The 47086-nt window shown below is 63.9% G+C and carries 38 protein-coding genes; 18 read left to right on the top strand and 20 right to left on the bottom strand.

From position 1 onward, the window contains the following. From AAC023_RS01645 to AAC023_RS01625, 5 genes are all read right to left on the bottom strand, one after another. The coding region (locus AAC023_RS01645; protein WP_339737443.1) for a metal ABC transporter permease at positions 1-772 on the bottom strand (772 nt) is incomplete at its 3' end. 5 nt (positions 773-777) lie between these two features. Beyond that, entirely contained in the window at positions 778-1695 is a 918-nt protein-coding gene (locus AAC023_RS01640) for a zinc ABC transporter substrate-binding protein (RefSeq protein WP_339737441.1), read from the bottom strand. Between the two features lie 18 nt (positions 1696-1713). Next, positions 1714-3063, bottom strand: a complete 1350-nt coding sequence (locus tag AAC023_RS01635; protein WP_339737439.1) for a hypothetical protein — start codon at positions 3061-3063, stop codon at positions 1714-1716. A 68-nt stretch (positions 3064-3131) separates the two neighbouring features. Further along, positions 3132-3533, bottom strand: coding sequence for a hypothetical protein (locus AAC023_RS01630; protein ID WP_339737437.1), 402 nt, complete (start codon positions 3531-3533; stop codon positions 3132-3134). Between the two features lie 82 nt (positions 3534-3615). Next, positions 3616-5424 carry a hypothetical protein gene (locus tag AAC023_RS01625; RefSeq protein WP_339737435.1) on the bottom strand — a complete coding sequence of 603 codons (1809 nt, stop codon included), beginning with the start codon at positions 5422-5424 and terminating at the stop codon, positions 3616-3618. A gap of 125 nt (positions 5425-5549) precedes the next feature. On the opposite strand from AAC023_RS01625, the gene AAC023_RS01620 reads away from it, so the two are divergent. Together AAC023_RS01620 and AAC023_RS01615 are read left to right on the top strand one after the other, a co-directional pair. Beyond that, positions 5550-6230: a putative 2OG-Fe(II) oxygenase gene (locus tag AAC023_RS01620; protein ID WP_339737433.1), complete on the top strand. Its 681-nt coding sequence runs from the start codon at positions 5550-5552 to the stop codon at positions 6228-6230. Positions 6231-6327: 97 nt separating this feature from the next. Beyond that, on the top strand, positions 6328-8109 hold the full coding sequence (locus AAC023_RS01615; RefSeq protein WP_339737431.1) for an arylsulfatase: 1782 nt from the start codon (positions 6328-6330) through the stop codon (positions 8107-8109). Here AAC023_RS01615 and AAC023_RS01610 read toward each other — a convergent pair. Together AAC023_RS01610 and AAC023_RS01605 are read right to left on the bottom strand one after the other, a co-directional pair. Beyond that, positions 8087-8641, bottom strand: coding sequence for a hypothetical protein (locus tag AAC023_RS01610; RefSeq protein ID WP_339737429.1), 555 nt, complete (start codon positions 8639-8641; stop codon positions 8087-8089). The genes AAC023_RS01615 and AAC023_RS01610 overlap by 23 nt on opposite strands. 77 nt (positions 8642-8718) lie before the next feature. After that, the gene (locus AAC023_RS01605) at positions 8719-9099 is read right to left on the bottom strand and encodes a hypothetical protein (RefSeq protein WP_339737427.1); all 381 of its coding nucleotides are present in this window, start codon (positions 9097-9099) and stop codon (positions 8719-8721) included. Between the two features lie 116 nt (positions 9100-9215). Here AAC023_RS01605 and AAC023_RS01600 point away from each other — a divergent pair, with 116 nt between their 5' ends. The 6 genes from AAC023_RS01600 to AAC023_RS01575 all read left to right on the top strand — a co-directional run bounded on the left by AAC023_RS01600 (position 9216) and on the right by AAC023_RS01575 (position 15806). Beyond that, entirely contained in the window at positions 9216-9932 is a 717-nt protein-coding gene (locus AAC023_RS01600) for a glutathione S-transferase N-terminal domain-containing protein (protein WP_339737425.1), read from the top strand. Positions 9933-9935: 3 nt separating this feature from the next. Beyond that, positions 9936-11585: a sulfatase-like hydrolase/transferase gene (locus AAC023_RS01595; RefSeq protein ID WP_339737423.1), complete on the top strand. Its 1650-nt coding sequence runs from the start codon at positions 9936-9938 to the stop codon at positions 11583-11585. 9 nt (positions 11586-11594) lie between these two features. Then, a complete protein-coding gene (locus AAC023_RS01590; protein ID WP_339737421.1) occupies positions 11595-12902 on the top strand; it encodes a DsbA family protein in 1308 nt (435 codons plus the stop codon). A gap of 22 nt (positions 12903-12924) precedes the next feature. Beyond that, on the top strand, positions 12925-14010 hold the full coding sequence (locus tag AAC023_RS01585; RefSeq protein ID WP_339737419.1) for an MBL fold metallo-hydrolase: 1086 nt from the start codon (positions 12925-12927) through the stop codon (positions 14008-14010). An 18-nt stretch (positions 14011-14028) separates the two neighbouring features. Continuing rightward, on the top strand, positions 14029-14982 hold the full coding sequence (locus AAC023_RS01580; protein WP_339737417.1) for an SUMF1/EgtB/PvdO family nonheme iron enzyme: 954 nt from the start codon (positions 14029-14031) through the stop codon (positions 14980-14982). Between the two features lie 122 nt (positions 14983-15104). Then, on the top strand, positions 15105-15806 hold the full coding sequence (locus AAC023_RS01575) for a TetR/AcrR family transcriptional regulator (protein ID WP_339737415.1): 702 nt from the start codon (positions 15105-15107) through the stop codon (positions 15804-15806). Positions 15807-15818: 12 nt separating this feature from the next. Here the strand turns inward: AAC023_RS01575 and AAC023_RS01570 are convergent, their stop codons facing one another. Further along, complete coding sequence (locus tag AAC023_RS01570) at positions 15819-16646, bottom strand: enoyl-CoA hydratase-related protein (RefSeq protein WP_339737413.1); 828 nt, start codon at positions 16644-16646, stop codon at positions 15819-15821. Positions 16647-17012: 366 nt separating this feature from the next. On the opposite strand from AAC023_RS01570, the gene AAC023_RS01565 reads away from it, so the two are divergent. The 8 genes from AAC023_RS01565 (at position 17013) to AAC023_RS01530 (ending at position 27805) form a co-directional block, all read left to right on the top strand. Further along, positions 17013-18827: an acyclic terpene utilization AtuA family protein gene (locus AAC023_RS01565; RefSeq protein WP_339737411.1), complete on the top strand. Its 1815-nt coding sequence runs from the start codon at positions 17013-17015 to the stop codon at positions 18825-18827. Continuing rightward, positions 18824-20446, top strand: coding sequence for a carboxyl transferase domain-containing protein (locus AAC023_RS01560; RefSeq protein WP_339737409.1), 1623 nt, complete (start codon positions 18824-18826; stop codon positions 20444-20446). The genes AAC023_RS01565 and AAC023_RS01560 overlap by 4 nt, the downstream gene beginning before the upstream one ends. Positions 20447-20451: 5 nt before the next feature. Next, entirely contained in the window at positions 20452-21267 is an 816-nt protein-coding gene (locus tag AAC023_RS01555; RefSeq protein WP_339737407.1) for an enoyl-CoA hydratase-related protein, read from the top strand. Further along, positions 21268-23295 (top strand): biotin carboxylase N-terminal domain-containing protein, encoded by a 2028-nt coding sequence (locus tag AAC023_RS01550; RefSeq protein WP_339737405.1) that lies wholly within the window; start codon positions 21268-21270, stop codon positions 23293-23295. It abuts the gene before it with no gap. Continuing rightward, a complete protein-coding gene (locus tag AAC023_RS01545; protein ID WP_339737403.1) occupies positions 23292-24434 on the top strand; it encodes a nitronate monooxygenase in 1143 nt (380 codons plus the stop codon). Before AAC023_RS01550 ends, AAC023_RS01545 begins: the two co-directional genes overlap by 4 nt. 2 nt (positions 24435-24436) lie before the next feature. Next, positions 24437-25234, top strand: a complete 798-nt coding sequence (locus AAC023_RS01540; RefSeq protein ID WP_339737401.1) for a TIGR03084 family metal-binding protein — start codon at positions 24437-24439, stop codon at positions 25232-25234. A gap of 122 nt (positions 25235-25356) precedes the next feature. Next, positions 25357-26592 carry an acetyl-CoA acetyltransferase gene (locus AAC023_RS01535; protein WP_339737399.1) on the top strand — a complete coding sequence of 412 codons (1236 nt, stop codon included), beginning with the start codon at positions 25357-25359 and terminating at the stop codon, positions 26590-26592. A 4-nt stretch (positions 26593-26596) separates the two neighbouring features. Next, positions 26597-27805 (top strand): acetyl-CoA C-acyltransferase, encoded by a 1209-nt coding sequence (locus AAC023_RS01530; RefSeq protein WP_339737397.1) that lies wholly within the window; start codon positions 26597-26599, stop codon positions 27803-27805. Positions 27806-27840: 35 nt separating this feature from the next. Here the strand turns inward: AAC023_RS01530 and AAC023_RS01525 are convergent, their stop codons facing one another. Continuing rightward, complete coding sequence (locus AAC023_RS01525) at positions 27841-28827, bottom strand: helix-turn-helix domain-containing protein (RefSeq protein ID WP_339737395.1); 987 nt, start codon at positions 28825-28827, stop codon at positions 27841-27843. A 301-nt stretch (positions 28828-29128) separates the two neighbouring features. Between AAC023_RS01525 and AAC023_RS01520 the strand changes: the two genes are divergently transcribed. Both AAC023_RS01520 and AAC023_RS01515 read left to right on the top strand, forming a co-directional pair. Further along, complete coding sequence (locus tag AAC023_RS01520) at positions 29129-30001, top strand: DUF1295 domain-containing protein (protein WP_339737393.1); 873 nt, start codon at positions 29129-29131, stop codon at positions 29999-30001. Beyond that, positions 30001-31479 (top strand): carotenoid oxygenase family protein, encoded by a 1479-nt coding sequence (locus AAC023_RS01515; protein WP_339737391.1) that lies wholly within the window; start codon positions 30001-30003, stop codon positions 31477-31479. The genes AAC023_RS01520 and AAC023_RS01515 overlap by 1 nt, the downstream gene beginning before the upstream one ends. A gap of 81 nt (positions 31480-31560) precedes the next feature. Here AAC023_RS01515 and gabT read toward each other — a convergent pair whose 3' ends face one another. From gabT to AAC023_RS01460, 11 genes are all read right to left on the bottom strand, one after another. Continuing rightward, positions 31561-32835 carry a 4-aminobutyrate--2-oxoglutarate transaminase gene (gene gabT, locus AAC023_RS01510; RefSeq protein ID WP_339737389.1) on the bottom strand — a complete coding sequence of 425 codons (1275 nt, stop codon included), beginning with the start codon at positions 32833-32835 and terminating at the stop codon, positions 31561-31563. A gap of 20 nt (positions 32836-32855) precedes the next feature. Beyond that, positions 32856-34313 (bottom strand): NAD-dependent succinate-semialdehyde dehydrogenase, encoded by a 1458-nt coding sequence (locus AAC023_RS01505; RefSeq protein WP_339737387.1) that lies wholly within the window; start codon positions 34311-34313, stop codon positions 32856-32858. A 105-nt stretch (positions 34314-34418) separates the two neighbouring features. Further along, on the bottom strand, positions 34419-35615 hold the full coding sequence (locus AAC023_RS01500; protein ID WP_339737385.1) for an MFS transporter: 1197 nt from the start codon (positions 35613-35615) through the stop codon (positions 34419-34421). Then, positions 35612-37777 (bottom strand): serine hydrolase domain-containing protein, encoded by a 2166-nt coding sequence (locus AAC023_RS01495; protein WP_339737383.1) that lies wholly within the window; start codon positions 37775-37777, stop codon positions 35612-35614. Before AAC023_RS01495 ends, AAC023_RS01500 begins: the two co-directional genes overlap by 4 nt. Next, on the bottom strand, positions 37774-39342 hold the full coding sequence (locus AAC023_RS01490; RefSeq protein ID WP_339737381.1) for a sulfotransferase: 1569 nt from the start codon (positions 39340-39342) through the stop codon (positions 37774-37776). Before AAC023_RS01490 ends, AAC023_RS01495 begins: the two co-directional genes overlap by 4 nt. A gap of 53 nt (positions 39343-39395) precedes the next feature. Then, positions 39396-41744 carry a TonB-dependent receptor gene (locus AAC023_RS01485; RefSeq protein WP_339737379.1) on the bottom strand — a complete coding sequence of 783 codons (2349 nt, stop codon included), beginning with the start codon at positions 41742-41744 and terminating at the stop codon, positions 39396-39398. Between the two features lie 100 nt (positions 41745-41844). Next, complete coding sequence (locus tag AAC023_RS01480; protein WP_339737377.1) at positions 41845-42765, bottom strand: carbon-nitrogen hydrolase family protein; 921 nt, start codon at positions 42763-42765, stop codon at positions 41845-41847. Between the two features lie 165 nt (positions 42766-42930). Next, a complete protein-coding gene (locus tag AAC023_RS01475) occupies positions 42931-44778 on the bottom strand; it encodes a PLP-dependent aminotransferase family protein (protein WP_339737375.1) in 1848 nt (615 codons plus the stop codon). A gap of 87 nt (positions 44779-44865) precedes the next feature. Further along, entirely contained in the window at positions 44866-46074 is a 1209-nt protein-coding gene (locus AAC023_RS01470) for a hypothetical protein (protein ID WP_339737373.1), read from the bottom strand. A gap of 51 nt (positions 46075-46125) precedes the next feature. Continuing rightward, complete coding sequence (locus AAC023_RS01465; RefSeq protein ID WP_339737371.1) at positions 46126-46956, bottom strand: peptidylprolyl isomerase; 831 nt, start codon at positions 46954-46956, stop codon at positions 46126-46128. Beyond that, on the bottom strand, positions 46953-47072 hold the full coding sequence (locus AAC023_RS01460; protein ID WP_339737445.1) for a respiratory nitrate reductase subunit gamma: 120 nt from the start codon (positions 47070-47072) through the stop codon (positions 46953-46955). Before AAC023_RS01460 ends, AAC023_RS01465 begins: the two co-directional genes overlap by 4 nt. Positions 47073-47086 lie beyond the last annotated feature (14 nt).

Raw genomic sequence — 47086 nt, 5'->3', positions numbered from 1 at the left:
CCGCCGGCGCTGCGGCGACGGATTTCTCCGGTCCCCGCAGCAGGATCGAGACCGACATCAGGCCGACAATCGCGACCACGATCACCGCCCCCGTCGGCAAATCGAAGGCCGCCGAGGCCAGCAGGCCGATGACATAGCCTGCGACGGCCACACCATAGGCAATGGCGAGCCCGAAGCGGTCGGGCCAGAAGCGGGCGGCCAGGGCCGGGGCGATCAGCGTCGCGAAGACGAGATAGATGCCGACCAGTTGCACGGACTGGGTCACGACCAGGGCGAACAGGGCGTAGAAGCCGAACCGGCCGATACGGTCACGCGCCAGGAACCAGACCGCCAACACGACGGCGTACATCGCCGCGACGGGCCAGAGACTGTCGATCGAGACCCAGAGGATCTGACCGACCAGCAAGTCCTTGAGATGCTCGCCGCCATGGGGATTATTGGCGAGTAGCAAGAGCTCGACACTGGCGGCGAAGACGAACAGCACACCGATCAGCGCTTCCTGCACGGACGGCCAGCGTCTCTCGGTCCAGCGTAGGAGCAAGGCGGCGAGCAAGGCGGCGGCGACCGCCGAGACCTGCACCGTCCAGCCGGCCCCGTCGAAGCCGAAGGCGGCCGCGGCCGTCACGCCGAGCCCTGCGACCTGGGCAATCGCCAGATCGATGAAGACAATGCCCCGGGCCAGCACCTGACGGCCCATCGGCACATGCGTCGAGATGACCAGGAGCCCGGCGATAAAGGCCGGGAATAACAGGCTGAGTTCCAGCGCGCCCATGCCAGCTACTCCTGTGCCGCAGCGGCCAGAAGCCGGCGCAGGGTTTCGTCATACAGGCTGAAAAGATCATCGGCCGCATCATTGCCGCCGACCGTAAAGGGCAGTTCGACGGCCGGGATGTTCAGCCGCTCGGCGATGAAATGGGTCGGTCGGTCATCCTCATAGGCGGCCCGGATCACCATCCGCGCCGGCTGGTTCTGCAGCGTGCTGACCACTTCGGCCAGATGTCCGCTCGAGGGCGGCACGCCCGGCTGGGATTCCAGCACAGCGATCCGGTCAAGGCCGAGCCAGTCTTCCAGATAGACCCAGCTTTGATGCTGGGTCACCACGGGAATGCCGCGCAGGGGGACCGCCTCGGCCTCCCAGCGCAGCAGGGCCGCATCCCAACGCTCGAGAAAATCGTCAAGCCGGGCCTGATAAACGCCCGCATTGGCCGGATCGAGCTCGATGAAGCGCTGGGCCAGGGCCCGGGCCACGAGGGCGATATTGTTCGGATTGGTCTGGATGTGCGGATTGCCCGGTGCATGGACATCGCCTTGCGAGCGATCGACTGAACTGGGCACTTCCAGCATGGTGACGACGCTGGTCGCCTCGAAATAGCCCGGCTGACCTTCGGCGATATTGCGATTGGCCGCCTGGCGCACGACTTGTGGCAACCAGCCGATCTCCAGCGTCGCGCCGGTGCAGATCAGGATATCGGCACGGCGGGCGCGGGAGATCAAGGACGGCCGTGCCTGGATATGATGGGGATCCTGGCCGCCCGTCGTGGCGGTGTAGATGTCGACATGATCGCCGCCGATTTCCTCCGACAGGGCGCCCCATTCCGGTTCGCAGGCGAAGACCCGCAGATCGGCGAAGGCCGGAACTGAAACAGACAGGCTGAGGGCAACCGCCATCGCGGCACCGGGAATGAAGTTTTTCATGATCACGGGTTCCAGTCCTCAATAGCGGTGGGCGCTGTGCGGCCCATAAATCACGGTGTATTGCAGCCGGAACTCATCATTCGCGACCGGGCCGGTTTCATCGCGGGTGAATTGCGCCCGCAAACGCCCGAACTCGCTGGTGTCGAATTCGAGCAATGCCGTCGCGGCCCAGGGGTCAATCCCGCCAGCATCAAGAACACTGCCAGCCAGGGCCGCCGGCACGCTGTCCGGGGTCAGCGCGGCATAGCGCAGACCGACACTCCAGCGGCGGCGGAATTGATATACGCCCTGGGCATACCAGCCGCTGCGATCAAGATTGATCGGAACCGCATCATATTCGCCCTCCATCGTGTCGAAGAAATACTCCCCCGACAGGGTCAGGTTCCGCTCGCTGCGATTGCCGCCCGGGGCCCATTTATAGACCAGGGACACAATGCCGAGGGTCTCGTCGCCGGTGAACAGGCTGCCATCAATATCGCGGTCATCGGAGCCGGCATTCATGTAGGAAGCCGAGGCAAGCCAGCTGGAGCTGTCGCCAATATCACCACCGGTCCGGACCCAGACCGCCTGGGTGCCCGTGCCGCCATTGGCCGCACCGCCGGCCGGGAAGCTGTCGCCCTTGTAGAGCTCGGCGCCGAACTCGACATATTGGTCGAGCGGGGCGAGCCAGCGCAGCTGCACCCCGTCATCGCCATACTGCCCACCGAGCAGGGCGCGATAGGGCAAGGGCTGGTCGGAGAAGGACCAGTTATGGCCGTGCACTTCGTTGAGATAACCAATGCCGGAGAATAGCCGGCCACCACGCAGGGTGACGCCGCCGCCCAGGGCTGTGGTCTGGATATAGGCTTCCTCGACCTCGGCCTCCCCCTCCGGGGTCAGGGCAAAGGTCAGATTGCCATACAGCGACGGGTCGATATTCGCGGTCAGGACGATCTCGGACTCACCGAGATTGAAACCGCGCTCCGGACGCCCGGCTTCCTCGTCGAGGACAAAGCCCGACACGCCGGCCCCATCGGGATCCTCGCTACTGGCGGCATATTGGCCGTTCAGGACAACGGAAATGCCCGGATTGAAGGCATTGTCAGCGGTCCGGCTGGCGCTGGAAACCGGCATGGCCCGGGGCGCCACTGTCGCGGCCGGCGGAATAGCGGCGACCGCCGTGCGGGCGGAATTGGCCGTCGCCTCGGCATTGGCGGCGCGGGCTTCCGCTTCGGCAAGCCGGGTTTCAAGGTCCGAAATCCGGGATTGATACTCGCTGCGCATCGCGTCGATCTCGGCGCGGATGGAGGACAGATCATCATCAGCGAAGGCCGGGCTGGCAATACTCGTGAGGCCGGCTAGCGCGGCCGCATTCAACAAATGTCTCATGGACATACTCCATCGAAAGCTGGGAAAGGCCGTCACCGCCCGGCAAGGGCGATGCGGCGGATCGGCAGTCAGGTGTGGAGTAAAAGCGGAGGGCCGCGCACCCGCCAGCCGCCATCTGGCGCCGCGCGCGCAAGGGGCTGGTGGAGAACCGCGCGTGCCACACTGGCAACCGTGAAGGCTACCGACAGGCCGGTCTGGGCCGGGGGCAGAATCGAATCTGACCCGATGGAGGAATGACAAAGCTTGCATTGCGCCGCCGGGGCCGAACTGCCCGGCAGTGGCGCATCGGAACCGGACTGTGCCGTCAGGCTGATATGGGCCGGCTCGAACTCCTGATAATGCGCATTGCGGTGCGCCATGGCCGCAGCGCCTTGCAGACTCATCAGCATGACGACAACCAGGCCAAGGCCCAGCCGCCGCCAGTCGGGCCTGAATGCCCGATTGCGATGATGATTCTGATAGGTGCGCATGGGCTTCCGGGACTCCCTCAGCGGCAGCATGTCGATGAGACGCTATAACGTCACCTTAAATTGCGGTAAGTGACGTATTGCCTCAGGCGCCTGTTGCACCCCGTTTGCCCCCCGACTGCCCCTCACCACGCGGCGCCTCCTGGCCGGCGGCGAAGCCGAGCAGGAATTGCTGCACACCCCGCCGGATATTGGCGAGGCTATAGCCGCCCTCCTGCATGATCAGCGTCCTGTATCCCTGCCGGCCGATCGCCTCGGCAATGCGGTGCATGCCGTCCGGCGTGATGAAGAAATTGCCGGTCGGGTCGCCCTTCATGATGTCGACGCCGAGGCTGACGACCAGATAGTCCGGCGCGAACGCCCTGATGCGTCTCAGCGCACGGCCGAGCACGGTGAGATAGCCGGCATCATCGACGCCGGGCCGGATCGGATAATTGCGGTTGAAACCAAGCCCCGCATCGCGGCCGCGCTCATCCTCGAAACCGGCGAAAAAGGGATAGCAATCCTCCGGATGGCCGTGGATCGAGACGGTGAGGACATCCTCGCGCTCGTAGAAAATGTCCTGGGTGCCATTGCCGTGGTGATGGTCGATATCGAGCACGGCGATGCGGGCCGGCTTCGCCACCTTGCCGGCGGCCTTGCCCTGGCCCGACAGATGATGCGCGGCAATCGCGGCATTGTTGAAATAGCAGAAGCCGCCAAAGGCCCGCCGCTCGGCATGATGGCCCGGCGGGCGCACCACGACATAGGCCCAGCCTGTCTTGCCGTCCTTGATGAGTTTGGCACCTGTGAGCGCTGCATCGACGGCGCGGCGCGCGGCGGGATAGACGGCCCGCGTCAGCGGCGTTGAGGTATCGATACAGAAATACCCCGCCCGCATCTCGAAATTGCGCGGCAGGCGGTCGGCCTGGCGGATCGGAAAAATCTCCGGATAGACGATGCGCCCCTCGGGAATGCGCGTCGCGGTCTCCTCGAGAAATTTCACCATGCGGTGATCATGTACCTCGAGAATATGCTCCAGCCCCCAGCGGCCGGCCGCGTGATCATTGACCGGCAGGCCCTCCAGCGCCTTGCGCACGGCGGCGACGCGGGCCGGGCGCTCATAATAGCCCTTGAAGGGCGAGTGCTCGATCGATGGCGCTTCATCGGCGGTGATCACGACATCAATCGGCCGCGCCAGAACGGGCAATCTCTTCGGCCGCAGATTGGTGTATTGCGGCGGCCGGATCCGCACCGGCTCGTCCTGGATCGAGGCCAGCAGCTCGACCAGAACCGGATCGTCGGCGGCCATCCCGTTCTTCGCCTGCATGATGCGCGAGACCACGGCTTTCAGCGTCCGGCGGTGCAGCGGTTTCTCGTCGCCCATGCCATCATAGAGCAGCATATTGGCGTCACCGAGATTGGACCGGGTGACGAAGCGCTCATAGCCGGTGCCCTGCACCGGCCGCGCACCGAGGCGTTCATAAAAAGCCATGCGGCGGCGGCCATCGGCGAGGAGTTCGTGCTCATTGAGCAAGTCGGCCTCATCCGGCAGGCTGTCGAGGAAAAGCCGCTTTGAGCCGCGCTTGCGCTGATCCTCGCGCGTCATCTCGTAGAGCGCCCCGCCAATCCCGCGCGAGGCGCGCGCCGGATCGCTGGCGATATAGTCGAGATAAGACGCCTTGATATCGGCAAAAAAGAATGTGACGGAGAAGCCGAGCACCTTGCCGGCCTTCGTGGCGCACAGCAGAATGACCTCGCAATCGGGCGGGTATTCTCCGGCGGAGTAATGGGCAATCTTGTCGATGTAACTCGAATTGAACGGGAAGGCTTTCAGGAAGACATCCTGTATCCCTTCCAGATGGCGCTGATAGTCCGGATCAATCCCCGCTATCACCCGCACGAATTTCAGCATTTTACGTGTTCCGCATCGCCAAAGGCCAGACCGATACTCAACGGCGCCCCGCAAGCGGAAACATCCCGATCGGCCTGTCGGGCAAGGTGATTTCCCCTGTGCCCGTCACTGGAGTCTCAAATCGCATGACACAAAGCAAGCCCGAAATTTCGCGCCGCTACGACCTCTTCCCCACGCCGGTCATGACCTGGGAGCATGAAACCCCCGATCTCAATGCCGCGCTGAAGCAGGCCCTGGTCGATGACCCCTTCTATCGCAGCGCCGACCAGGCCCAGAAATCCGACTCGATCAATCTGTGCGACCTCGCCGGCACCGTTCCCGCCTTCAGGCAATTGGAGACGCTGGCGCTGGCCGATCTGACCGAATATTGCCGCCAGATCGGCTGGATCGGCGAATTCGATGTCGAGATGCAGATGTTCGCCAATGTCTCGGCGGCGCGCCATTATGTGCCCTCACACAATCACGTCGCCCACATCGCCTCGGTCTATTATGTCGCCACCACTCCGACCGACAAGCCGGTTCTGGAAGCCCAGTCGGCGATGCAGAATTACTGGCAGCCGGCCGAGGGCGCGCTGATCCTGCATGATCCGCGTTTCAACGCCTCGCTGATGGGCGGCTGGCAATTCCACGCCCATGTCCATCCGCGCCCGGGCCTGATGATCATGTTCCCGGCCTTCGTCTGGCATGAGGTCGTGCCGCATTTCCAGCCGGAACCACGCCTGTCGATCGCGGTCAATTTCACCCTCACCTATCGCAATATCGACCAGGCGCAGAAGCTCACCCGGCTGACCGTCGATCCGGCCTGAACCGGCGGCCCACGCCGTCATGGATTGTCCCGCCCGACATTATGTCATAGTGTCTGCCACAATATTGATCGCAGACAGATGACGGAACGGAAAAGCCATGCGGGCGAGAACAAGCGGAATCCTGGCCGGGCTGGGCCTGATCGGCTCGGTGATGGCGGCACCGGCACTGCTGGCGCAGCCGGCTGCGGCCGGGCCGGCGGAGCGTCCGAATTTCGTCCTGGTCCTCGTCGATGACGCCGCCTTCATGGATTTCGGCATTTATGGCGGCGAAGCCCGCACCCCGGTGATCGACCGGCTGGCGCGGCGCGGCATGATCTTCTCCAATTACCATTCCTCGCCGCTATGCGCGCCGTCGCGGGCGATGCTTCTGACCGGGCTCGACAACCACCGCACCGGCCTGGCGACCATTCCCGAAGTCCTGCCACCGGAACATCGCGGCCAGCCGGGCTATGGCATGAGCCTGGAACCCGGCGTCGTCACCGTCGCCGACCGGCTGCAGGCCGCCGGCTATCGCACCTATATGACCGGCAAATGGCATCTCGGGCATGGCGAGGGCGATCTGCCGGACGCGCACGGTTTCGACCACTCCTTCGTGCTCGACGCCTCCGGCGCCGATAACTGGGAAGAAAAACCCTATATGCCCTTCTACCGGACCGCCGACTGGTTCGAGGATGGCAGGCGCGCGCATTTGCCGGACGAATTCTATTCCTCCGAATTCCTGGTCGACCGGATGATCGATTATATCGAGGCCGATGCCGGCAGCGCCGATCCCTTCTTCGCCTATCTTGCCTTCCAGGCGATTCACATCCCGATCCAGGCGCCGGCCGAATTCACCGGGAATTATCACGAGACTTACAGCCAGGGATGGGAAGCCTTGCGGCAGGCTCGCGCCAGGCGAGCGGTAGAGTTGGGGCTGGTTTCCGCGACAACATCCATCATGCCGCTGCCGGAGCGCATGCGGGCCTGGTCGGACCTGTCCGAAGCGGACCAGGCCCTGTATGCGCGCTCTATGGCGGTCAATGCCGGCATGCTCGAAGCGATGGATCACCATCTCGGACGCCTGGTCGAACACCTTGAAACAACAGGACAATTCGATAATACGGTGTTCATCGTCACCTCCGACAATGGTCCCGAGCCCAGCCATCCGGTCGGCGAACCCGGTTTCGGCACATGGATGAATTTGCACGGCTATAGTCGCGAATTGGAAAATCTAGGGGAAACAGGTAGTTACGCCTTTATCGGCCCGGAGTGGGCGATGGCCGCAGCGGCCCCGTTCAACCTGTTCAAATTCTACGCCTCGGAGGGCGGATTGCGCGTCCCCTTCCTGATCACCGGTCCGGGCATTGCCAGCGGGCAGCACAGCCAGGCTGCGGGCTATGTCACTGACGTAACACCGACAATCCTCGACCTCGCGGGCCTGTCAGAGATGACAGGTGACGTCACAGGCCGCAGCCTGCGTGCCGTCATAAGCGGTGAAGCCGATACCGCCTATACACCTGATGATGCAGTGGGTTTCGAAGTCTCGGGCAATTCTGCCCTGTTCCGCGGCGAGTACAAACTGGTCCGCACCATGCCGCCCTGGGGCGATGGAAACTGGCAATTATTCAATCTGGCCGTCGATCCCGGCGAAACCTTCGACCTCGCCCCCGGCCAACCAGCGCTGGCCGCAGCCATGCTCGAAGACTACACCGCTTATGCTGAAGCCAATGGTGTGCTCGACCTGCCCGAGGGCTATGACGTCCACGACCAGATCTCGATCAATGCCACGATGCGGCAGCTCGAGTTTTATCGCTGGCAATTGGTGCTTATTACCCTGTTGATCCTGGGTCTGGGCGGTTTCGGCCTTTCCCGGGCGATCAGGTTCTGGCGCCGCCGCTAACCGGCCCTGCATCCGGTCCGGCATCGAGCACCGCCAAGGCAGCAGCCAGCATGACGCGCGCCGCTGTGTCCGGGGGCAGATCCTGGTCGGACCGCAAACGGCGCCAGAAGTCGAAACAGGTCACCGCCGACAAGGCTTCAGCCGTGACGGTATCAAGCGCCCGATCGGGATTGACCGCGGACTCGAGCCGTTCGCGCTCCATCGCCACCAGAAAGGCATGGTCGCCCGCGAGGACGCCGGAGCGATGGCGGTAAGCCTCGGCGGCGAGGCGAAAGGGGGTCATGTCCTCGAACATGGAGGCCCGGTTCTTCACCAGCCGGACGAGGCGCTCGCGCCGGTCAGTCGTCGACAGGTCCAGCGTTGCGCGCGGCAGGAATTCATCACGCAGGGCGATGACGACTTCGCGATTGAGCGATTCCATATCCTGAAAACACCGGAATACGGTCCGTGGACTGACCTTGGCCCGCTCGGCCACCGCCTGGGCGCTCGGCGAAACAACTCCCGAGCGGATCAGTTCAAGAAAGGCCGTCACGATCCGCGCCCGATTATCGGAGCGACGGCGCGTTCGTCCGTCGCCCGCCGGAGCGATGCTGGAGTCCCTTGTTTCGGTCACACGGCCCTCTTCATCTTCCAGCGCCCGAGCAACAGGACAATCAACAGGCCGGAATCAAGGGCGAAAAGCGGAAGGGCGGACAGCCCGCCCGTATCGACGACCATTCCGATAATCCGGCCGACCAGCAGGAGCAGGGCCCAGACTACAGGGATGTCCAGCTTGCTGCCATCACCCGCAAGCGCCGCCCGCCCCGCGAGCGCACCGATCACAAGCAGTGAAGCCCCCGCATCGCCGCGCATGAAATTCAGCCCGACAGCACCATCAGCGCGCAATCCGAGCGGCGCCATGACCAGGTCCGGAACGAGCAGGAAGGCCGCGCCCAGACCGAGAAGCACAAGTGCGGCCAGCGCCGTTGCGGTCCGAAGGATTATTTGCATGAAATTTCCCCAAATCTTGATTGCACCCATCGGCAAACAATTGACGCATAGTGTGACATATCCTACCGTCACTCGAAATCACCGGCCTTGTCAAATGCCGGACTGGGGAGCCCGGCATGATCGAACTCTATACTTCCGCTACGCCGAATGGCTGGAAAGCCTCCGTCACCCTGGAGGAGTTGGGCCTGCCCTACGAGGTGCACGCGACAGACCTGATGCAGGGCGAGCAGAAGACGCCGGCATTCCTGGCGATGAATCCGAATGGGCGGATACCGGTGATCCGCGATCGCGAAGCCGATGACTTCGTCGTTTTCGAGAGCGGCGCGATCATGATCTATCTCGCCGAGAAAGCCGGACGCCTCCTGCCCTCCGACGCCAAGGGGCGCTCGCGCGTCATCCAGTGGCTGATGTTCCAGATGGGCGGTCTTGGCCCGATGATGGGCCAGGCGAATGTCTTCTACCGCTACATGCCCGAGAAGATCGATATCGCCATCAAGCGCTATCAGGGCGAGACGGCCCGCCTGCTTTCCGTACTCGATCACCGGCTGGCCGGGCACGAATATCTGGCTGGCGAATACTCGATCGCGGACATCGCCAACTGGTGCTGGGCCCGTACGGCGTCCTGGTCCGGGGTCGAACTGGAACCCTATGAACATTTGCGACGTTGGATTGGCCAGATCGCCGAACGCCCCGCCGCCCAGCTCGGCATCAAGGTGCCCTATGATCTGGCTGAAATGCTGGCCAAAACGAAGGGCGAAGAAGCCGGCAGCGCCGCGGAGCGTTTCGCCAAGAGCGCCCGCAGTATCGTCAATACGGGCGAAGACGGGAATTAGGCAATGAAAATGAGGCTCTGGATAATCCTTGCGGTTGTCGCCGGCATACTGGCAATCGGGTATGGCGCTTATGCAAAATACGGAATCGGCCTTCCCGGCATGATCGACCGCCTGCGCGACCCGATCCTGGCCACCCAGCCCGTTGTCTGGGAACAGGGCCCGGCCACGCCCGCCGCCGCTGATCGCCAGCCCAATATCATCGTCATCCTGTTGGACGATCTCGGCATCAACGACATTTCGACCTTTGGAGGCGGCGTCGCCGGCGGGTTGCTGCAAACGCCCAATATCGACGCGCTCGCCGCGCGCGGCGCCATTTTTACCAATGGTTATGCCGGCAATGCGACCTGCGCGCCGTCGCGCGCCGCCATTATGACGGGCCGGTTTGCGACCCGGTTCGGCTTCGAATTCACGCCCGCGCCCGTGCCATTTCATCGTCTGCTCGGCTCATTCGACTTCGGCCCTCACCCGGCAGTCTATCATTCCGAGCGCGAGAGCGAGGCCATTCCGCTGAACGAACAAGGGCTGCCAACAAGCGAAATCACCATGGCCGAGCTACTGCACGATCAGGGCTACCGCACCCTGTTCTTCGGCAAATGGCATCTGGGCGGGGCCGAAGAATTCCGTCCGCAAAACCAGGGCTTCGACGAATGGCTGGGCTTCATGCCCGGAGCAGCGCTCTTCATGGACGTCAATCATCCTGATGTGGTCAATGCGGTCGCCGATTTCGATCCGATCGACCGCTTCCTGTGGCCCAATCTGAACTTCGCCGTGCGCCATAATGGCGGCCAGCGCTTTCACCCGGATCGCTATATGACCGATTATCTGGCGGAGCAGGCCGTGGCCTCCATCGAGGCGAATGCGAACCGGCCCTTCTTCATGTATTTCGCGCTCAATGCGCCGCATACGCCGCTGCAGGCCCTGCGCTCGGACTATGACGCACTTGCGCAGATCGAGGATGAACGCCTGCGCGTCTATGCCGCCATGATCCGCGCGGCCGACCGCGCTGTGGGCGAGATCGTCGCCTCGCTCGAAGAGCAGGGCATTGCCGATAACACGCTGATCGTTTTCTCCAGCGATAATGGCGGCGCCAGCTATGTTGGCTTCCCGGACATCAACGCCCCCTATCGTGGCTGGAAAGCGACCTTCTTCGAAGGCGGGATCCGGGTCCCGATGTTCGTCAGCTGGCCGGCCCGTATCGCAGCGGGGAGCATCGTCGATTCTCCCGCTGCGCACGTCGATATTTTCGCCACAGCAGCCGCCGCAGCCGGTGCACCGATCCCGCAGGATCGTGCGATGGACGGGATCGACATGATCGAGCTTATCGACGCCGCCGGAACCGCACCGCCGGAGCGCGACCTGTTTTGGCGCTCGGATCGTTACCGAGTCTTGCTGCGCGACGGCTGGAAGCTGCAGATATCCGAACTGCCGCCGAGAACCTGGCTGTTCAATCTCGAAGATGACCCGACCGAACAGTTCAATCTGGCGAGCAGCGAGCCGGATCGCCTGGCAGCCATGACTTCGGCGCTCAATGCGATCGATGCGGTGCAGGCCGGTCCGATCTGGCCGAGCCTCGTCGCCCCGCCAGTCTATATCGACCACAATATTCTCGAGCCGCGTTCGGTGGACGATGAATATATCCACTGGGCGAATTAAGGGATGGGGATGCGGGTCTGGCTGAGACGGCAGTTTTATCGCGCCCTGACGAGCCCCGCCCGCCGCGAGGCGCGGCGCCGGCGCGCCGAAGCCAAGCGCATACGCCGCCATGAGCCGCACCGTGTTCACTATTTTCACCGCCCGGGCGACCCTGCCTGCGCCTTGATGGCGCCATTGGCGGCGGACCTCTGCAATCGTTTCGATATCGAATTGACCCTCCATCTCACCGGTCTGCCCGCTGCGGACGTCAATCCGGACCCGGAACGCCTGCCAGGCTGCGCCCGGCGCGACACGGCGGCCCTGGCGGAACATTTCGGCCTGAGCTTCACCGATCCCGGCGAACCACCGGCGCGCGGGCTTGAAAACCGGGCGGCCGCCATCATCGCTTCGGCTCTGGCCCGCGGCGAAGCCCTGCAGGCCGCAATAGAGACCGGTGAAGCCCTCTGGCGTGGCGATGAGGCGGCGATGGCGGACGCGGCCGCCCGCTTTGGCGAAACCAGTCCGGAAGCCGCCATGAAAGCGGCGGAGCAGGGCTCGGCCCTGCGCGACGACCTCGGCCATTTCCAGAGTGCCACACTCTATTATGGTGGTGAGTGGTATTGGAGCGCCGACCGGCTGCACTATCTGGAAACCCGGCTGGCCGGGCTCGGCGCCGGGTTATCCGATGCGGCACCGCCGCCGCTCGTACCGCCCTTGCTGGAGAGCGAGTCGAGCGGTGATAGCGACGGCGCCGTGCTGGAAATCTACCCCTCACTGCGCAGCCCATATACCTATCTGGCGATGGAGCGTGCCTTCGCGCTCGCCGACCGCTGGCAGGCCAGGGTAGAAATCCGCTTCGTCCTGCCCATGGTGATGCGCAGCCTGCCCGTCCCCCGGCGCAAGGGAAAATATTTCCTGCTCGACGCCAAGCGCGAGGCCGAACGCCTCGGTCTGCCTTTCGGAAATACATGCGACCCGCTCGGGCCACCGACCGAGCGCGGCCTGGCGGTGCTCCACCATGCCATGGCACAGGACAAGGGCCGCGCCTTCCTGACCAGTTTCCTGCGGGGCGTATGGGCCGAAGGCGTCGACGCCGGGTCCGATCGCGGCCTTCGCCTCCTTGCGGAACGCGCCGGACTGGACTGGTCAACAGCCAAGGCGGCCCTCGCCGATGAGAGCTGGCGCGCAGTCGCGGAGACTAATCGCCATCGCTTGCTGGAGCTGGGCCTGTGGGGAGTGCCGTCCTTCCACACCGGCGATGTGTCGGTCTGGGGCCAGGACCGCCTCTGGCGCATCGAACAAGCGCTATCTGCCCAGTCCAAGGGCATCGCATCATGACATGCCAGGGATTGTGAATGTGATGAAACGCGTCCTCTTCGGGATTCTGGGCCTCGCCCTCCTCGCCACCGCGCTGGGCGTCGTGTTCCAGACATACCTGGCGCGCGCCCTCTATGAGCGCCGCGTCGACCGCCAGATGTCGCTCGAACGGCTGAGTGAATTACCCGCCGGTCTCCACCTCGCCTTTTGCGGCACCGGCTCTCCCCTGCCCGATCCGTCGCGCGCACCAAGCTGCGCCGTCGTGATTGCGGGAGACCGCTTATTCGTCGTCGATTCCGGCGCCGGATCGGCCGGCAATCTCCTGTTGATGGGGATCCCCGCCGGACAGATCGAAGCTGTTTTGCTGACGCATTTTCACTCCGACCATATTGGCGGGCTTGGCGATCTCGCGCTGCAACGCTGGATCGGGCTGGGACACACCGAACCGCTGCCCGTCATGGGACCGCAGGGTGTCGAGACAATCATTGCCGGCTTCAATCAAGCCTATGCGATGGATGCCACCTATCGGACCGGCCATCATGGCGAGGCGATCGCGCCACCCTCGGGCTTTGGCATGGAGGCCCAGGCCTTTGAGATTGCGGGGTCTGACCAGACCGCGCCAGTGAAATTGCTCGAAAATGGCGGGCTGACGATCTGGGCCGTCGCCGTCGACCATGCGCCGGCGAGCCCCGCGGTGGCCTATCGCTTCGACTACCAGGGGCGCTCCCTGGTCATGAGCGGCGACCTCGCCGCTGACACCTCGCCGGGTTTCCAGGCGCTCGCGGCCGGAGCCGACCTGCTGGTGATTGAAGCGCTGCAGCCGCGCCTGCTCGATATCATCAATGATGGCGCGCGCAGGCGCGGAAATGAGCGGCTCGATACGATCATGGTCGATATCCGCGACTACCACACCACACCGGAGCAGGCTGCGGCCGCCGCCAGCGCTGCCCAGGCGCAGACGCTGGTGCTCAATCACATCGTGCCCGCCCTGCCAAGCCGAAGCCTCCACCCCGCCTTCCTGGGGAATGCGGCTACCGCCTTCACCGGTCCGATCCGGATCGCCGAGGACGGCATGGTTGTCAGCCTCGTGGCGGGCGGCGATGACGCCACCTTCCTGTCCTGGCGTTGAGCGAATGAGGGGATCATCATGAAGAGATGGGCCTTTGGTGCCGCCGCGGGAATGATCGCCGTGGGCGGGCTCACGGCGGGCTACCGGATGTATGGCCGCGACACGGCATCCGCTCCCGCGATAATCCGGCATTGCGGTGCGGCCACCGCTGATCAACGCATCTGGGTGGCAGGCGGACGCTATCAGATCGGCGCGGCACCGCGCTATCGCGAAGAGACCGGGCCGCAAATGGTCGAGACCAGCGGCTTCTGGATCGACCGGCATGAAGTGACCAATGCCCAGTTCGCGCGCTTCGTCGCGGCCACCGGCTATCGCACCATCGCCGAACAGACGCCCGACCCGGCCGCCTATCCCGACCTCGACCCTGCGGCGCTGGTGGCCGGCTCCGCCGTGTTCGGGGTCAGCGCCGGTCAGGGCTATTGGTGGAGTTTCGTCCCGGGCGCTTCCTGGCAGGCTCCCTATGGTCCGGGCAGCTCGATCGAGGGGCAGGATGACTATCCGGTTGTTCATATCGCCTATGCCGATGCTGCGGCCTATGCCGGCTGGGCCGGCGGCGAATTGCCAACGGAAGCCGAATGGGAAATCGCCGCCCGGGCCGGGCAGGCCGGCGCCGAGTTCGAATGGGGCGATGAATTCCGCCCCGGCGGCCAATGGCGCGCCAATAGCTGGCAAGGCCCCTTTCCGGCGATCGACACCGGTGATGACGGTTTTGCAGGCCTGGCCCCGATCGGCTGTTATGAAGCCAATGAGCTCGGCCTGGTCGATATGACGGGCAATGTCTGGGAGTGGACCGCCAGCCCGTTCAGCGCCGACCCCGCGACCGGCACGATACGCGGCGGCTCCTATCTCTGCGCGCCGAATTTCTGCGCCCGCTTTCGTCCTGCTGCCCGGCAGGCCCAGGAATGGGATTTCTCCGCCTCGCATATTGGCTTTCGCACCATCAGCCGCGATCCGGGGCCTGGCGAGCCATGAACAAACACCAACGGGCCCGGGCTACGAGAAGCCGGGCTTGAATTCTGAGTCGGCAGAGCGCCAAACTGAGGGGTGCTCACTCCAACGGTCACAGACGTCAAAGCGAATACGGGAAAGCCTCCATGGCCAATGCCAGACGACCAAGCGGCGAAGCACGGGAAAGCGCCATCATTGCCGCGGCCACAGCGATCTATCTGGAAAGCGGCTATGCCGGTGCCAAGATGTCGGAGATCGCAAAACGTGCGGGGATCGCCGAAGGCACGCTCTATCTCTATTTCCGCAACAAGCATGCGCTGATGCTGGGCGTGGTTGCCGAACACTGGTCAGAGCTGACCCGCGGCGCCCATGCGAGCCTGCGAGACCAGCGCGGCTATTTCGAGCGCGTCGAAGCGCTGGCGCGCTATCACCTGACCAGCATGATCGGCAAGTGGAAGCTGATCGAACTCGGCTTCTCCATCCGCTACCAGCCGGGCATCAAGATCGGCGATGATCTCGACTTCAAGCGCGCCTATACGGCGGTGTTCGACGAATTGATCGAGAGCGGCATTGCCGTCGGCCATATCCAGCCCAAAGCCGAGATATGGTTCATGCGCGACCAATTTTACGGCACGCTGGAATATGCCGCCCGCACGATCATGCTTCACGGCGCTCGCAAGCCCGATATGGATCTGGCGATTGAGCAATTGATGTACAGTTTCAAACGCAGCTATGCAGATGCTGGAACCGTGCCCGCAGCCGACCGGATCACGGCTCTGTCCGACCGGCTGGAAACCGCCGTGTCGCGACTCGAGGCGCTGGCCAGCCGCGATGCAGACGGCGCCTGAGCGCCCGCTTCGCTATTCACCGGATGAGCCGTCCGCCGCGGCCATCGACTGAAACATCGCCTCGCGCTTCTCCATCCGTGCCGTCAGGGCTTCGCCGACCTCGGCTGGCGAGAACATGCCGGCATTCCAGTCGGCAATGAAGCGCAAGCCATCGGCCAGGGCAGCATCGCGGGCATTCTGAAGGCTGCGCTTGATACCCACCGTCATCAGGGGCGACTTGCTGGCAATCGTCCTGGCGATCTCGGCTGCCCGCGCACGGCATGCCGCATCATCGGCCTCGATCGACGAAACCAGACCATAGCGCGCCGCTTCTGCTGCCGGCATACGCCGGCCTGTCAGCGCCATATCGCACATCACGCCATAGGGCAGTGCGTGAACACCCCGCTGCAAACTGCCGAGATCGGCGACGATGGCGATATTGGTTTCCTCAATGCCGAAACTGGCATTTTCCGAACAAACCCGGATATCGCAGGCCAGAACCAGGTCCAGCCCGCCGCCGAGACAGGCCCCCTGAATGGCGGCAACCACGGCGAAATTGGCCTGCTCCAGCTTGGTCAGCGTCTCCTGAAGCACAAGGAGATTGGCGCGGAACTGGAAGCGGTCATGCGCAGAATCGCTCTTGCCGAGCGATGTGAACGCATCGGTATCCATGCCCGAGCAGAAATGCCGCCCTTCGGATTCGATGAGCAAGACACGCGTCTGACCGGCCTGGTTGAGCGCATCAATCGCTGCCGGAAAATCGCGCCAGAAGGCCGACCCCAGCGCATTGGCCCGCTCGGGGCGCGTCAGGGTCAGGCGGGCAATCGCTCCATCCTGCACAATCGAAAAAGCGTCGGTCATTCAATCCCCTCGACTGGGCCCTGGAACAGGTCGGGGCTTCGCCGCCAGAGCATAGCAGCCAAGCATGCCAGATGTGAAACCCCGGGGGCAGACCGGGACCCGGGCGCCGGGCCTCGCGACGAAATCCGGGACCAACCGCATCCTAGGCGGCGCACGACGTCACAGATCAGACCGAATGAACTGGCCTCACCGGAACGCCCCTATCCCGCGGCTTTATTGCGTGGTGTGAACACAATTCGATCAACAATATTGATTGATTCGTGAAACTGAGTTTAGCTCATATGATGACAGACACACCTTTCAAATGACCGAAAAACAACCGCACGACAGGCTCGCAACCGCCGCTCGAGATGGCAGGGAGTTCCGATGACCCAGAAATCGATCCGCATCGGAGGCGCCAGCGGCTATTGGGGTGATAGCGCGATGTCCGTGCCGCAATTGCTGGCTGGCGGCGCGCTCGACTATCTCGTCTTCGATTATCTCGCGGAAATTACCATGTCGATCCTCGCGCGTGCCCGCGCCCGTGACCCTGCGGCCGGCTATGCGGCCGACTTCGTTACGGCGGCCCTGGCCCCCAATCTCGCCGCCATCGCTGCCCGGGGTGTGCGGGTCATTTCCAATGCCGGCGGCGTCAATCCGGCGGCTTGCGGTGCCGCCGTCCGCGCCTTGATCGAGAAAGCCGGGCTTGATCTGAAAGTCGCTGTGATCACGGGCGACGACCTCTTGCCTCGCGCAGAAGAACTGACCCGGGGAGGGCTGACGGAAATGTTCACAGCCGAGGCTTTCCCGCCGCTCGACAGGATTGCCAGTCTCAACGCCTATCTCGGCGCTTTCCCGATAGCGGCCGCGCTCGATGCTGGTGCCGACATTGTCATCACCGGCCGCTGCGTCGACAGCGCAGTTACGCTGGGCGCCTGCATCCATGAATTTGGCTGGTCCCGTGAGGATTATGACAGGCTGGCGAGCGGCAGTCTGGCAGGCCATGTGCTGGAATGCGGACCACAGGCAACCGGCGGCAATTTCACGGATTGGGAGAGCGTCGCCAGGATTGACGAGATCGGTTATCCGATCGCCGAAATCACGCCCGATGGCCGCTTCACCGTCAGCAAGCCTGCCGGGACCGGCGGTTGCGTCACGGTCGGCACGGTGTCCGAGCAGATGCTCTACGAGATTGGCGACCCGCAGGATTATGCCCTGCCGGATGTGCGATGCGATTTCTCCCGGGTGACGATCGTGCAGGCAGGTCCGGACCAGGTTGTCATCAGCGGTGCCCGCGGTGGACCTCCGCCGGAACAATACAAGGCCAGCCTGACCTGGCAGGATGGCTGGCGCGCGGGCCTCTATCTGAGCTTTTACGGACTGGACGCCAGCCGCAAGGCGCAAGCCTTCGCCGATGCGGCCCTTGCCCGCGCCGGAGCGATCTTGCGCAAGCTGAACGCCCCGCCCTTCAGCGAAACCAGCACAGAAATCCTCGGCAGTGACAGCCAGTTCGGGGCCTTTGGCGAAACCAGGAACGCGCGCGAAGTCGTGCTCAAACTCGCGGCCAAGCATGCCGATGCCGCCGGTGCGGGCTTGCTGCTCCGCGAGTCTGCCGGGCTGGGGCTGGCATCGCCGCCCGGGCTTTCGGGTTTTCAGGGCGGGCGGCCGAAACCCTCACCCGTCACCCGGCTCTTCTCCTGCCTATGCCCGCGGGAGGTGGTCGATATCGGCATCGAGCTGGACGGCAAACCGCTCGACTATGCCGAGCCTCCAATCGCGAAAAACCAGTCATCTGGCCCCGTGAGACCAGAGCCCCCCGCCAAACCCGACATCGCGTCAGGCACGGTCCAAGTGCCGCTGATCGCGCTGGCCTGGGGACGCTCCGGCGACAAGGGAAACCGCGCCAATATCGGCATCATCGCCCGCGATCCGGCCACTCTGCCGGCTATCTGGCACGGCCTGAGCACGGACACCGTGAGAGAGCGCTTTGCGCATTTCCTCGAAGGTCCGGTCGAGCGCTTCTATCTGCCGGGTAGCCACGCCATCAATTTCCTGCTGCATGATGTGCTCGGTGGCGGCGGCATAGCCAGCCTGCGCAATGACCCCCAAGGCAAGGGCTATGCCCAGATCCTGCTGGCGACCCCGATCGAAATCCCGGTCGCGCTGGCGCAGCGGCTGAACCTCACAGAGGCCATGGCATGACGCATTTCCACTCCCAGATCGATCCCGCCCGGCCGGATTTTGCGCAGAACCGCGCCGACATGCTGGCCCTGATCGACCGGCTGGAAACCCTCAATGGCCGCGCGGCTACTGCCTCGGAACGCCGGCGCGAACGGTTCGAAAAACGGGGACAACTTACCCCGCGCGACCGGCTCGCCCGCCTGCTCGATCCGGGCATGCCCTTCCTGGCGATCGGCAATCTCGCCGGCTATATGGTCGACACCCAGGACGAGGCCAAATCCATTCCCGGCTCGACCCTGATCGCCGGTATTGGCTATGTCTCGGGCGTGCGCTGCGTCGTCACGGTCGATGATAGCGGCATCCGCGCCGGGGCGATCATGGCGGGCAGCGGCTACAAGCTGCGCCGCGCCGAAGAGATCGCCCTGCAACAGAAACTGCCCTTCATCCATCTGGTTGAGAGCGCCGGCGGCGATTTGCTGAATTATGATGTCGGCAGTTTCGCCTTCGGCGGCGCCCTGTTCGCCAATCTCGCACGTCTGTCCAAGGCCGGCATTCCGACCATCGCCATCCTGCACGGCTCCTCCACCGCCGGCGGCGCCTATATGCCGGGCCTCTCTGACCATGTCGTCGCCGTGAAGGAACGCGGCAAGGCCTTCCTCGCCGGTCCGCCCCTGCTCAAGGCGGCGACTGGCGAGATCGCGACGGATGAGGAATTGGGCGGGGCCGAAATGCATAGCCAGACCTCAGGCCTGGTGGAATATCTGGCCGCCAGCGACGACGAAGCTGTCGCCATGGTGCGCGAGCTGGTCGGCCGCTTCGACTGGAACGCCACTTGCGCTGAAAGACGGCAGGTCACATTCGACGAGCCCAGGCTCGATATTGGCGAACTGGCCGGTATCGTGCCCGTCGATTATCACAAGCCCTATGATGTCCGCGAGGTCGTCGCGCGGGTTGTGGACGGGTCTGATTTCTCCGATTTCAAACCGGCTTTCGGTGCCTCAACGGTCTGCCTGCAAGCCTCCATCTATGGCTATCCATGCGGGATAATCGGCAATAATGGCCCGATCGATCCGCAGGGGGCCAACAAGGCCGCGCAATTCATCCAGCTCTGTGACCAGGCCGGTACGCCGTTGATCTTCCTGCAGAATACCACGGGCTATCTGGTCGGGCGCGAATACGAGCAGGCCGGCATGATCAAGCACGGGTCCAAGATGATCCAGGCGGTGACCAATGCCTCGGTGCCGCGCATCACGCTGATGATCGGGGCGAGTTATGGTGCCGGCAATTACGGCATGTGCGGGCGCGGTTTCGATCCGGATTTCCTCTTCTCCTGGCCCAATGCCTCAATGGGTGTGATGGGCGGTGAACAGGCGGCGACGGTGATGGGCATTGTCGCCGAGGAGGCTGCCCAGACACGCGGTTTCGACCTCGACCCGGCGATGATGGCCGAGCAATCGAAACAGCTGGCAGACCATTTCAACCGCCAGTCGGACGCCTTCTACACCTCGGGCCATATGCTCGATGACGGCATGATCGACCCGCGCGACACCCGCAAGGCGCTCGGCTTCATGCTGAGCACGGTCTGGGAAGCGGCGCATCGCACCTTGCGGCCCAATAGTTTTGGCGTGGCGAGGCTGTGAAACAGATGAGCACAATCAAGAGATTACCCGAAACCAGCACGATGGATCAGGAGCTGGATGGCGGCTGGTTGACGCTCTGGTTCAACACGCCGGAAAGCCGCAATGCCCTCTCCTCCGAGCTTTCCACGGAGCTGATGACCCTCCTCGATGCGGTGCGGCCGCGGCGCGATATTCGCGGCGTAACCCTGCGTGGGCGCAATGGAATTTTCTGTTCCGGCGGCGATCTCAAAAGCTTCCGGACCGACCTGCAGGGCAAGGGTGACCGCGAGGCTGTGATTGAGGCCAGCTGTCAGGCCGGGGCCTTGTTCGATGCCGTCAACACCCTGCCGCAAACCGTGGTGGTGATTGTCGAAGGTGCTGCAATGGCAGGTGGTTTCGGCCTGGTCTGTTGCGCGGACCTGGTGATCGTGACGGCCGATGCACGCTTCGCCCTGACGGAAACCACGCTGGGAATTCCGCCGGCACAGATCGCCCGTTTCGTGGTGCAGCGGCTGGGTCTTTCGACGGCGCGACGCTTGATGCTGACGGCAGCGCGTTTCAAGGGGGCGGAAGCCCAAACGCTTGGTCTGGCAGACTTTCTGGCACCGGAGGCCAGCCAAATCGCGCCGCTGGAAACCGCGATCCGCGAGCAGGTATTGCGCTGTGCACCGCAGGCCAATGCCGTCACCAAGGCGCTGGTTCTCGCCACTCAGAACACACCGCCTGAGGCGATGGTCCAGCTGGCGGCCGAGGGGTTCGCCGACTGCATGCTCGGCGCTGAGGCGCGCGAGGGAATTGCGGCTTTTATCGAAAAACGCAAGCCTGTCTGGGCCGGGGAGTAGATGATGGCCGCCACTCCTTTCCGCTCCATCCTGATCGCCAATCGTGGTGAGATCGCCTGCCGTATCATTGCCACTGCCCGGCGGCTGGGCTACCGCACGATTGCTGTCCACTCGCCGGTAGACAGCCATTCGCCACATGTCCGCCTCGCCGATGATGCCGTCCTGCTCGGACCGGATGCGCCGGCGCAATCCTATCTGTCGATCGAACGCCTGATCGAGGCTGCCGGTTCAAGCGGTGCAGAGGCTATCCATCCCGGTTATGGTTTCCTCTCCGAAAATGCCGATTTCGCCCGGGCCTGCCTGAATGCCGGCCTGGTCTTCATCGGACCCTCACCGGAAGCGATCGCGGTGATGGGCGACAAGGCGGTCGCCAAGCGGCGCATGGTCGCGGCAGGCGTGCCCTGCCTGCCCGGCTATCAGGACAGCGACCAGTCGGACGAGGCTTTTTTGAACGCATCGCGGTCCATCGGTTATCCGATCATGATCAAGGCCGCCGCTGGCGGCGGCGGACGCGGGATGCGGCGGGTCGAAAGCGAGGCCGAGCTGATCGCGGCCCTGCCGCTGGCGCGCTCGGAATCGCAGCAGGCCTTCGGGGCCTCGGACCTGATCCTGGAACGGGCGCTCGACCGGCCGCGCCATGTCGAGATCCAGATTTTCTGCGACACCCAGGGCCATGCGATCCATCTCGGGGAGCGCGATTGTTCGGTACAGAGACGGCATCAGAAAGTGCTCGAGGAATCGCCCTGCCCGGCGATGACAGATGCCCTGCGCGCCGAGATGGGGGCCGCGGCGGTACTCGCGGCGCAATCGGTCGATTATGTTGGTGCCGGCACGGTGGAATACATGCTGGAGGCGGATGGCCGCTTCCATTTCCTGGAGATGAATACCCGGCTCCAGGTCGAGCATCCGGTGACGGAAATGGTGACCGGGCTGGATCTGGTCGAGCTGCAATTGCGCGTCGCCCGTGGCGCGCCGCTTGGCCTCACCCAGGAGGATATCCGGCTCACCGGTCACGCGATCGAGGCGCGGCTCTATTCCGAGGACCCGGCGCAGGGTTTTCTGCCCTGTTCCGGCGATATCGAGCGCTGGATCGAACCGGCCGGCGAGGGCATTCGCGTCGATGCCGGGATTGAATCGGGCAGCGAGATCTCACCGCATTATGATCCGATGATCGCCAAGATCATCGCCTGGGGCCCCAGCCGCGCGATTGCCTGCCAGCGGCTAGAGGGGGCACTGCAGGCGACGGGCATTGCCGGCCTGCAGACCAATCGCGATTTCCTGCTCGCGGCCGTGCGTGAGCCGGCCTTTCAGGCTGGCGAGGCGACAACCGCCTTCATCGGCGAGATGCTGCCCGGCGGCGAGTTCAGGCCGGCGGCCCTGCCCGGCAGCGTCCTGGCGGCCGCCTGCGTATTGCAGCTGCGCCAGGCCGCCAGCACCGCCCTTCAGACCGCGACCGGACTTCCGGCCGCCCTGCTGGGCTGGCACAGCGCCGGCCGTCTGGCCTCCAGCTTCGCCTATCGGGTCGAGGGCATGGATCAGCCCGTGACGGCATCAGCCGTCTCGCTCGGACGCGACGCCTACCGGGTCCAGCTCGCCGGTGATTTCCACCTCGTCGAGATCATCTCCGAAAGCCCGGGACACGCCCGCCTGGTGATTGACGGCAAGCGCCAGCAGGCCCGTTTCGAACATCTCGACCGGGCGCGGCTATTCCTGATGATCGGCGATCACGCCGTCACACTGGGCAATCAGATTGGCGCCGCCCAGGCGCGTGATGAGACGGCGGCCTCCGGGCGGGTGGCCGCGCCGATGCACGGCCTTCTGGTCGAGATCTGCATTGCGCCCGGCGACAGGGTCAAGAAAGGCGACCGCCTCGCCATTCTCGAAGCCATGAAAATGCAACACGAAATCCGCGCCGATCTCGATGGCCAAATCCTCGAGATCGGACAGGGGAGTGGCAGCCAGGTCAAATCCGGCCAGCTCCTCTTCATCATCGAAGCCCACACGACAAAACAGGACGACGCACCATGAAATCTCCGATCTGCACCATGCTGGGTATCGAATTTCCGCTGCTCGGTTTCAGCCATTGCCGCGATGTCGTCGCGGCTGTCACCAATGCCGGCGGGATGGGTATTTTCGGCGCAGTCAATCTGCCGCCGGACCGGCTCGAGGAAGAGCTCGCCTGGATCGACGCCCATGTTGACGGCAAGCCCTATGGCGTTGATCTGATCGTTCCCAACCGCTTCGAGGGCAAGGGCACGGCGATCGATCCGGAACGCCTGCTCGGCGCGGTCCCGGACACCCACAAGGATTTCGCCTCCGAAGTGCTCGGCCGCTATGGCATTGATGCCAGCTCGATTGAGTCCGGGCGGAGCGAATTCCTGCAATTCGCCGAGAATCTGACCGAAGAGGGCGCCATGGCCTCGCTGAAGGTCGCCTTCAAACACCCGATCAAGCTGATCGCCAATGCGCTCGGCATTCCGCCCGACTACATGCTGAGCATGGCCAGGGAGCATGGCGTCGCTGTAGCGGCCCTGGTTGGCACCAAGGAGCACGCGATCAAACAGGTTGAGGCCGGGGTCGATATCCTGGTGGTCGCCGGCGGTGAGGCCGGCGGGCATTGCGGCGAGGTCTCGACCATGGTGCTGGTGCCGGAAGTGCATGAGGCGATCCAGCCCTATGGCAATGTGCCGATCCTGGCCGCGGGCGGCATCACCACCGGGCGCCAGATGGCGGCCGCGATGGCGATGGGCGCGTCGGGCGCCTGGTGCGGCTCGGTCTGGCTGACGACGGCGGAGGCCGAGACCAGCCCGGTGGTGAAGGAAAAAATGCTCGCGGCCGCCTCGCGCGATACGGTCCGCTCGAAATCGCGCACCGGCAAGCCCTCCCGCCAATTGCGCTCGCCCTGGACCGAGGCCTGGGACCAGGAGGGCCCCGCGCCCCTGCCGATGCCGCTGCAGGCCCTGGTCAGCGAACCGGCCCTGCAGAAGATCCGCGACCTCTCCGGCGGCGGTCATGAAGGCGCGATGGCGCTCGACACCTATTGGGTCGGGCAGGGCGTCGGCTTGATGAACCAGGCGATGTCGACCGGTGCCGTGGTGCAATGCTTCAAGGAGGACTTTGCCGCCGCCTATGAGCGCCTGTCGAACTTCCTCGAAATGGAGGGCTGAGCATGCATGCCATCGCCAATGATTTCCGGGCCGAGAACCTCGCGCTCAAGACCCTGCTCGATCCGCTCACGGATGCCCGGTTCGACGAGCCCACCCTGTTCAAGGCCTGGACGATCAACGACATATTGCGCCATCTGCATTTCTGGAACCGCGCCGCCTATCTGCAGGTCCATGACGAGGCGGAGCTGGAACGCCTGCTCGGTCGGGTCTTCAGCCTCACAGACCCCGGCGGGATGCGCACGCTGGAGCGCGAAATGTTTGGCGGGTTGAGCGGCCAGGCCCTGCTTGATGAATGGTCCGGCTTTGCCGAACAACTCGCCGCGAGCTTTGCCGAAATCGATCCGAAGACGCGCCTGAAGTGGGCCGGACCGGCGATGAGTGCGCGCTCCAGCCTGACCGCGCGTCAGATGGAGACCTGGGCCCATGGCCAGGCGGCCTTCGATGCGCTTGGCGTCACCCGGATCAATACCGACCGCATCCGCAATATCGTGCAGCTCGGCGTCAATACCTTTGCCTGGACCTTCCGGGTCAACAGCCTGCCCCTGCCCGAAGCCCGGCCCTACCTGTCGCTGACCGCGCCCTCGGGTGAGGCCTGGAGTTGGGGCGATCCGGATCCGCAGAATATGATCGAGGGCACGGCCGAGGCTTTTTGCCAGGTCGTCACCCAGGTCCGCAATGTCGCCGATGTCGATCTGAAGACGGCCGGCGAGACCGCGGCGGTCTGGATGGCGAAGGCGCAATGCTTTGCCGGCCCGCCCGAGACGCCACCAGCGCCCGGCCAGCGCCGCCCGGCGGGCTGAGGGGCGTGCGCGCCGTGCCTGTATGGGCTCCGCCCCTGACCCTGAGAGCGGGGGGGCGTTGATTGACATTCGCCGGGTAGGTTTTAATAAGAAAGTGACCAATCTCGCCTGGAGGCCTGAATATGACGCCCGAACCCGTCTACATTCTCGGCGGCGCGCAAAGCGATTTTGCCCGCAACTGGACGCGCGACAATAAGGGCCTGTTCGAGCTGATCTCGGAAACCACGCAGGCCGGGCTTGAGGCTGCGGATGTGGCCGCGCGTGATGTCGATGTCATTCATATCGGCAATTTCGCCGGCGAGCTGTTCTGCGGCCAGGGCCTGATCGGCGGCATGATGGCGCATGTTGACCCGGACTTTGAGGGCAAGCCGACCAGCCGCCACGAGGCAGCCTGCGCCTCCGGGTCGATGGCGATCATGGCAGCGATGGCGGATATCGAGGCCGGTCGTTACGGACTGGCCGCGGTGGTTGGGGTCGAGATGATGCGCAATGTTCCAGGCCAGCGCGCCGCCGAGATTCTCGGCGCCGCCGCCTGGGCTGATCGCGAAGCGCTGGGCGCGCGCTATCTCTGGCCGGCCATGTTCTCTGATCTCGCCGAGGAATATGACCAGCGCTACGGGCTCGACCGGCGGCATCTGGCAGAAATCTCCCGCATCAATTTCGACAATGCCAAGCGCAATCCCTCCGCCCAGTCGCGCGCCTGGAGCTTCACCGCGGCCAGTTTTGAAGCCGATGACGACGCCAATCCCGTGGTTGAAGGCTGGATGCGTCGCAGCGATTGCGGCCAGGTGACGGACGGCGCTGCGGCGATCTTCCTGGCCTCTGGAGCCGTTGCACGCGAATACGCTGCCAGGCGCGGGCTCGATCTGGCGGATATCCCGCGCTTCAAGGGCTGGGGCCACACAACAGCGCCGCTGATGATGGAGACCAAGCTGGCGAAAAGCCGTGAGAGTGGCGGCTATATGTTCCCCTGGGTCCGCAAGGCGATCACTGATGCCTGCAGCCGGGCGGGTATCGCCGAGACCAGCCAGCTGGACGCCATCGAAACCCATGACTGTTTCTCGATCACGGAATATATGGCGATCGAGCATTTCGGTCTGACGGCGCCGGGCGAGGCCTGGAAAGCCATCGAGGCCGGCGTGATTGCGCCGGGCGGCGCGCTGCCATTCAATCCGTCCGGCGGGCTGATCGGGCTTGGACATCCCGTTGGTGCAACCGGCGTGCGGATGGCGCTCGATGCCTGGCGTCAGACCTCGGGCCGCAGCGGCAACACCCAGGTCGAGGGTGCCCGCACTGTGGCCACCTATAATGTCGGCGGCTCGACCACGGCGAGCGCCTGTTTCGTGATCGGGGTCTGATCCGATGGCCGAAATCTGCCTCTTCGACGCTGTGCGGACACCGCGCGGCAAGGGCAGGCCGGGCGGTGCCCTCTCCAGCCTGACACCGCATGAGCTGGTCGGCCAGCTGGTGACGGCATTGCGGTCGCGCTCGGGCGAGGCCGCACTGGACCAGGTCATCTCCCTGACGCTGGGCTGTGTCGGTCAGATCGGTGCCCAGGGCGGACAATTGGCGCTGGTCAGCAAGCTGCACGCAAATTTGCCGACAGGCATGACCAGCCGGACGCTCAATAATTATTGCGTCTCCGGCCTGACAGCGACGCGCCTGGCGGCCCTGGAAGCGGCGGCAAGCGGCGATGACCGGCTGCGTCTGGCCGGCGGCGTCGAGATGATGTCAATCGTGCCGTTTCTCGCCGACCACGCACATTATTACGACGATCCGGACACGGCTCGCGCCCTGCGCTATGTGCCGGTCCCGCTCTCGGCGGATCTGATGGCGACGATGGAGGGGATAACGCGCGAGGCACTCGATGCCATCACCGTTCGCTCGCACCAGCGCGCCGCCCGCGCCTGGGCCAGGGGGAGACTGGATGAAGTCATTCCGGTGCACGGGCCCGATGGCGCCGTCCTGCTGGCGCAGGATGAATCGGTGAGGCCCGACACGTCGATGGCATCACTGGCCCGCCTCGCCCCTGCCTTCGGGCCGATGGGCGCGCAGGGCTATGATGATGTGATGCTGGCCGCCCGGCCCGAACTGACGGCGATTGAGCACATCCACACCATCGCCCATTGCCCGCCCATCGCCGATGGTGCCGCCCTTGTCCTGCTCGGCAGCGCCCGTGCCGGAGCGGAGGCCGGGCTCAGGCCGCGCGCCATTATCCGAGCGGCGACGGAAGCCAGTGCCGACCCGGTGCTCCAGCTCACGGCCGGTTTTGCCGCGATGGAAGCGGCGCTGGAGGAGACCGGGCTGAGCCTTGAGGATATCGACCGGATCGAATTCATGGAGGCCTTCGCCGCCACACCGGTCAAGTTCGAGCGCGACTACGCCGTGGACCCCGCCAGGGTCAATCCGGAGGGCGGTCATCTCGCCATGGGCCACCCGATGGGCGCGAGCGGGGCGATCCTGCTGACGACGCTACTGGCCGGTCTCGAACGCGATGGCGGCCGGCTGGGCCTGGCCGTGCTGCATGGCGGTTCCGGTGTCGGCGCTGCGATCATCATCGAACGCGTCTGAAACCGGGAGGGTCTTGAAGCAAACGCTTCGGCTCGCTAATGCGGCAGAGGCTGCGCCGGGGATGAAGCCTCTTCCTGCGGCGCGCGATCCGGCCGTGTCTCGACGACTTCGAACTCGACGCTTTCCGGACGCACTGCCTGCCGGCAGGAGGAACAGGCGACAACCGCCTCCAGCTCAGCGCCGCAAGGTATGTGGGTCAGCAAGAGGGGCGGGCCCTCCGGCGATACGTAATAGGTATCCCCCCATTGCAGCAGCATGAGCAGGATCGAATAATAGTCGATGCCCTTGGCGGTCAGGCGATATTCGAACCGGGCCGGACGTTCACTGTATTGATCCATGGTCAGCACACCGATTGCGCACAGCCAGCTGAGGCGTTCCGACAGGATATTGGTGGCGATCGAGGTGTCCTCGCAAATTTCGTCAAACTTGCGCAGCCCGGTGAAAATCGAGCGCAATACCAGGCTGGCCCAGCGATCGCCGGTGATCTGGGCGACATGGTCGAGCAGGGTGGATTCGGCAGGTCGATCAGGCGCCATGTCACGATAGCGCCGGCGGCGGCTATAGGTCGCCGCCATCAGGCCGACGCCGGGGCCCTCGGTCCAGGCAACATCACGCGCCGTCACTTCCTGCTGGCAGGCCGAACAGATCGGGATCGGGTCGAACACCGCGCCGCAGGTCCTGTGACGCAAGGTGATCTCGATCTTCCCCTCGGGCGGGGCCCATTTGCGTTCCCAGCGCAACATCATCAGTGAGGTCCAGTAGAGATCGCGCCCCTTCCTGGTGAGTTGATACTCGAAGCGTCGCGGGGCCCGGGAATAGAGTTGTTTTTCGAAGATATCGGCGGCGATCAGGCGTTTGAGGCGGTCGCTGAGTAGCGGTTTGAGCAGGCCGGTCCGGCTGCGCAAGTCCTCGAAACGGCGGGCGCCGAGCCAGCTGGCCTCAAGAATGAGCAGGGTCGAGGTGTCGCCGATAACCTCGAGGGTCCGCCATATCGAGCAGGTGCGAATAAACTTCCTGGCCATCGGCGCCTCATCGAACGCGCCGGTCGCTGCCGGACGCAAGAGCGGGGAAATGGATGATGCTCCCCGATTTTGACTACAGGCGCGACGATACCACACAAGCCTAGGCCTGCAGCCTGACCCATCAGTCTGCGGCACCTGTGCCGCACGGCCCGCCGCGTTATCGAGCGGATCCTGGTTCCGCCGTGACGATGCCCTCGCATTGCATACAGGACATGAAGCGAATTGCATAACCAGACCTACAGTGTAAATATGCCGGACCGGATGGCCGGGCGGGGTGATGACCACCCATGCCTGATGCGGCATGATCACGGGAATGGCCCGGGCCACGATCGACATGATCGGCGGCAGGCCGACCGGCTGGAGACGCGACATGATGGATGTACTGACACTGCTGGCGAGTAATTTCATCCTGTTGATCGGCATGATGCTGGTGCTCTGGGCGATCAGCATCCCGCTGAAGGATGTCAGCTTCATCGATTCCTTCTGGGCCTTCGGCTTTATTCTGGTTGCCGGATTGAGCTTTGTCATGACACCGGACGGGGCCTCCGGCCGGCGTCTGCTCCTGCTGGGCCTGACCGCGATCTGGGGGCTGCGTCTGGGCGGATATCTGTTCTGGCGCTGGCGCAAGGAAGGCCCCGACAAGCGCTATGCCGCCATGTTCAAGCACGTCAAACCGGAACTGAAAAACTGGCACAGCTTCAAATTCGTCTTCATGCTGCAGGCGGTCCTGCTATGGGTCGTCTCCCTGCCGGTGCAGCTGGGACAGGTCTCGGCGGCGCCCGCAGCGCTTGGACCGCTGGCCTTTGCCGGTGCCGCCCTCGCCGTGATCGGGATATTCTTCGAAAGCGTCGGCGACTGGCAGATGGCGAAATTCAAGGCCGAGCCGGAGAGCGCCGGCAAGGTGATGGATCGCGGCCTGTGGCGCTATACGCGGCATCCGAATTATTTCGGCGATGCCTGCGTCTGGTGGGGGCTCTTCCTGATCGCTGCCGAAACGCAGATCGGCTGGGCCGCCATTATTGGCCCGATCCTGCTCACCGCCCTGCTGGTGAAATGGAGCGGCGCCGCCCTGCTCGAGCGCGGACTGAAGCGGTCGCGCCCCGATTATGACGCCTATATCGCCCGCACCAGCGGCTTTATTCCGATGCCCCCGAAATCCGGAGACCCGTCCTGATGAGCGCCATCAAGATCAACACTATTCCCCACACGCCGCCCGATCCGCGCCATCCCTATATGTCGGGCGCCTGGACGCCGAATTTCGACGAGTATGATGCCGACAAGATGGAGGTGATCGGCGAGATCCCGAGCGATATTGACGGTGTCTATGTGCGCAATACCGAGAATCCGGTGCATGGCTCGATCGGGCTCTACCATCCGTTTGACGGCGACGGGATGATCCATGCGATCTCCTTCCGCGACGGCCAGGCCGCCTATCATAACCGTCTGGTCCGCACCAAGGCCTTCGCCGCCGAGGCCGAGGCCGGCAAGGCGCTCTGGGCCGGCATCGCCGAAAACCCGCGCCTCTCCACCCGCCCGGGCTGGGGTGCGCATGGCTCGGTCAAGGACAGTTCCTCGACCGATGTCGTGGTCCATGCCGGCAAGATATTGTCGACCTTCTACCAATGCGGTGAGGGCTATCGGCTCGATCCGTACACGCTGGAGCAATTCGGCACGGAAAGCTGGGTCCCGCTGGACGGTATCTCGGCCCATCCCAAGGTCGATGAGGCGACCGGGGAATTGCTGTTCTTCAACTATTCCACCCACGCGCCCTACATGCATTACGGCGTCGTCGGGCCGGACAACAAGCTCAAGCACTATATCCCGATCCCGTTGCCGGGGCCGCGCCTGCCGCACGATATGGCCTATACCAGGAAATATTCGATCTTCGCCGACCTGCCGCTGTTCTGGGATCCCGAGGCGCTGGCCAAGGGACGCCATGCGACCCGTTTCCACCGCGATATGCCGACCCGCTTCGCGATCGTGCCGCGCTATGGCTCACCCGACCAGATCAAATGGTTCGAGGCCGATCCGACCTATGTCCTGCACTGGATGAATGCCTGGGAAGAGGGTGATGAAGTCGTCCTCGACGGCTATTTCCAGGAACAGCCCGTCCCCGGTGCGCTGGAGGTCAATCACCCGGATCCGCGGATGGGGCATTTGATGGCCTTTGTCGACGAGAACTCCTTCAAGCCGAAACTGCATCGCTGGCGCTTCAACATGAAGACCGGGACCTGCACGGAAGGCCATCTCGACGACCGCATCCTGGAGTTCGGCACCTTCAACCAGGAACGCGCCGGCACGAAGACCCGCTATGCCTATTCGACCACGACCGAGCCGGGCTGGTTCCTGTTCAATGGTGCGGTCAAGCATGATCACGAGACCGGCCAGTCGCAGAGCCTCTCATTCGGCGAAGGCCGCTATGGCAGCGAATCCCCGTTCGCGCCGCGCATCGGGGCGGTGGAGGAGGATGACGGCTATCTCGTCTCCTTCATCACCGACATGGTCGAGGACCGGTCGGAATGCGTGCTGATCGATTGCCAGAATTTCGAGGCCGGTCCGGTCTGCCGCATCATCCTGCCGCACCGGATATCCAGCGGCACTCACGCGGCCTGGGCCGACGGGCCGCGCCTGCGCGCCGCACAGGCCGGCTGACAGCGCCTTTGCCCGGCGCAGACCTTCGCCCTGACGGGAGTCTCCCGCCAGGGCGTTTGATCCGAACCGTCGGCAATCAGACTAGCTGGACGCCTTGATGGCGGCGTCCAGGGCGTCGAGGCCTTCATCGAGCGTGTCGAAGCCGATCGTCAGCGGGGTGAGGAAGCGGATGACATTGCCGCGCACGCCGCAGGACAGGAGCAGCAGCCCGCGCTCACGGGCTTCGGCGACGATGCGGGCGGTGCGGCCCGGATCGGGGCGGGCGGCATCGCCATCCTCGACCAGTTCAATCGCCGTCATGGCCCCGAGCGTTCGGATATCGCCAATCCCTGTGTCCGACTGACGGATGGCTTCACAGCGGCGCACAATACGCTCGCCGATCTCGATGGCGCGTTCGCACAGGCCTTCCTCGGCGATGACATCAAGCACCGCCAGACCGGCGGCACAGCCCAGCGGCGAGCCGCCATAGGTGCCGCCCAGACCACCGGGTGCCGGCGCATCCATGATCTCGGCCTTGCCGATGACGCCGGAGATCGGGAAACCGCCAGCCATCGCCTTGGCGATCGTCATCAGGTCGGGCTCGATATCCGCATATTCGGTCGCGAACATGCGGCCTGTGCGGGCAAAACCGGTCTGGATCTCGTCGACGATCAGCAGCATGCCGTGCTCGTCACAGATCGCGCGCAGGGCCTGCATGAAGGCCGGGGAAGCGGCATAGAAACCGCCCTCGCCCTGGACCGGCTCGATGATGATGGCGGCGACACGGGCCGGATCGACATCGGCCTTGAAGAGCTGGTGCAGCGCCTTGAGCGAGTCCGCTTCTTCAATGCCGATATAGGGTGCCGGGAATGGAGCGTGAAAGACTTCCCCGGGGAAAGGTCCGAAGCCGAGCTTGTAGGGCGCGACCTTGCCGGTCAGCGCCATGCCCATCATGGTGCGGCCGTGAAAACCGCCGGCAAAGGCGATGACAGCCGGACGGCCGGTGGCGGCGCGGGCAATCTTGACGGCATTCTCCACCGCTTCAGCGCCGGTGCTCAGAAAGATCGTCTTCTTCGGCGTCGGTCCCGGGGCCAGCTTGTTGAGGCGTTCGGCCAGCCGGACATAGCTCTCATAGGGCGTGACCTGGAAGCAGACATGGGAGAAATTGTCGAGCTGCGCCGCGACAGCGGCTTTCACCCTGGGGTGATTATGGCCGGTATTGGTCACCGCGATCCCGGCGGCGAAATCGATATAGCGATTGTCCTCGATATCCCAGATCTCGGCATTGAGCGCGCGTTTGGCAAACACCGGATGCATGACGCCGACACCGCGCGGTGTGGCGGCCTGACGTTCGGCCCAGAGTGTAGAATTTGTCATCGTCTCATCTCCTCCGGCGCTCAGGCCGACAGGCCTCCCATCAACATGTATTTGGTGTCGAGATAATCCTCGAGGCCCTGGCGCGAACCTTCGCGGCCAAAACCCGATTGCTTGACGCCGCCAAACGGCGCCGCGGCCGAGGACATGATGCCCTCATTAATGCCGACCATGCCGTATTCCAGCGCCTCGCCGACGCGCCAGGCGCGGCCGAGATCGCGGGTGAAGAGATAGGCGGCGAGACCGTAAATCGTGTCATTGGCCAGGGCGATTACCTCGGCCTCGGTCGTAAAACCGATCAGCGGCGCCACCGGTCCGAAGATTTCCTCCTGGGCGACGGCCATATCCGGTGTCACGCCCTCGATCACGGTCGGCTGGTAGAAGAGCTCACCGGCCGCGTGCTTGGCGCCGCCGGTCAAAACCCTGGCGCCTGCCGAGCGCGCCTGGGCCACCAGGCGTTCGGTCTTGGCCAGGCCGGCCTCATTGATCAACGGCCCGACCTCGCAACCCGTCATTTCGCCATCGCCGACTTTCAGCGCCGCGACGCGCTCCGCCAGGCGTCTGGCGAATTCCGGCATGATGCCCGACTGGATAAACATGCGGTTGGCGCAGACGCAGGTCTGGCCGGCATTGCGGAATTTCGAGGCCATGGCGCCCTCGATCGCCGCATCGAGATCGGCATCGTCGAACACGATGAAGGGCGCATTGCCGCCGAGCTCCATCGAGGCCTTTTTCACCGTGGCGGCGGACTGCTGCAACAGGAGACGGCCAACCGCCGTCGAGCCCGTGAAGGTGATCTTGCGCACATCGGCATTGGAGGTCAGCTCACCGCCGACTTCAGCGGCGCGCGCCGAGGTGACGATGTTGAACACGCCGGCCGGCACGCCGGCCTCAATCCCGAGCTGCGCCGCCATCAGCGCCGAGAGCGGAGTCTCGGCCGCCGGTTTGGCGACCATGGTGCAGCCGGCGGCGAGTGCTGCGGCGGCCTTGCGCATCAGCATGGCATTGGGAAAATTCCACGGCGTGATCGCGGCGCAAACACCGACCGGCTGCTTCGTCACCAGGATGCGGTTATTGGCCGAGGCAGACGGAATGATCTCGCCATAAATGCGCTTCGCCTCTTCGGCAAACCATTCCAGATAGGCGGCGCCATAGAGGATTTCGCCGCGCGCTTCGGTCAGCGGTTTGCCATTTTCGCGCGTCAGGATCAGGGCCAGCTCGTCGGCGCGCTCGACCATCAGATCACGCCAGCGCCGCAGGATCGCGCCGCGCTGTCCGGCCGGCAGCGCCGCCCAGCCAGTTTGGGCCGCCCTGGCCGCGGCGATGGCGGCGCGCGTCTCGGTGACGCCGCAATCAGCGACCGAAGCGATGACTGCGCCGGTTGCCGGATTGGTGACGTCGAAACGACGCCCATCCTGCGCATCGCACCAATGGCCGCCGATAAAGGCCTGGGTCGGACAAGCCGGTAGTGTGGCCAACATGGCATTCCCTCTCGACATGGTAAGGCGTCAAATGAAATCTGGTGCCAGTTTACGGCTTCGCGTCACCAGCCATAGGGCCAGTTTTGATCGACTGATCGCGCCAGTTCAGGGCGCGGCGGCGGCCCGCTTGCGGTCAAGCATTAGCGCCGGCAGGAGCATGACCAGCCCGCTCACAGCCAGCCCGATCAGCGCCAGATTGATCAGTCCGGGAAAGCCGCCATCGGTCGAGAGCGCCCAGCCGGCCACCATCGGACCGGAGGCCAGTCCCATCTTGGAAATGAAGCCGCCAAAGGCCGCCGCCTGACCCGCCTTGTCGAACTCGGCGGTCATGCCCAGCAGGTAGGCGATGACAAAGCCCCAGGTGATGCCGGTGCCGCAATTGGCGACCATATAGGCGATGGGATTGCCGCTATAGTGGAAGATGGCGGTGCCCACGAGGGTCAGTGCCATCGCGGCGGCCAAAAGGCGAAACCGCCCAAATCGCAGGCCGCACACCATAACCAGGAAAGGTCCGGCCAGGGCGACCCAGGTCGCCAGACCCAGCGCCAGCGAGACATAGCCGCGCTCAAGCCCGTAATCGAGGCCCAGCCGGATGATATAGGCCAGCAGGCCCATATTGGCGGCCTGGAAAAGAAAGATCGCCAGCAGGGTCAAAAGGAGCGGCGTCCATTGCACCTTGCCGTCCGCCTTGGGATCCTTGATCCGGGCCGGATAGGCGGAGAGGAAGGGGAGCATGGCCAGGGTGGCCGCGCTGAACAGGGCCAGGGCAATAAACAGTGCCTGGGTGCCGTAGAGCGGCGCCAGTGGCGGCAAGACCATCACGGCGAGACCGCCCAGACCGAATTGCACGAAGAGCAACATGCCGAATGTGCGGTCGGGATTGGCGGTGCGGGCGATGACGGCAAAACCGGTCCCGGTGAGCACGCCGCCAAACACGCCATGGATCAGGCGTACCGGGAACATGACGTCATAGCTGGCAATACTGATCGAGGCGAGATCGATCGTGATCAGCACAATCAGACAGCCCAGCGCCAGCGCCTTCCAGGGCAGGCGTTTGACCAGGAATACCGAAAGTAGCGCACCGGCAGCGGCGCCATAGATATTGACAGAGCCGATCTGTCCGGCCTGGCCTTCGGTGAAGCCGAGCCCGCTGACCAGGCCATCGACAATGGCGGCCATGATATTGACGTAGAACAGGCCGGCCGTGGCGAGAAAGGCCAGCATGACGGCGGCGATCAGCCCGTCGGGCGGCGCCTTGGGCAGGCCGCGCGGCGCGGTGACGGCTTCATTGGCTTCACTCATGGCACGGCCTCGCAATAGGGTTGGATGGCAAAGGATTGGGCGGCAGCCCGGCGCCAGGAAAATTCGCGGCCGTCACTGGCATAGAGATAGACATGGCCATTGGGGATCAGGGTGACGGAAATGCCGCCATAGCCGGACATGGTCGGGATCCAGACATCATGGTCACAGCCGAGATAATTGCCGGCATTATAGGCCCAGAATCCGGCCCGATAGCGCAGATTGTCCTCGATCGCCGGCAGGCCGCGATCATCGGGGTTTTGTTGCAGGGCGGCTGCGAGCAGGCTTTGGTCGAGCCAGGCCTCGCCATCAATTACGCCGCCGGCCTGCAGGAAGAGCGCCATCCGGGCCATGTCATCCGCCGTCAGGGTCAACCCCCAGCCGGTGAAGGCCTGGGCCTCGGCATCGCGGGTGCGCCGGGTCTGCATTGCCAGCGGCGAGAGGTGTAGCGCCTGCCAGATCGGAACCAGCAGCGTATCGTAGAAATCGGCATCAGCCTGGCCGCTCTGCTGGCGCAGATAGGCCTGCATCGCCGTGCCGAGCAGATAGGTGTCGGTGGTGTGATAGACCCAGGTGCTGCCGGGCTCGGCCTGGCGGGGGTGCATGGCACAGGCGCGTTCGACTTTTTCGGCATGGGTTTCGACCGTCAGGAAATCCCAGGTCGGGGCCGAAGCCTCGTCGAGATCATAGACGTCCGAGGTGAAATTTCCCGTCGCCATGTCGAGCGCCTGTTCGAAGCTGACATCACCCCAGCGCTCGGCCGTGCATTGCGGCACATAATCGGCGATCCGCGCCTGGCGTGCCCCCGGATAGAGCTGTTCCAGCCGCATCAGCCCGACCCCGCCGACCACGGACTTTGCCACGGAATAGGAAGGCAAGGGCGTCACATCGCAATACGGATCCGGTCCCTGCCGTGTCGGGCAATCGCCCGCATAAAGACGGCCGCCGGCGACCAGGGCAAAAGCCGTCATGTTTTCCGGCGTCACTTCAAGCGGCGAGCCGATTTCGGCAAGGTCGATCTGGGGATAGACCCGGGCAAGATCGCCGAGCGGCGAACGCGGCAGGCGGGCGGCGCTTTCGCTGCGCCAGGCCTCCCGCACAGCCCCGGCGCCCGCGATCGCGCCCGGTTCGAAACTGACCGGCAGCCGGGCGAGCAGGTCGAATTGCAGATAGGCGCAGGTCTGGGCACCGATCTGGACCACCGCTTGCGACACCTCGCCCGTGTCGCGGTAAAGGAAGCTCATCAGCCCGTTCTGAACGCAATTGGCATTGCGCTCCTGCAGCGCCACCGGCAGGGCGGCGCGCATCCAGCCCTCGCCATCGCCGCCATCCCAGATCTGGCCCGGCTGGAAAATCCATTCCCACTCCGGGTGATCGCCTTGCTGCGGTCCGCGCTGAACCGGGATCAGCGCCGAACCCTCACTGACGAGGTCAAGGGCGAAGCCGGGCAATTCATCGAGCCGCCCGGCGGCCTGGGCCGCGTCGAATTCGTCGAGCAGCAGGGTGAAATGATCGGCGCGCCGCGCCGCGGCCAGCACCAGCCGTCCATCGAGCCGCACCGGTTGTGGCAGGGCCGTGTCCGGGGCCGCAAAGGCGGCGGTCGCATAGGGCCCGTCGAGCGGTGCCGCCGCGAGCAGGGTCTGTGCCGTCAGCGCCGGTGTCAGCGCGGCGGGCGGGGTTTGTCCGGTGACGCGAATATTATCCACCCAGCAAGTATCATTGGCCGCATTGCCCGCGGCTCGCAGGCGCACCAGTATGGCGCGCGACATGTCGGAGGCCGGTCTGTCGCCTGCCACCGAAGTCAGGGTGACGGCATCGTCCTGGCCATCGGCTATGCGGCCGATCTCGCTCCAGACCTGACCATCGAAACTGGTCTCCAGCTGGCAGGAATCCTCGCCCTCCAGACCCTCGGCAGCGAAGTCGGCCGAGACCCGTATTGCCAGGCCTGCCGGGATTTGCACCGCCGCCGCGACCCAGGCGTTTCGCTTCAGCCGCAACGAAAGATTTCCCCCATATTCGGTGATCCGGATATCGCCCCGGCCGGCATCGCCGCGCCAGCCATCGGCATTCCCGTCCTGGAAGTCCTCGAACATCAGGCTCTGGGCCAGCGCCGGCGCGCCCAGCCCGGCCAGCAGGCCCAGCGTCAGAATGGCGTTACGCATCATGGAGCTACTCCGAGCATGGCGGCGAGCGGTTCGAGTTCACGCTGATAACGGCGCCAGCGGCCCACCGCGCTGGTATAGAGTGGCTGGCGTACCTGGGCCGCACTGGCTGTGGCGGTCGGGCTGGCATTCTTGTGGAAGTCGAGACAGGCCGGATCCCACTCGACACCGACATGTCTCAGCAGGCGCCGCGTCTGCGCCTCCTGGCCGGTGATGATGTCCTCATAATTCACATCAAGGATCCGCCCCGGCAGGACGCGGCGCCAGTGATCCATCAGCCCGTCCTTGGCGCGCATGTATTGGGCCAGGTCGGCGAAGTCATAGGAGAAGGGATAACCCATCCGGAACAGCGCCTTGTACATGCCCAGGGCATTGTCCATCGGATCGCGATTCAGGTGGATGATGCGCGCGTTCGGCAGGGCGGCGGCGATCAGGCCGATATAGAGAAAATTGGCCGGCGTCTTGTCGATGAAGAAGGGTGGCCCGGAACGGCGCTGCTCAACGCGTGAGCGATAGTCAGCGGCGAGCTGGCGCATGTCCAGTGCGGCAGAATTCGCCACCATATCCGATTTGCTGCGGCTGCCCCGGGTCAGGCCGGTGAGCGCGAGCGGCCAGTCATTGAGCTCGCCGAGGCTCTCGATCTGGGGGTGTGCGCTGAGAATCCGGTCAACCAATGTCGTCCCGCTGCGCGGCAAGCCGACAACGAAAACCGGGCCTTGCGCCTCGTCCCGTGGCCGCGCTGCGGCGAAGAATTCGGCATCGAAGACTTCGGCAATTCGCGCCATCGTCGCGACATCACCCTCGACCCGGTAGGCCATCATCGCCCGCCGGGCCTCGGCGCCACGCTTCAGCGCCGCAAAACTCTCTTCATATTGACCGAGATTTTCCAGTTCCAGAGCCAGGGCGTAATTCAATTGAACTTCACCCAGCCGGGTGCGTTTGGGTGCCTTGAGCATGCGCCGGATCTCGGCGACATGATTATTCTCAGCAGTCTGTTTTCGCAGCGTCGCGCGGTTATAATACGCGTCGTAGTCATGCGGCGTCCGGGCAATCAAACGGGTGAATTCACGCTCGGATTCCTCAAGCTTGCCGGTCGAAATCAGGCTGGATGCGAAATTATACCGGATCGCCGGCTGTTCCGGATCCAGTGTGGCCGCCTGCCGGGCGCAGCGCTCCGCAGCCGCGAAGGCACCGCATTGGGTATAGGCCTCACTCAAACGGCTCAGCCAGGCGGCATCCCCGCATGCTTCCGTCTCCATCGCCGCCAGGCGATCGAGGGCGTCCCGGATCGCGCCGAGATGCACCAGGGCCTCGACATCAAGCAGTCGCACCAATGGCGAACCCGGGGCCAGGTCAAGCGCCTGGGCAAGACGGGCACGCATGGCGGCATAGTCACCGCTCATCTGCTCCAGCCGGGCTGCAGCGATCCATCCATCGGCATATCCCGGCTCGTCGCGCAACAGGGCTGTGAGCAGCGACCGGGCCGGCCCGAGCTGACGGGCACGCAGGGCCCGATCGATTTCGGCCATTCGGGTCTTGGGAGCGGGATTGGCGATCAGACTGTCCATGAAAAGAGCGAAAGGGTGGCCGTCTCGGTCGGCCACCCCCTCATCCTAGCCGATCAGAAATTATAGCGCAGCGTCGCGCCAATGGTTCTCGGCAGTGAGATCATCTGTTTGTTACCATTACCGAAATAACCTTCCGTCGGGCTTGTGCCCATATAGGCTTCGGTAAACACCCCGGTGACGCCTTCCTCATTGGTGATGTTTTTCACCCAGAGGGACAGATCGACCGCATCACGCGAGAAGGTCGTGGTCAGGTTCCAGATCGAGAACCCGTCGATCGGGACATTGAAGCTTGGCGATGTCGTGACCGCATTGGTGGTCTCCGACTGATAATAGCCATCGAGCCGGGTGAAGGAGGACCAGTTCGCCAGCTGGGTCGTGTAATCGAGCGACCAGTTGAGCTGATGCTCCGGCGTGCCGGGCAGCATGGCGCCTTCGAGCGCGATCGGGGTCGCCGGTGCCGGACGGTCGGGCGCATAGAAATCTGCTCCGAGCTCGGCATTGATATAGGCGTAACCCAGCGAGTAGTGCCAATCATCGCCGATGAAGCCGTCGATCGAGGCCTCAAGGCCCATCGAACTGGCCTCGGCCCCGTTCTGCACCGCGAAGAAGCCCCACCAGGTCGAGGCGGTGTTGAATTGAGGATCGGTCCAGTCGACGTAGAAAACACTGACATCATAGCGGAAATCACCGCGATCGCCCTTGAAGCCGATTTCGTAATTGACGACGGAATCGGAGGTATAGAACTGCCAGCGCGGATCTTCGGCATAGACGCCGGACAGCGGCACCGCATTGGATCCACCACGGCGATAGCCCTCGGAAATCGTGCCGTAGAGCATGTCTTCATCGGTGAAGCGCCAGGCCATGTTGAACTTGAACAACACGTCGTCTTCAGAGGAGGACAGGGTCGCATTCACATCCGGATAGAGACCTGTCCAGAGCGGCAGCGCCATGAAGGTATCATTCTCGGAATCATTGTCGAAATAGCGTGCGCCCAGGGTCAGGTCGAGCGTTTCGCTGGCGTGCCAGGTCAGCTCACCGAACAGGGCTGTTTCGGTGAAGTCCTCGGTCCGGCGGTAGTCCCAATCCTGATCACCGCTCACGGCACCGGCCGCGAATGGCAGAAAGGCGTCCCACCACTGCTTGAAGCCGACGAGATAGCTTTGCTGGGTCGATTCGATCTGTTGCTGGCGATAGAAGCCGCCAACCACATAATCGAAATTGCCGCCATCATCGGTCACCAGGCGGATTTCCTGGACGACGGCTTCGTCCGCATAGGTCCGCACGGCCTGGGCCATCGGGCGCGGGAAGTTGTAATAGAATCCAAGCCACCCGGCCTGGGCATAGAAGCCGGTGTTTTCGCTGATGCTGTCACCATTGTGATCATAGTGGGACGTCGATGAGGTCAGGGTCGCAAAGCCCAGATCCATCTCCATCTCCAGCGAGCTCATATTGATGTCGCGTGAAGACGGCTCCAGCTGGATCGAGCCGTTCTCGTAATCGCCATAGGCATTGCCATAACCGTCCACGCCGACCGTCTGCTGCCGGCGGCCGCCAACTTCATCGGACTGACGCGCATGAACCAGGCGCAGGGAGAAGGTGTCGGTGGGTTCCCAAAGGAAGGTTGCCCGGCCCATCCAGGTTTCGACGGTGTCGGCATCCTCGACCGAACGATAGGATGCGGCCGGATCGAGAATGCCATTTGGCGCAACCGGCACGCCATTGCCGTCCAGCTGATAGACATTCACATAATCGGTGATGCCGGGATAATCGCCGAAACTGCCTACCAGGCGCAGAGCGGCGCGGTCGCCGATTGGCAGGTTGAGCACCCCGTCCAGGCCATAGCCCCAGTCCTCGGAACCTTCGACATTCGAGGTCGTGCCGCTGATATAGCCATTCACTTCGCCGAAATCGGGGTCGCGTGTGATGTAGCGGATCGTGCCACCCAGCGAGCCGGAACCATACAGCGTGCCCTGAGGCCCGCGCAGCACTTCGACCCGGTCAAGATCGCGCAGGGTGAAGCCGGCAAAGACCGGCGTGTCATTGATATAGGTCGAAACCGATGCAACCGAGGAGACGGCGTAATCGCCCAGCCCGTTGCCGTCGACAGCCAGACCACGGATGCGCGCCGCATTCAGCGTACCGGAATTGCGGGCGCCCCGGTCAACCACCGCGATACCCGGGATGGAGCGCAATAATTCGGCCTCATCAAGAATATTGCCGCGCTCGATATCGGCGCCGCCGACAGCGGAAATATTGTAGGGAACGTCGGAGACGCTCTCTTCACGCCGCGTCGCGGTAACGGTGATCGTCTCGCGGCGGCTATCCGCCTGCGTATCCTGGGCAAAGGCCGGAGCAAAGCCGCCAGAGGCCAGTGCTGTACCGCCGAGGAGCACGGCCATCATGGTCGCGCGTGAAATTCTGCGTTTGGAATTTGTCATAATATCACCCTGTTGCGCCCGCTGGTGCGGAGCCCTGTCATGATCCGGTCCAGGCCGGTCCCCTTCACTCGATAATCGAGAGCCGCGGCTTCGATGCCCGGCTCTCCCCCTCGTCTGCTGGCGCCGAGCCCCCATCCTGCCGTTTCGGCATGGAGAGCGGACCCAGACTTTTCATCCCCGACTGGCGCGATACCGGGTCTGCATGAAATGGGTAGCGGACCGGCGCGTCGCGGAAACTCTTCAACACCTGGCCCAACCCGTTCCAGCCACGGTCCCGGCAACGCCGGACATGGTCCAGGTCCAGTTCGAAGGCCATGATCTCACGGCCGACACCGGCTTCATGCAGCAATTCACCGCCCGGCCCATACATGACCGATCGGCCATTGCCCTGTTGCCCGGCAACATTGATATCGAGGAAATAGCACTGATTGATCGCGGCATTGGCGCGCGCGATGGCAAGCTCGACATCGCGATCGACCGTATTGGTCATGGTCGGAAGGATGATCACCTCGGCGCCCTTGGCACACAGGGTGCGGATCGCCTCCGGGAACCACATGTCATAACAGATCGCAATCCCGATCGTACCGATCCCCGGGATCTCAAAGACCGGGTAGTCCATCCCGGGAGCGACGTCCTTTTCATAGGGAAGGAAAGGAAACAGCTTGTCGAAACGCCCGACAATCTCGCCCTGCGGATTGATCACCGGCGTGGTGTTGAACACCTGGTCGCCGCGGCGCTCATAGATCGAACCGGGAATGATCCAGAGCCCGGTTTCAATGGCCAGCGCCTGCAAGCGTTGCTCGGTTTCACCACCGGCGGGCTCTGCCTTCGACATGCTGGCACCATGAATCACCAGCTCGCCGGTCGCCACCATGATGACCCAGGGGAAGCGCTTGGCGACCGAACGGATCTCCTGCTCGAGCCGGTCAAGATTGCCCTCGGCTGCGGCGTCCAGCTGAATGGTGGCGATTGAAAGTACCGGCATGACATCATTCCTGTGCGCTGCTGCGAACCGGAATGCGCAAGGGCATGGGACACGGTTCATCTGCGTTCCAGCGACCTTAACAGGGGGGAAAGCCCGGCTTAGAGCCAGTTTTGGACGATTTATGGTACCAGTTTCTCCGCCCATTCCGGTGCGGACCGGCCCCGTTCAGGGATTGGCGGCGCGGGACGGGCTGCTCAGGACAGCGCTGTCGACGACACGTCCCTCATCGTCCAGCCATGACAGGCGATCGCCGGAAATGCGGATGTGGAAACCGAGCGCTTCGCCAAAAGCCCAGCTGCGCCATTGGCGATACCACTTGCCATCCTTGATCCACCAGCGGCCGGTATCCTGATCTTCACCGCCATATCCGGCCCGGCCGGACATGCTGCCGTCCTCCGAGAGCTCGATGGTGCATGGCTCACCATAGACGGTATTGTAGAGCAGGGTCGCCGAGCCAAGACGGGTCCGCAACTCCGTCGCTGACAGCAGATCCGTGCCCGCTTCCGGAGCCTGGGTCCGATCCGTCCGGTCGAGCTCGCGCATCACCTCGGACAGCGCCTTGATCCCGGCCCGGATCTCGCTGGCGGGCAACCCGGTCACGCCGAGGCGGAACATATTCCTGGGCCCGTCCGGCAGGGCGAACCAGGCCTCGGCCGGCTCGATCAGAATGCCCCGCGCCTCTGCAGCGCGAACCAGAATTCGCGCATCCAGGTTTTCCGGTCCGCGGACCCAGCAGGTCGTGCCTCCCTCCACCGGCGCAATGGCGATTGAGGACGGGCGGTAATGGTTGAGCGCGTCTCGCAGCGCGATCAGGCGCTCCTCGCTGACGCCACGCAGACGGCGCAGCATCGCATCATAATGGCCGAGCGAGAGGAAGAAGGCCGCCGCGCGCTGGTTATTGGGCGAGGGCCGCCGCGTCGTCAGGTCGCGCAAGCGCCGCGCCTCGTTGATCACGGCCGCAGGCGCGACCATGAAGCCGAGCCGCACGCCGGGCGCCAGAACCTTGGACAGGCTGGCGACATAGATGACGCGGCCATGCTCATCCAGGCTGCGCAGGGCCGGCAGGGCATCGCCGAGATAATTCATTTCACACTCGAAATCGTCTTCGAGAATGAGGAAATCCTGCGCCTCCGCCTCGGCAAGAAGCGCCTCGCGGCGCTGCATCGACATCGTCACACCCGTCGGGCGTTGCCGGCTGGGCGAAACATAGACGATATCATTGCCGCGCAGCCGGTCATCAATGACCAGACCCTCATCATCAACGGGTTGATGATGCAAACGGGCACCATACATGCCGAACAATTCGCGAAGGTCGGGCAAGCCCGGCTCTTCAAGGGCAATGCGGGCATCTGAATTGGCGAATAATTGCGCGACCAGGAAGAAGGCCTGCTGCTCGCCGACCGTGATCAGCAATTCATCGGGCCGGGCGCGAATGCCACGCCTGGGAAGCAATTTGGTCCGGATTTCCTCGATCAGCGCCGGGTCATCAACCTCACCATTATCAATCGACCAGTCCTCGACTTCGTTGACGGCCAGCGCAAGGCGGCTCGACTCGCGCCATTCCGCGATCGGGAACAAGGTCTTGTCATAGCGCCCCTCGATGAAGGGGAAACGGTATTTCTGCCAGTCCGGCGGACATTTATAGCCAAGCGTGGGTGGCCTGACCCCGCGCAGGAAGCGGGTTGCCTCGGCGCCATCATCGACGCCTTCCCGGCCGGCAATGAGCGAGATTTTCCGGCCCGGCGCGTTGGCTTCCGCAACATAAATGCCCGAGCGTTGCCGCGCCTCCAAATGCCCCTCAGCGATCAATTGCTGATAGGCCAGGAAGACCGTATTGCGCGACACGCCCAGCACGACGGCCAGTTTGCGCGAGGACGGCAATTTGCGCCCGGCGGGGAAAATATCGGCCGCAATCGCCTCCATCACCCGCCGCCGGATCTGTTCCTGCAGGGACAGGCTCAATCCCGGGTCGACCCGGAAAAGCGGTGCGTAGGAATTTGCCGTGCTTGTCATGGCCTGCCACGAATTGCGAGCCGATAGCTAAGCCCAGACGGGATCGCGGGCAAAGCCCGCAACACTGCCCACCCTGCCTGGCTGCCGCTAGCGGCTATAGGTAATGGCAAACCAGAGCTTGGTACGATCGGCGATAGCGCTGTCTCCACCCTCATAAAAGGCCGCCTTGAGTTCGAGTCCGACATGTTCGCTCAATTGCGAGCTTAACACGGCATCGATTTCCGAACCGAGATCGAGACTGCCATTCTCTGTCTCGAAATCATGATAGACGATGGTCGCCCGCATCGCCGAGCCCAGCGGCGGGTTGGGGAAGGCAAAACCGGCCCGGCCATAAATGTCGCGAATGCCATTGGCCGGTGTCGCCAGGAAGACGTCCGCCCAGCCCTGATAGCCGTGCAGGGTGGCCAGCGGCGTGCCGAAGCCCCGCACCCCATCGCCTTCAAGCGATTCAATCCCGATCGCACCGCTCAGCCCGTTCTGGCTCAAACTGGCCTCGGCCCGGAACATGCTCAGATCGAAGCTCGCCGGCGCGTTGCCGTAATCGCTCTGCACCGCATATTCGAGCCTGTAGCCGAAGGTGGGCTGGCCGTCGCGCGTGATCGAGCCGCTCCAGTTGACGCCATAGGTCGCACTTGAGAGCGCCGCCGCATCCTGCACGTCGGCGAGAAGGGCAAAGGCGGTCACGATTCCCGCCGGCACAGTCATCGCGGCGCTCAGCGCATGCGCGTCGAGATCGAGCTCACCGGCCGGATGATCATCGCCGAATATGCGGTGAACGCGATCCAGATAGGCATAGGTCAGGCTGAGATTCTCGATCGCCGCCGTGGAGGCAAGGAAGGCGTCGAAGGTCTGCTCATTTTGCCGGAAGCCGACATTACCGACATAGCGGGCATCCCCAAGAATAATCCGCTGCCGCCCCAGCGTCAGGCTGGTATCCTCGAAGCCGGTATAGGCCAGTTGCAGCCGGTTAAGCTCGGTCGCTTCCGGATCTGCGACGACCGGATAGCCGGGCAGACCGTTGATAGTGTCGTTGAAGTCATCAACGAGGTGGAGGACATTCTCGCCTTCGATCAGCAGGGTGAAACCCGACATATTGCCGGTCTGATAGCCCAGCCTCGTACGCAGGGTGATTGCCGTCGCGTCTTCGGCCAGGCCAGCCTGGTCGACCAGCTCGGTCCGGAGCCGGGCGTTGACGAGGAATTGCCCCTCGGCATGGGCAGGTGCAACCGCGCACACTCCCACGATCAGGCCAGCCGCCCCTGACAGGGCAGCGCGGCCAAGTTTGCTCATGCTCATCTCGTTTTCCTCTTTCGCGGGCTCGTCAGGAGCCCGTTTGACCGGTCTGGGTCACTGCACGAGCGGCGACGTCGCTCCGTGCAATTCAACACCGGAAATTTTCGCCTCACCGACCACCAGTGAGACAAATTGAGCCACCGCCCGCCGCCAGCTGGCATCGCGCAGAAACTCCTCGACCAGGGGCCGAGCGAGTTCGAATTCGGGCACCTGGCCACGCACCAGCTGATCGAGCCGGATGATGTGGAAACCATAGGGCGTCTCGATCGCCTCGCGCGTCATTTCGCCCTGGCGCAGCTTCATCATGGCCGCCTCGAAAGCCGGCGTTGTCTGACCGCGGCTCACCTGCCCCAGCCGGCCACCATCGGTCGATGAGGAACAGTCGGAGCGATCACGGGCGATGCGTTCGAAATCATCAGGCCGTTTTTGCAGGTGCTCGACCAGCGTCTGTGCTTCCTGGCGGGCGCGTTCATAGCTGTCAGGATCGTCCTTGCTGGCCTGAAGCAGGATATGGACCGGCTCGTAGAGATCCGGCGCGCGCAGCTTGTCGGCATTATTGGTGAAATAGCGCCGGCAGGACTCCTCGTCCGGATCCGGTGTCGTCACCTCGCGATCAACGAAAGCCTGGATCAAGGCGTCTTCCTCAACCTCCTTGACCGCATCGGCATCGGGGGCTGCAGGCACTTCGATCCCGCGGGCGCGGGCCGCCTGCAGCAAGGCCTCGCGAATGACGAGCGCTTCTGCCGCAGCCTGCCAGGCCGCTTCAGGCCGGCGTGCCGGGTGATGCTGGGTCTCGGCGGCAATCGCCTTGGCCGGGATGGTGACACCATTGACCGAGACTTCCGGCGTCGGTGGCTTGGGTGTGATGATGGAATGTCCGGTCATTTCTCAGCTCCGGGAACGGGCTTGCGGCGCACGACCTGATAGCCCTGGCGGAAGATGTAACGCAGCGGCGCGCTGAACATGTGCACCAGCCGGGTGAAGGGGAAGACGAGGAAGATCGTCAGCCCGAGCA

The sequence above is a fragment of the uncultured Maricaulis sp. genome, from assembly GCF_963976135.1.
Classification (GTDB): domain Bacteria; phylum Pseudomonadota; class Alphaproteobacteria; order Caulobacterales; family Maricaulaceae; genus Maricaulis.
This window is presented reverse-complemented; position numbering and strand designations above follow the sequence as displayed.

Excerpts from the sequence above, each read along its gene's own strand:
- AAC023_RS01640 (WP_339737441.1), bottom strand. The coding sequence starts at position 1,695 with ATGAAAAACTTCATTCCCGGTGCCGCGATGGCGGTTGCCCTCAGCCTG.
- AAC023_RS01635 (WP_339737439.1), bottom strand. The coding sequence starts at position 3,063 with ATGAGACATTTGTTGAATGCGGCCGCGCTAGCCGGCCTCACGAGTATT.
- AAC023_RS01630 (WP_339737437.1), bottom strand. The coding sequence starts at position 3,533 with ATGCGCACCTATCAGAATCATCATCGCAATCGGGCATTCAGGCCCGAC.
- AAC023_RS01625 (WP_339737435.1), bottom strand. The coding sequence starts at position 5,424 with ATGCTGAAATTCGTGCGGGTGATAGCGGGGATTGATCCGGACTATCAG.
- AAC023_RS01620 (WP_339737433.1), top strand. The coding sequence starts at position 5,550 with ATGACACAAAGCAAGCCCGAAATTTCGCGCCGCTACGACCTCTTCCCC.
- AAC023_RS01615 (WP_339737431.1), top strand. The coding sequence starts at position 6,328 with ATGCGGGCGAGAACAAGCGGAATCCTGGCCGGGCTGGGCCTGATCGGC.
- AAC023_RS01605 (WP_339737427.1), bottom strand. The coding sequence starts at position 9,099 with ATGCAAATAATCCTTCGGACCGCAACGGCGCTGGCCGCACTTGTGCTT.
- AAC023_RS01600 (WP_339737425.1), top strand. The coding sequence starts at position 9,216 with ATGATCGAACTCTATACTTCCGCTACGCCGAATGGCTGGAAAGCCTCC.
- AAC023_RS01595 (WP_339737423.1), top strand. The coding sequence starts at position 9,936 with ATGAAAATGAGGCTCTGGATAATCCTTGCGGTTGTCGCCGGCATACTG.
- AAC023_RS01590 (WP_339737421.1), top strand. The coding sequence starts at position 11,595 with ATGCGGGTCTGGCTGAGACGGCAGTTTTATCGCGCCCTGACGAGCCCC.
- AAC023_RS01585 (WP_339737419.1), top strand. The coding sequence starts at position 12,925 with ATGAAACGCGTCCTCTTCGGGATTCTGGGCCTCGCCCTCCTCGCCACC.
- AAC023_RS01580 (WP_339737417.1), top strand. The coding sequence starts at position 14,029 with ATGAAGAGATGGGCCTTTGGTGCCGCCGCGGGAATGATCGCCGTGGGC.
- AAC023_RS01575 (WP_339737415.1), top strand. The coding sequence starts at position 15,105 with ATGGCCAATGCCAGACGACCAAGCGGCGAAGCACGGGAAAGCGCCATC.
- AAC023_RS01570 (WP_339737413.1), bottom strand. The coding sequence starts at position 16,646 with ATGACCGACGCTTTTTCGATTGTGCAGGATGGAGCGATTGCCCGCCTG.
- AAC023_RS01565 (WP_339737411.1), top strand. The coding sequence starts at position 17,013 with ATGACCCAGAAATCGATCCGCATCGGAGGCGCCAGCGGCTATTGGGGT.
- AAC023_RS01560 (WP_339737409.1), top strand. The coding sequence starts at position 18,824 with ATGACGCATTTCCACTCCCAGATCGATCCCGCCCGGCCGGATTTTGCG.
- AAC023_RS01555 (WP_339737407.1), top strand. The coding sequence starts at position 20,452 with ATGAGCACAATCAAGAGATTACCCGAAACCAGCACGATGGATCAGGAG.
- AAC023_RS01550 (WP_339737405.1), top strand. The coding sequence starts at position 21,268 with ATGATGGCCGCCACTCCTTTCCGCTCCATCCTGATCGCCAATCGTGGT.
- AAC023_RS01545 (WP_339737403.1), top strand. The coding sequence starts at position 23,292 with ATGAAATCTCCGATCTGCACCATGCTGGGTATCGAATTTCCGCTGCTC.
- AAC023_RS01540 (WP_339737401.1), top strand. The coding sequence starts at position 24,437 with ATGCATGCCATCGCCAATGATTTCCGGGCCGAGAACCTCGCGCTCAAG.
- AAC023_RS01535 (WP_339737399.1), top strand. The coding sequence starts at position 25,357 with ATGACGCCCGAACCCGTCTACATTCTCGGCGGCGCGCAAAGCGATTTT.
- AAC023_RS01530 (WP_339737397.1), top strand. The coding sequence starts at position 26,597 with ATGGCCGAAATCTGCCTCTTCGACGCTGTGCGGACACCGCGCGGCAAG.
- AAC023_RS01525 (WP_339737395.1), bottom strand. The coding sequence starts at position 28,827 with ATGGCCAGGAAGTTTATTCGCACCTGCTCGATATGGCGGACCCTCGAG.
- AAC023_RS01520 (WP_339737393.1), top strand. The coding sequence starts at position 29,129 with ATGATCACGGGAATGGCCCGGGCCACGATCGACATGATCGGCGGCAGG.
- AAC023_RS01515 (WP_339737391.1), top strand. The coding sequence starts at position 30,001 with ATGAGCGCCATCAAGATCAACACTATTCCCCACACGCCGCCCGATCCG.
- gabT (WP_339737389.1), bottom strand. The coding sequence starts at position 32,835 with ATGACAAATTCTACACTCTGGGCCGAACGTCAGGCCGCCACACCGCGC.
- AAC023_RS01505 (WP_339737387.1), bottom strand. The coding sequence starts at position 34,313 with ATGTTGGCCACACTACCGGCTTGTCCGACCCAGGCCTTTATCGGCGGC.
- AAC023_RS01500 (WP_339737385.1), bottom strand. The coding sequence starts at position 35,615 with ATGAGTGAAGCCAATGAAGCCGTCACCGCGCCGCGCGGCCTGCCCAAG.
- AAC023_RS01495 (WP_339737383.1), bottom strand. The coding sequence starts at position 37,777 with ATGATGCGTAACGCCATTCTGACGCTGGGCCTGCTGGCCGGGCTGGGC.
- AAC023_RS01490 (WP_339737381.1), bottom strand. The coding sequence starts at position 39,342 with ATGGACAGTCTGATCGCCAATCCCGCTCCCAAGACCCGAATGGCCGAA.
- AAC023_RS01485 (WP_339737379.1), bottom strand. The coding sequence starts at position 41,744 with ATGATGGCCGTGCTCCTCGGCGGTACAGCACTGGCCTCTGGCGGCTTT.
- AAC023_RS01480 (WP_339737377.1), bottom strand. The coding sequence starts at position 42,765 with ATGCCGGTACTTTCAATCGCCACCATTCAGCTGGACGCCGCAGCCGAG.
- AAC023_RS01475 (WP_339737375.1), bottom strand. The coding sequence starts at position 44,778 with ATGACAAGCACGGCAAATTCCTACGCACCGCTTTTCCGGGTCGACCCG.
- AAC023_RS01470 (WP_339737373.1), bottom strand. The coding sequence starts at position 46,074 with ATGAGCATGAGCAAACTTGGCCGCGCTGCCCTGTCAGGGGCGGCTGGC.
- AAC023_RS01465 (WP_339737371.1), bottom strand. The coding sequence starts at position 46,956 with ATGACCGGACATTCCATCATCACACCCAAGCCACCGACGCCGGAAGTC.